The 53,408-nt window shown below is 68.3% G+C and carries 63 protein-coding genes (2 of these 63 cut by a window edge); 29 read left to right on the top strand and 34 right to left on the bottom strand.

What is annotated here, in order from left to right; all coding sequences use genetic code 11:
* The 5 genes from ABZ459_RS14100 to ABZ459_RS14080 all read right to left on the bottom strand — a co-directional run.
* Positions 1 to 358, bottom strand: partial view of a CDP-alcohol phosphatidyltransferase family protein gene (locus ABZ459_RS14100; protein WP_357970161.1) — the beginning only. 410 nt of this gene lie to the left of the window's left edge; 358 of the gene's 768 nt are visible here — the first part of the coding sequence; its start codon is at positions 356 to 358; the stop codon falls past the left edge of the window.
* The gene (locus ABZ459_RS14095; RefSeq protein ID WP_357970668.1) at positions 336 to 1,376 is read right to left on the bottom strand and encodes an iron-containing alcohol dehydrogenase family protein; all 1,041 of its coding nucleotides are present in this window, start codon (positions 1,374 to 1,376) and stop codon (positions 336 to 338) included. Before ABZ459_RS14095 ends, ABZ459_RS14100 begins: the two co-directional genes overlap by 23 nt.
* Before the next feature lie 29 nt (positions 1,377 to 1,405).
* A complete protein-coding gene (locus ABZ459_RS14090) occupies positions 1,406 to 2,140 on the bottom strand; it encodes a phosphocholine cytidylyltransferase family protein (protein ID WP_357970159.1) in 735 nt (244 codons plus the stop codon).
* A 77-nt stretch (positions 2,141 to 2,217) separates the two neighbouring features.
* Complete coding sequence (locus ABZ459_RS14085) at positions 2,218 to 2,841, bottom strand: DUF5941 domain-containing protein (protein WP_357970156.1); 624 nt, start codon at positions 2,839 to 2,841, stop codon at positions 2,218 to 2,220.
* A gap of 58 nt (positions 2,842 to 2,899) precedes the next feature.
* Entirely contained in the window at positions 2,900 to 4,315 is a 1,416-nt protein-coding gene (locus ABZ459_RS14080) for a CDP-alcohol phosphatidyltransferase family protein (protein ID WP_357970154.1), read from the bottom strand.
* A gap of 91 nt (positions 4,316 to 4,406) precedes the next feature.
* Here ABZ459_RS14080 and ABZ459_RS14075 point away from each other — a divergent pair, with 91 nt between their 5' ends.
* Both ABZ459_RS14075 and ABZ459_RS14070 read left to right on the top strand, forming a co-directional pair.
* Positions 4,407 to 5,141 (top strand): IspD/TarI family cytidylyltransferase, encoded by a 735-nt coding sequence (locus ABZ459_RS14075; protein WP_357970151.1) that lies wholly within the window; start codon positions 4,407 to 4,409, stop codon positions 5,139 to 5,141.
* Positions 5,142 to 5,210: 69 nt separating this feature from the next.
* Positions 5,211 to 6,944: a CDP-glycerol glycerophosphotransferase family protein gene (locus ABZ459_RS14070; protein WP_357970149.1), complete on the top strand. Its 1,734-nt coding sequence runs from the start codon at positions 5,211 to 5,213 to the stop codon at positions 6,942 to 6,944.
* Here the strand turns inward: ABZ459_RS14070 and ABZ459_RS14065 are convergent, their stop codons facing one another.
* Positions 6,945 to 7,961, bottom strand: a complete 1,017-nt coding sequence (locus tag ABZ459_RS14065) for a glycosyltransferase family 2 protein (protein ID WP_357970147.1) — start codon at positions 7,959 to 7,961, stop codon at positions 6,945 to 6,947.
* A gap of 82 nt (positions 7,962 to 8,043) precedes the next feature.
* Here ABZ459_RS14065 and ABZ459_RS14060 point away from each other — a divergent pair, with 82 nt between their 5' ends.
* From ABZ459_RS14060 to ABZ459_RS14040, 5 genes are all read left to right on the top strand, one after another.
* Positions 8,044 to 9,486 carry an LCP family protein gene (locus ABZ459_RS14060; RefSeq protein ID WP_357970144.1) on the top strand — a complete coding sequence of 481 codons (1,443 nt, stop codon included), beginning with the start codon at positions 8,044 to 8,046 and terminating at the stop codon, positions 9,484 to 9,486.
* Positions 9,487 to 9,520: 34 nt separating this feature from the next.
* On the top strand, positions 9,521 to 9,868 hold the full coding sequence (locus ABZ459_RS14055; RefSeq protein ID WP_357970142.1) for an STAS domain-containing protein: 348 nt from the start codon (positions 9,521 to 9,523) through the stop codon (positions 9,866 to 9,868).
* 109 nt (positions 9,869 to 9,977) lie between these two features.
* Positions 9,978 to 10,808 carry a GNAT family N-acetyltransferase gene (locus ABZ459_RS14050; protein WP_357970139.1) on the top strand — a complete coding sequence of 277 codons (831 nt, stop codon included), beginning with the start codon at positions 9,978 to 9,980 and terminating at the stop codon, positions 10,806 to 10,808.
* Positions 10,805 to 11,644 (top strand): LLM class flavin-dependent oxidoreductase, encoded by an 840-nt coding sequence (locus ABZ459_RS14045; protein WP_357970137.1) that lies wholly within the window; start codon positions 10,805 to 10,807, stop codon positions 11,642 to 11,644. The genes ABZ459_RS14050 and ABZ459_RS14045 overlap by 4 nt, the downstream gene beginning before the upstream one ends.
* Before the next feature lie 162 nt (positions 11,645 to 11,806).
* Entirely contained in the window at positions 11,807 to 12,520 is a 714-nt protein-coding gene (locus tag ABZ459_RS14040; RefSeq protein ID WP_357970135.1) for a DUF4097 family beta strand repeat-containing protein, read from the top strand.
* A 29-nt stretch (positions 12,521 to 12,549) separates the two neighbouring features.
* On the opposite strand, the gene ABZ459_RS14035 is transcribed toward ABZ459_RS14040, so the two are convergent.
* Positions 12,550 to 13,152, bottom strand: coding sequence for a hypothetical protein (locus ABZ459_RS14035; RefSeq protein ID WP_357970132.1), 603 nt, complete (start codon positions 13,150 to 13,152; stop codon positions 12,550 to 12,552).
* Between the two features lie 533 nt (positions 13,153 to 13,685).
* Here ABZ459_RS14035 and ABZ459_RS14030 point away from each other — a divergent pair.
* Together ABZ459_RS14030 and ABZ459_RS14025 are read left to right on the top strand one after the other, a co-directional pair.
* Positions 13,686 to 13,922 carry a hypothetical protein gene (locus ABZ459_RS14030; RefSeq protein WP_357970129.1) on the top strand — a complete coding sequence of 79 codons (237 nt, stop codon included), beginning with the start codon at positions 13,686 to 13,688 and terminating at the stop codon, positions 13,920 to 13,922.
* Positions 13,923 to 14,152: 230 nt separating this feature from the next.
* Positions 14,153 to 14,611 carry a hypothetical protein gene (locus ABZ459_RS14025; protein WP_357970128.1) on the top strand — a complete coding sequence of 153 codons (459 nt, stop codon included), beginning with the start codon at positions 14,153 to 14,155 and terminating at the stop codon, positions 14,609 to 14,611.
* 282 nt (positions 14,612 to 14,893) lie between these two features.
* Here the strand turns inward: ABZ459_RS14025 and ABZ459_RS14020 are convergent, their stop codons facing one another.
* Entirely contained in the window at positions 14,894 to 15,520 is a 627-nt protein-coding gene (locus ABZ459_RS14020) for a DUF4240 domain-containing protein (protein WP_357970126.1), read from the bottom strand.
* Between the two features lie 71 nt (positions 15,521 to 15,591).
* Positions 15,592 to 16,248 (bottom strand): DNA alkylation repair protein, encoded by a 657-nt coding sequence (locus ABZ459_RS14015; protein WP_357970665.1) that lies wholly within the window; start codon positions 16,246 to 16,248, stop codon positions 15,592 to 15,594.
* 105 nt (positions 16,249 to 16,353) lie between these two features.
* On the opposite strand from ABZ459_RS14015, the gene ABZ459_RS14010 reads away from it, so the two are divergent.
* A complete protein-coding gene (locus ABZ459_RS14010; RefSeq protein WP_357970123.1) occupies positions 16,354 to 17,013 on the top strand; it encodes a hypothetical protein in 660 nt (219 codons plus the stop codon).
* 141 nt (positions 17,014 to 17,154) lie between these two features.
* On the opposite strand, the gene ABZ459_RS14005 is transcribed toward ABZ459_RS14010, so the two are convergent.
* The 6 genes from ABZ459_RS14005 to ABZ459_RS13980 all read right to left on the bottom strand — a co-directional run bounded on the left by ABZ459_RS14005 (position 17,155) and on the right by ABZ459_RS13980 (position 23,401).
* Positions 17,155 to 17,241: an acyl-CoA dehydrogenase family protein gene (locus tag ABZ459_RS14005; protein ID WP_357970662.1), complete on the bottom strand. Its 87-nt coding sequence runs from the start codon at positions 17,239 to 17,241 to the stop codon at positions 17,155 to 17,157.
* Positions 17,242 to 17,645: 404 nt separating this feature from the next.
* Positions 17,646 to 17,864: a hypothetical protein gene (locus ABZ459_RS14000; RefSeq protein WP_357970121.1), complete on the bottom strand. Its 219-nt coding sequence runs from the start codon at positions 17,862 to 17,864 to the stop codon at positions 17,646 to 17,648.
* Positions 17,865 to 18,165: 301 nt separating this feature from the next.
* The gene (locus tag ABZ459_RS13995) at positions 18,166 to 19,107 is read right to left on the bottom strand and encodes a Shedu anti-phage system protein SduA domain-containing protein (RefSeq protein WP_357970119.1); all 942 of its coding nucleotides are present in this window, start codon (positions 19,105 to 19,107) and stop codon (positions 18,166 to 18,168) included.
* Positions 19,108 to 19,247: 140 nt separating this feature from the next.
* Positions 19,248 to 20,633 carry a hypothetical protein gene (locus ABZ459_RS13990; protein ID WP_357970117.1) on the bottom strand — a complete coding sequence of 462 codons (1,386 nt, stop codon included), beginning with the start codon at positions 20,631 to 20,633 and terminating at the stop codon, positions 19,248 to 19,250.
* A 50-nt stretch (positions 20,634 to 20,683) separates the two neighbouring features.
* Complete coding sequence (locus tag ABZ459_RS13985) at positions 20,684 to 21,874, bottom strand: hypothetical protein (protein ID WP_357970115.1); 1,191 nt, start codon at positions 21,872 to 21,874, stop codon at positions 20,684 to 20,686.
* Between the two features lie 1,329 nt (positions 21,875 to 23,203).
* Positions 23,204 to 23,401, bottom strand: a complete 198-nt coding sequence (locus ABZ459_RS13980) for a hypothetical protein (protein WP_357970114.1) — start codon at positions 23,399 to 23,401, stop codon at positions 23,204 to 23,206.
* A 579-nt stretch (positions 23,402 to 23,980) separates the two neighbouring features.
* On the opposite strand from ABZ459_RS13980, the gene ABZ459_RS13975 reads away from it, so the two are divergent.
* Positions 23,981 to 24,556: an ATP-binding protein gene (locus tag ABZ459_RS13975; RefSeq protein WP_357970112.1), complete on the top strand. Its 576-nt coding sequence runs from the start codon at positions 23,981 to 23,983 to the stop codon at positions 24,554 to 24,556.
* A gap of 180 nt (positions 24,557 to 24,736) precedes the next feature.
* Here ABZ459_RS13975 and ABZ459_RS13970 read toward each other — a convergent pair whose 3' ends face one another.
* The gene (locus ABZ459_RS13970) at positions 24,737 to 25,471 is read right to left on the bottom strand and encodes an XRE family transcriptional regulator (RefSeq protein ID WP_357970110.1); all 735 of its coding nucleotides are present in this window, start codon (positions 25,469 to 25,471) and stop codon (positions 24,737 to 24,739) included.
* A gap of 146 nt (positions 25,472 to 25,617) precedes the next feature.
* Here ABZ459_RS13970 and ABZ459_RS13965 point away from each other — a divergent pair, with 146 nt between their 5' ends.
* The 3 genes from ABZ459_RS13965 (at position 25,618) to ABZ459_RS13955 (ending at position 27,061) form a co-directional block, all read left to right on the top strand.
* Entirely contained in the window at positions 25,618 to 25,965 is a 348-nt protein-coding gene (locus ABZ459_RS13965; RefSeq protein ID WP_357970107.1) for a hypothetical protein, read from the top strand.
* Positions 25,946 to 26,428: a GntR family transcriptional regulator gene (locus tag ABZ459_RS13960; RefSeq protein ID WP_357970106.1), complete on the top strand. Its 483-nt coding sequence runs from the start codon at positions 25,946 to 25,948 to the stop codon at positions 26,426 to 26,428. The genes ABZ459_RS13965 and ABZ459_RS13960 overlap by 20 nt, the downstream gene beginning before the upstream one ends.
* A 66-nt stretch (positions 26,429 to 26,494) precedes the next feature.
* Positions 26,495 to 27,061: an HD domain-containing protein gene (locus tag ABZ459_RS13955; protein ID WP_357970103.1), complete on the top strand. Its 567-nt coding sequence runs from the start codon at positions 26,495 to 26,497 to the stop codon at positions 27,059 to 27,061.
* Here the strand turns inward: ABZ459_RS13955 and ABZ459_RS13950 are convergent.
* Both ABZ459_RS13950 and ABZ459_RS13945 read right to left on the bottom strand, forming a co-directional pair.
* The gene (locus tag ABZ459_RS13950) at positions 27,029 to 27,505 is read right to left on the bottom strand and encodes an NUDIX domain-containing protein (protein ID WP_357970100.1); all 477 of its coding nucleotides are present in this window, start codon (positions 27,503 to 27,505) and stop codon (positions 27,029 to 27,031) included. The genes ABZ459_RS13955 and ABZ459_RS13950 overlap by 33 nt on opposite strands.
* Before the next feature lie 2 nt (positions 27,506 to 27,507).
* Positions 27,508 to 28,248, bottom strand: a complete 741-nt coding sequence (locus ABZ459_RS13945; RefSeq protein ID WP_357970098.1) for a helix-turn-helix transcriptional regulator — start codon at positions 28,246 to 28,248, stop codon at positions 27,508 to 27,510.
* A gap of 152 nt (positions 28,249 to 28,400) precedes the next feature.
* Between ABZ459_RS13945 and ABZ459_RS13940 the strand changes: the two genes are divergently transcribed.
* On the top strand, positions 28,401 to 28,616 hold the full coding sequence (locus ABZ459_RS13940; RefSeq protein ID WP_357970096.1) for a hypothetical protein: 216 nt from the start codon (positions 28,401 to 28,403) through the stop codon (positions 28,614 to 28,616).
* On the top strand, positions 28,613 to 28,804 hold the full coding sequence (locus ABZ459_RS13935; RefSeq protein WP_357970093.1) for a hypothetical protein: 192 nt from the start codon (positions 28,613 to 28,615) through the stop codon (positions 28,802 to 28,804). Before ABZ459_RS13940 ends, ABZ459_RS13935 begins: the two co-directional genes overlap by 4 nt.
* Here the strand turns inward: ABZ459_RS13935 and ABZ459_RS13930 are convergent.
* Positions 28,764 to 29,129 (bottom strand): winged helix-turn-helix domain-containing protein, encoded by a 366-nt coding sequence (locus tag ABZ459_RS13930; protein WP_357970090.1) that lies wholly within the window; start codon positions 29,127 to 29,129, stop codon positions 28,764 to 28,766. The two genes, ABZ459_RS13935 and ABZ459_RS13930, sit on opposite strands and share 41 nt — an antisense overlap.
* 110 nt (positions 29,130 to 29,239) lie before the next feature.
* Between ABZ459_RS13930 and ABZ459_RS13925 the strand changes: the two genes are divergently transcribed.
* The 9 genes from ABZ459_RS13925 to ABZ459_RS13885 all read left to right on the top strand — a co-directional run bounded on the left by ABZ459_RS13925 (position 29,240) and on the right by ABZ459_RS13885 (position 35,699).
* Positions 29,240 to 29,569 carry a hypothetical protein gene (locus ABZ459_RS13925; protein ID WP_189651149.1) on the top strand — a complete coding sequence of 110 codons (330 nt, stop codon included), beginning with the start codon at positions 29,240 to 29,242 and terminating at the stop codon, positions 29,567 to 29,569.
* Positions 29,562 to 30,881: an FtsK/SpoIIIE domain-containing protein gene (locus ABZ459_RS13920; RefSeq protein WP_357970087.1), complete on the top strand. Its 1,320-nt coding sequence runs from the start codon at positions 29,562 to 29,564 to the stop codon at positions 30,879 to 30,881. Before ABZ459_RS13925 ends, ABZ459_RS13920 begins: the two co-directional genes overlap by 8 nt.
* 18 nt (positions 30,882 to 30,899) lie before the next feature.
* The gene (locus tag ABZ459_RS13915) at positions 30,900 to 31,541 is read left to right on the top strand and encodes a DUF2637 domain-containing protein (protein ID WP_357970085.1); all 642 of its coding nucleotides are present in this window, start codon (positions 30,900 to 30,902) and stop codon (positions 31,539 to 31,541) included.
* 15 nt (positions 31,542 to 31,556) lie between these two features.
* On the top strand, positions 31,557 to 31,898 hold the full coding sequence (locus ABZ459_RS13910) for a hypothetical protein (protein WP_357970083.1): 342 nt from the start codon (positions 31,557 to 31,559) through the stop codon (positions 31,896 to 31,898).
* A gap of 18 nt (positions 31,899 to 31,916) precedes the next feature.
* Positions 31,917 to 32,075 (top strand): hypothetical protein, encoded by a 159-nt coding sequence (locus tag ABZ459_RS13905; protein ID WP_357706255.1) that lies wholly within the window; start codon positions 31,917 to 31,919, stop codon positions 32,073 to 32,075.
* Positions 32,076 to 32,289: 214 nt separating this feature from the next.
* Positions 32,290 to 33,648 (top strand): replication initiator, encoded by a 1,359-nt coding sequence (locus tag ABZ459_RS13900; protein ID WP_357970081.1) that lies wholly within the window; start codon positions 32,290 to 32,292, stop codon positions 33,646 to 33,648.
* Entirely contained in the window at positions 33,573 to 33,821 is a 249-nt protein-coding gene (locus tag ABZ459_RS13895) for a helix-turn-helix domain-containing protein (protein WP_357970078.1), read from the top strand. Before ABZ459_RS13900 ends, ABZ459_RS13895 begins: the two co-directional genes overlap by 76 nt.
* A 3-nt stretch (positions 33,822 to 33,824) precedes the next feature.
* A complete protein-coding gene (locus tag ABZ459_RS13890; RefSeq protein WP_357970075.1) occupies positions 33,825 to 35,096 on the top strand; it encodes a site-specific integrase in 1,272 nt (423 codons plus the stop codon).
* 348 nt (positions 35,097 to 35,444) lie between these two features.
* Positions 35,445 to 35,699, top strand: a complete 255-nt coding sequence (locus ABZ459_RS13885; RefSeq protein WP_357970073.1) for a hypothetical protein — start codon at positions 35,445 to 35,447, stop codon at positions 35,697 to 35,699.
* 178 nt (positions 35,700 to 35,877) lie between these two features.
* Here ABZ459_RS13885 and ABZ459_RS13880 read toward each other — a convergent pair whose 3' ends face one another.
* Positions 35,878 to 37,041 (bottom strand): acyl-CoA dehydrogenase family protein, encoded by a 1,164-nt coding sequence (locus ABZ459_RS13880; protein ID WP_352361802.1) that lies wholly within the window; start codon positions 37,039 to 37,041, stop codon positions 35,878 to 35,880.
* A gap of 123 nt (positions 37,042 to 37,164) precedes the next feature.
* Here ABZ459_RS13880 and ABZ459_RS13875 point away from each other — a divergent pair, with 123 nt between their 5' ends.
* Positions 37,165 to 38,478, top strand: coding sequence for a UDP-glucose/GDP-mannose dehydrogenase family protein (locus ABZ459_RS13875; protein WP_357970070.1), 1,314 nt, complete (start codon positions 37,165 to 37,167; stop codon positions 38,476 to 38,478).
* Positions 38,479 to 38,603: 125 nt separating this feature from the next.
* Here ABZ459_RS13875 and purE read toward each other — a convergent pair whose 3' ends face one another.
* From purE to ABZ459_RS13860, 3 genes are read right to left on the bottom strand one after another with little or no spacing between them, the layout of a single operon-like run.
* Positions 38,604 to 39,080, bottom strand: coding sequence for a 5-(carboxyamino)imidazole ribonucleotide mutase (gene purE / locus ABZ459_RS13870; RefSeq protein ID WP_357702729.1), 477 nt, complete (start codon positions 39,078 to 39,080; stop codon positions 38,604 to 38,606).
* A gap of 20 nt (positions 39,081 to 39,100) precedes the next feature.
* Positions 39,101 to 40,249 carry a 5-(carboxyamino)imidazole ribonucleotide synthase gene (locus ABZ459_RS13865; RefSeq protein ID WP_357970067.1) on the bottom strand — a complete coding sequence of 383 codons (1,149 nt, stop codon included), beginning with the start codon at positions 40,247 to 40,249 and terminating at the stop codon, positions 39,101 to 39,103.
* A 42-nt stretch (positions 40,250 to 40,291) separates the two neighbouring features.
* Positions 40,292 to 41,065, bottom strand: a complete 774-nt coding sequence (locus ABZ459_RS13860; RefSeq protein WP_357970065.1) for a hypothetical protein — start codon at positions 41,063 to 41,065, stop codon at positions 40,292 to 40,294.
* 227 nt (positions 41,066 to 41,292) lie between these two features.
* Here ABZ459_RS13860 and ABZ459_RS13855 point away from each other — a divergent pair, with 227 nt between their 5' ends.
* A complete protein-coding gene (locus tag ABZ459_RS13855; protein WP_357970062.1) occupies positions 41,293 to 41,769 on the top strand; it encodes a GtrA family protein in 477 nt (158 codons plus the stop codon).
* On the opposite strand, the gene ABZ459_RS13850 is transcribed toward ABZ459_RS13855, so the two are convergent.
* From ABZ459_RS13850 to ABZ459_RS13805, 10 genes are all read right to left on the bottom strand, one after another.
* Complete coding sequence (locus tag ABZ459_RS13850) at positions 41,753 to 43,030, bottom strand: ATP-binding protein (RefSeq protein WP_352361812.1); 1,278 nt, start codon at positions 43,028 to 43,030, stop codon at positions 41,753 to 41,755. The two genes, ABZ459_RS13855 and ABZ459_RS13850, sit on opposite strands and share 17 nt — an antisense overlap.
* 4 nt (positions 43,031 to 43,034) lie before the next feature.
* Positions 43,035 to 43,703 carry a response regulator transcription factor gene (locus ABZ459_RS13845; protein ID WP_043620820.1) on the bottom strand — a complete coding sequence of 223 codons (669 nt, stop codon included), beginning with the start codon at positions 43,701 to 43,703 and terminating at the stop codon, positions 43,035 to 43,037.
* Between the two features lie 267 nt (positions 43,704 to 43,970).
* A complete protein-coding gene (locus tag ABZ459_RS13840) occupies positions 43,971 to 44,510 on the bottom strand; it encodes a hypothetical protein (protein ID WP_357970059.1) in 540 nt (179 codons plus the stop codon).
* A 149-nt stretch (positions 44,511 to 44,659) separates the two neighbouring features.
* Complete coding sequence (gene bfr / locus ABZ459_RS13835) at positions 44,660 to 45,145, bottom strand: bacterioferritin (RefSeq protein ID WP_357970057.1); 486 nt, start codon at positions 45,143 to 45,145, stop codon at positions 44,660 to 44,662.
* Between the two features lie 25 nt (positions 45,146 to 45,170).
* Complete coding sequence (locus tag ABZ459_RS13830; protein ID WP_125632481.1) at positions 45,171 to 45,347, bottom strand: (2Fe-2S)-binding protein; 177 nt, start codon at positions 45,345 to 45,347, stop codon at positions 45,171 to 45,173.
* 121 nt (positions 45,348 to 45,468) lie between these two features.
* Entirely contained in the window at positions 45,469 to 46,089 is a 621-nt protein-coding gene (locus tag ABZ459_RS13825; protein WP_357970055.1) for an MBL fold metallo-hydrolase, read from the bottom strand.
* Positions 46,089 to 47,174, bottom strand: a complete 1,086-nt coding sequence (locus tag ABZ459_RS13820) for an S-(hydroxymethyl)mycothiol dehydrogenase (protein WP_357970053.1) — start codon at positions 47,172 to 47,174, stop codon at positions 46,089 to 46,091. Before ABZ459_RS13820 ends, ABZ459_RS13825 begins: the two co-directional genes overlap by 1 nt.
* Positions 47,175 to 47,189: 15 nt before the next feature.
* Complete coding sequence (locus tag ABZ459_RS13815; protein WP_357970659.1) at positions 47,190 to 48,107, bottom strand: adenylate/guanylate cyclase domain-containing protein; 918 nt, start codon at positions 48,105 to 48,107, stop codon at positions 47,190 to 47,192.
* An 84-nt stretch (positions 48,108 to 48,191) separates the two neighbouring features.
* On the bottom strand, positions 48,192 to 48,710 hold the full coding sequence (locus tag ABZ459_RS13810; RefSeq protein ID WP_357970051.1) for a PH domain-containing protein: 519 nt from the start codon (positions 48,708 to 48,710) through the stop codon (positions 48,192 to 48,194).
* A gap of 45 nt (positions 48,711 to 48,755) precedes the next feature.
* Positions 48,756 to 49,577: a biotin--[acetyl-CoA-carboxylase] ligase gene (locus ABZ459_RS13805; protein ID WP_357970049.1), complete on the bottom strand. Its 822-nt coding sequence runs from the start codon at positions 49,575 to 49,577 to the stop codon at positions 48,756 to 48,758.
* Positions 49,578 to 49,662: 85 nt separating this feature from the next.
* Between ABZ459_RS13805 and ABZ459_RS13800 the strand changes: the two genes are divergently transcribed.
* Positions 49,663 to 51,867: an FdhF/YdeP family oxidoreductase gene (locus tag ABZ459_RS13800; protein ID WP_357970046.1), complete on the top strand. Its 2,205-nt coding sequence runs from the start codon at positions 49,663 to 49,665 to the stop codon at positions 51,865 to 51,867.
* A complete protein-coding gene (gene fdhD / locus ABZ459_RS13795; RefSeq protein ID WP_357970044.1) occupies positions 51,864 to 52,706 on the top strand; it encodes a formate dehydrogenase accessory sulfurtransferase FdhD in 843 nt (280 codons plus the stop codon). Before ABZ459_RS13800 ends, fdhD begins: the two co-directional genes overlap by 4 nt.
* Here fdhD and ABZ459_RS13790 read toward each other — a convergent pair whose 3' ends face one another.
* Positions 52,707 to 53,408, bottom strand: partial view of a hypothetical protein gene (locus ABZ459_RS13790; protein WP_357970042.1) — the 3' portion only. It continues 336 nt past the right edge of the window; 702 of the gene's 1,038 nt are visible here — the last part of the coding sequence; its start codon lies off the right edge, out of view — the gene reads right to left on this strand; its stop codon occupies positions 52,707 to 52,709.

The following is a 53,408-nucleotide window of genomic DNA, read 5'->3' as shown; positions in this document are numbered from 1 at the left end:
CGGTGAAGTAGGCCCCGACGCGGTCGAGGTAGACCCCGGCCAGCGACGTCTTGCCCGTCCAGCGGGCCAGCTCGCCGTCGGAGCAGTCGAGCAGCAGGTAGGCCTGGACGAGCAGGGCGGCCAGCACGGCCGCCCACAGCCCCGGCAGGGCCAGCACGAAGCCCGCCGCGACCCCGACGACCGTCATCACCCAGGTGAGCTGGTTGGGCGTGATCGACGTCTTGCTCGTCAGCCACGTGACGTAGATGGACAGCCGGCGCATGTAGAGCACGCCTGCCCAGTGCTCGCCGTTCCTGCGGTCGAGATGGCCCTCGGGCTGGGCGACCCGCCGCAGCTCAGCTACCGAAGGCCCGGACATAGTCCCCCACCCGATCGCGGATCTCGGAGTCCTGCATGCGCAGGTGCTCCAGGATCGTGTAACGGCCGGGACGGGTCGACGGCGCCAGCGCGACGACCTCGGCGAACTGCTCGCCGGTCAGCCCGATGTCGGCGGGCACGACCGGGAGCTCGTGCCGGCGCAGGCAGTCGACGACCTGGGCCACCCTGGCGGCGTCCTCCCGCAGGAAGAAGCAGAAGGCGGCACCTATGCCGGCGAGCTCGCCGTGGTTGGAGGTGCCGGGGAAAAGCTGATCCACGGCATGAAGGATCTCATGATCTCCACCGCTCGCGGGCCGCGACGACCCGGCGACGACCATCGACATGCCGGACAGGATGAGCGACTCGGCCAGGACGGTCAGGAACGCGTCGGACTCGATGCCGTCGCTCCGGCCGACCAGCGCCTCGGCGGCGGTGCGGGACATCGAGCAGGCCAGGCCGTCGATGGGCTCGCCGCGCTCGACGCTGCCGAGCTGCCAGTCCTCGATCGCCGACAGGTTGCTGACGACGTCGCCGATGCCGGCCCTGACCAGCGACTTGGGCGCGTTGTGCACGAAGTCGAGGTCGACCAGGATGGCCAGCGGCATCGGCACGCCGAACGTGCCCTTGCCCCCCTCGTAGACGAGGGAGGCGGTGGGCGAGCAGATGCCGTCGTGGGAGAGGTTGGTGGCCACGGCCACCATGGGGATGCCCGCGAGGGAGGCGGCGTACTTCGTCGCGTCGATCGTCTTGCCGCCGCCGACCCCGACGACGACCTCGTAGGCGCCCTTGCGCAGGTCGGCGCCGAGTGAGACGGCCGCCTCGACCGACCCGTCGCTGACCCTGAACACCTCCGCCTCGTCGAGGGTGGGGGCGATCAGGCGCTCGATGTGGTCGCCCTGGCCGGGCCCGACGGCCACGGCCACCCGGCCGGAGGTGGCCACGCGGCTGTCGGCCAGCAGGGCGCCGAGCTCGGCGACGGCGCCACGCCTGACCTCCATGGTCAGGGGCGCCGGCAGCATCCTCGCTAGAAGCGGCATGCGCGCTCCCTCTAGTAGCGAACGGCTATGGTGCGAGCCTTGGCCAGGTCGTCGTGGTTGTCCACCTCGACCCAGTCGACCTCGCCGATGGGCGCGACGTGGATCGCCTCGCCGCGCTCGACCATCTCCTGGTAACCGTCCTCGTAGTAGAGCTGGGGGTCGCGCTCGAACGTCGTCCTGAGCGCGTCGGCCAGCCGCTCGGCCGCGCCGGGCCTGATGAGCGTGGCGCCGATGTACTCGCCGTACGCCTCGGCCGGGTCCATCAGCTTGGTGATGCGGCGCAGCGAGCCCTCCGGGGAGAGGGTCACCTTCATCTCTTCGTCGGCCAGCTTCTTGACGTTGTCGACCGCGAGCAGGACGTCGCTCGTCTCGGGGGCGGCCAGCAGCGTCTTCTCGACCGAGACGGGGTGGACGGTGTCGCCGTTGACCAGCAGCACGCCCTGGGCGAAGTAGTCGCGGGCGCACCACAGGGAGTAGGCGTTGTTCCACTCCTCGGCCTTGTCGTTGTGCACGAGGGTGAGCTTGACGCCGTGGCGCCTCTCCAGCTCCTCCTTGCGGTCGTGCACGGCCTGCGCCGCGTAACCGACGACGACCACGACCTCCCGCAGGTCCACCTCGGCGAGGTTGCGCAGCGAGATGTCCATGATCGTGGTTTCGCCGTCAACCGGCACGAGCGCCTTGGGCAGCGTGTCGGTGTACGGCCGCAGGCGTCGTCCGGCCCCGGCGGCCAGAACCATTCCCAGCAACGTGCACTCCTCGGTCGAGCATGACTACGTGTGCCCAAAGGTTAGTTGCCTTTGGCCCCTTCGCGGGTAATCCGGCGTTAGTCTTGCGTTCCCATCTCGCTCGCCTCGGCGCCCGATCGGGGCGCGGCCAGCCAGCACGTGACACTCTCCCAGCCGAACAGCGCCCACAGGTAGAGGGTCAGCAGCACGTACCCGGCGGTCATCCAGCCGGCCAGGGCGGCCAGCGAGACCGCCATCATCCGGCCGTCCCAGCCGAGGCCGAGCGTCGAGAGCCAGGCCGGCGGGTAGACGCGCTGGCGCAGCCGGTAGACCAGGTCGTAGTGGTGGAAGGCGAGCGCGCCGAGCAGCAGGAAGGTCAGCACCGGCGGCAGCCCGTGGGCGAAGCCGCAGGCGGCGACGAAGCTGTACTCGATGAGCCGCAGGATCGGCGGCACGAGCCAGTCGAAGCGGCCGTCGTGCGGGTGGGTGCTGCCCGGCCCGGCCAGCAGCAGCGTCACGGCGGGCGCGAACACCGCGAGCCCGTCGGACCCGGCCACGCCGATCAGCAGCAGCACGCCGGTGACGAACGTGCCGGCGATCACCGGCGGCAGCGGCGGGAGCTGCCCGGCCACGAGCAGGCCCATCGCGCGCGAGAGCGGCCCGTCGTCGCGGTAGGCGACGACCTTGCTCTCTGGCACGGGGGTCATGTGCACGGAGATCACGCTGCCCACCTCCCGATCCGGCGAACCGCCGCCCTCGGCACATCCGCCCCGGCGGCCCTCACCGCGCCGACCTCGCGACGCGCCCGGCGAGCTGGTAGAGGGCGGCGACCCCGCCCCAGCAGAGCAGGGCCACGAACGTCACCCTGGCGTCCCACACGGCGGCGGTGACGGCGATCAGCACCGTCCGCTCGCCGATGGGCAGCACGACGATCTTCCTGAGCCAGCGGGCGAGCGAGTCGCGCTCCAGCCGCTGGGCGAGCCCGAGCATCCCGTGGGCGTGCCGCGCGTCGGCCGGCTCCAGCAGCGACCGGGCGGGCCTGGCCCACAGCGCGCCGACGCGGCCCGCGTCGGCCAACGCCCCGGCGTAGGAGTAGTCGATGGAGTGGCGGACGACCTGCGTGATCATCGCGGCGGCGGCCAGGTACCAGATCGCGGTCCCGCCGTAGCCGAAGGCGAGCCCGACGTAGACCAGGTACTCCTTCAGCCGGTCGGCCATGCCGTCGGCCCAGGCGCCGAGCGGGGAGAACGTGCGGGTGTAGCGGGCGAGCTGCCCGTCGAGGCAGTCGAGCGCGAACGACATCAGGAACAGCGCGCCCCCGGCCGCCCGCCCGGCCTGGGTGCCGGCCGAGAACCAGACGGCGGCCAGCGCGGCCAGGCCGATCGAGACGCCGGTGACGGCGTTGGGGGTGAGCTTGAGGCGGACGGCCGGCCTGATCAGGTGGCGCGACCAGGTCGAGACGAAGAACGTGGCGAAGAAGCCGTCGTCCTCCTTGACCGAGGTGTCGAGCCGGACCCTGGCCTCGTCGACCTCGGCGAGCCTGGTCAGGGCGCTGTCGGCGGCGTGCTGGCCGGTCACGCGGTCGGCGTGCAGCGGGCCGATCGAGGCGGCGCGCACCCGTACGCCGGCTCTGACCAGGCCCACCAGCAGCAGGTCGACCGCCTCCACGGGGGTGACCGGGCCGAGCCTGCCCAGGTCGGCCAGCTCGGCCAGCTCCTCGGCGATGTCGGCCAGGGACGCCAGGTCGGCCTCGCCGGTCTGGAGCACGCCCCTGAAGGTGGCGTTGGCCTCCGGGACGGTGTGGAACGAGCTGCCGGCGGCGACCACCCGGCCGGACTCGACGCGTACGGGCGGCCGCATCGGGGCGGCGGCGTCGTCGTGGGAGACCAGCGCCCCGGTGTCGCGCGCGGGATGTTCGAGCAGCAGCGCGAGCGCCTCGGTGTGGGCGACGAGGTCGGCGGGGAGCACCACGATCGCGCCCGAGGAGACCCGGGCGATCTTGGCCACCCCGCGCAGGTCGGCCCCGAGCCCGCCACCGGGGGTCACCACCTGGACGTCACGGACGGGAAGCGCGGCGAACTGGTCGCTCAGCCGGTCGAGGAGCGTGCCGTCGGCGCAGGAGAGCCGGCACGCCGGGGTCGTGGCGAGCAGCACCACCGAGGTGGTCGTGCCCTTGCGGGTGAGTGAGTCGGGCAAAGCGCAGGTCTCCTCCCGGTAGGGAGTGCGTGGACACAGCGTAGCGACAGGGGCGCGCGATATCACGGAACAGGACCGTTACGCTGCCGACATGGATGCAGCGCGGCGGTCGGTCGGAGTGCTCCTCGCGGGAGGCGTGGGGCAGCGGGTCGGACATGAGATACCCAAACAACTCATCGAAGTAGCCGGGCGGACGATCCTGGAGCACTCGATCGCGGTGTTCGAGCAGGCGCCGGAGATCGACGAGATCGTGGTGCTGATGACGCCCGGCTACACCGACCGGGTGAAGGAGATCGTGGCGAACGGCGGCCACCGCAAGGTCACCCAGATCGTGGAGGGCGGCCGGAGCCGTACGGAGAGCACGTGGCGGGCGTTGCGGGCGCTGGGCACACAGGAGTGCGACGTGCTGCTGCACGACGCCGTACGGCCCCTTCTGGAGCCGCGGATCATCACCGAGTGCGTGGCGGCGCTGCGTACCCACCGGGCCGTCAACGTGGCGATCCCGAGCTCCGACACGGTCCTGGTCGCCGTGCCCGGCCCGGACGGCGAGGTGATCGGCGAGGTCCTCGACCGCTCGCGGCTGCGCCGCAGCCAGACGCCGCAGTGCTTCCGGCTCTCGGTGATCCGCGAGGCTTACGAGCGGGCCCTGGCCGATCCGGGCTTCGCCGAGCGCCCGGCCACCGACGACTGCGGCGTGGTGCTGCGCTACCTGCCCGAGGTGCCCATCCACCTGGTCCCCGGCAGCGAGCGCAACATCAAGGTCACCCATCCGGACGACCTGCGGATCGCCGAGCAGCTCTTCGCGATCAGGGGGTCCATCTCCTGACGTGTCCGGGCATGTCGTAGACGTTCGCGTGGAAGGCCCTTGACCTGCGGGTTGTTACCGTGCGGTCGCATGAGAAGACTGCTGGCGATCGGCGCGCTGCTCGGCTGCTACCCCGTCCTGCTGGCGTCGGCGCTGTGGCCGGCGCCGTTGCTGTTCGGGCTGGTCGCCGTGGTCTCCTACGCCGTCGAGTTCGCCGCGGGACGCCTGGACGGCGGGCTGACCGAGCTGCTCAGCCGGATGCACCTCGGGACCACGCTGCGGTTCGCGGCCAGGGAGACGGCCGCGCTGCTGCTGGTGGCGCGGGTGTCGGGAGCCGACTCGCCGTGGTTCGTGGCGCTGGCCGCCGGGCTGTTCGCGCTGCACGGCGCGCGGGCCGCGCACTCGGGCCTGGCCATCCGCCTGCGGCAGACGCTGAGCAGCATGCCGGTGACCACCCGCAACCTCGACGTGTCCGCGCTGCGCATCCCCAAGATGCCGCCCCCGTTCCTGGGCGGCCACCGCGGCGTGCGCTTCCTCGGGCTCGACGCCCTGCCGGTGCTCGGCGCGACGTTCGGCGCGGCGGCCGGGGCGGCCGGCGCGGGCGTGGCGCTGCTGCTCGGCGTGGCGGGCGTGCTGGCGCTCCTCCCGTACGTGCGCCGCACCCGGCCGCTCGGTGACCGGGCGAGGGTGCTGGAGGTCGTGGGCGAGCAGGTCAGGGCCTACGACCCGGAGGTCATCCTGTACTTCTCGGGCGCGACGGCCGCCGCCTACCAGGCCAGGATGTGGCTGCCCACCCTGGAACGCATCGGCAGGCGGGCCATCGTCGTGCTGCGCGAGCGCGGCATGGCCAGGCACCTGGAGTCGACGACGCTGCCGATGGTGTGCATCCCGTCCTCGGCCGACCTGATGAGCTTCCGCGCCCTGTTCAGCGCCAAGCTCTGCCTGTACGTCTCCAACGTCGGCCGCAACGTCCACATGCTGCGCATCCCGACCCTGCGCAGCGTGTTCCTCAACCACGGCGACAGCGACAAGGAGGCGTCGTTCAACCCGTTCTCGCGGGTGTACGACGAGGTGTGGGTGGCCGGGCCGGCCGGTCGGGACCGCTACCGGCGCGCCCGCGTGGGCGTCCGGGACGAGAGCATCCACGAGGTCGGCCGCCCGCAGCTCGAGGGCATCTCGACCGAGGGCCCCGGGCTGCCGTACCGGACCGTGCTCTACGCCCCCACCTGGGAGGGCTGGAACGACGACCTGTTCCACACGTCGCTGATCACCATGGGCCCGCGCATCGTGCGCGCCCTGCTGGACCACGACCCGCAGCTGCGGATCATCTACAAGCCGCACCCGCTGACCGGCCACCGCGACAAGAGCGCCGCGCGGGCGCACCGCAGGATCGTGTCGATGATCGAGGCGGCCGAGCTGGCGAAGTCGAAGGCCAGGCATCCGTCGAGCCCCGGCGGGGCGCCGGAGATCAGGCACCTGATCGTCACCGGCGAGAGTCCGCACCTGTACGACTGCTTCAACGAGTGCGACCTGCTGATCAGCGACATCTCCAGCGTCGTGGCCGACTTCCTGGCCAGCGAGAAGCCGTACGCCGTGACGAACGTCGCCGGGCTGACCGAGCGCGACTTCCACGAGCGCTACCCCAGCACCGAGGCGGGGGTGCTCCTCGGCGAGGACCTCGCGGCCCTCGCCGGTTTCCTGGACGGTGAGGACACCCTGGCCCGAGCCAGGATCAAGCTCAGGAGCTACCTGCTCGGGCCGGAGTACCCGGACGCGCTGACCCGCTTCGACGCGGCCGTCGAGCGGGTCTTCGCGGGCTCGTGATCAGTGTGGCGGCCTGGACAGTCTTCGCGGGCTGGTGAGGAAGCCCCAGCCCCACGAGACGTGCATGGCTGCGTAGACGAGGGGCAGCCGCAGCTTGACCGCGCCCGGGAGCCCGCTGCCGGTGACCGCCGAGCCGGCCACGATGGCCAGCGCGTAGCCGCCGGGGACGACGAGCGCGAGCGGGAAGAACGGCGACAGCACCAGCCCCAGCGCCATGGCCAGCACCGCGGCGGGCGGGGCCAGGTAACGCAGGTTGATCGTGCCCTCGTGGGTGCGCGCGACCACGCGCCGCCAGCGGCCGTAGTGGAAGTACTGCTTGGCCAGCGCCTTGACGTTGGGCCGCGGACGGTAGGTGACCCGCATCCGCGGCTGGAACCAGACCAGCCCGCCGGTCTGGCGGATGCGGTGGTTCATCTCCCAGTCTTGAGCCCGCTGGAAGTGCTCGTCGTAGCCGCCGACCCGGTCGAGCGCCGAGCGGCGGAACACGCCGAGGTAGACGGTGTCGGCCGGGCCCGCGGTGCCGCCCACGTGGAAGGCTGCGGCGCCGACGCCGATCTTGGAGGTCATGGCACAGGCCACGGCCTGCTCGAACGGTGTGACGCCCTCGGCCGCCATGACGCCGCCCACGTTGTCGGCGCCGGTCTCGGCCAGCGTCTCGACGGCGACGCGCAGGTAGTCGGAGGGCAGCATGGCGTGCCCGTCGACCCTGGCGATGATGCCGTTGCGTGCGGCGGCGATGGCGGCGTTGAGCGCGTTGGGCGTGCGACCGGTCGGGTTGGGCACCACGGTCACCCGGCGGTCGGCCGCCGCGATGGCGTCGGCGACCTCCTGGGTGCGGTCTTGGGACGGACCCACGGCGAGGACGACCTCGATCTCACCGGGGTAGCTCTGGGCGAGGACCTGGTCGACGGCCTCGCGAAGGTGCCGCTCCTCGTTGAGGACCGGCATGACGACGGAGATGGGGGGCCAGCCGCGCGTCTCCGCGGGCGCGTGCGGCGAGTCGGGGAACTGCTTCATGGCGGGGCTCACGCTACTGTACGACCAGGGGAGAAGGGCAATCGAAAGCCCCGGTGTCCCCGGCGGATCCGAGGAGGAGGGCATGCGCGAAGCGGGCGAGGAGGACGGCGGCGTGCTGGTGGGCGGCGACGCCTACGGCGGCGTCAAGCTCACTCCTGCCACCCGTCCACGCAGGCCCGTGCGGAGCGCCAAGGCCCGCCGCCGCAACGTGATCGTCGCCGGCCTGCTGTCCACGGGCATCCTGGTCACCACCGGCGTGGTGTGGGCGACCCCGCGCCAGATCGGCACGGTCGACGCGGGCGTGACCGCCCCCAAGTCCCAGGGGGCCGAGAACATCCTGCTGGTCGGCGTCGACAAGCGCGACGACCTGACCCGGCAGCAGCAGAACCAGCTCAAGCTGGGCCGCGAGTCCGGCCAGCGCACCGACACGATGATGGTCATCCACCTGTCGGAGGACCACCAGCGCGTCACCGTCGTGAGCCTGCCGCGCGACACCTGGACGACGATCCCCGGCAAGGGCGACCACAAGATCAACTCGGCCTACCAGTTCGGCGGGCCGAAGCTCACCATGCAGACCGTCAAGGCCGCCACCGGGCTGGAGATCAACCGCTACATCGAGGTGAACATCCTCGGCTTCATCGACGTGGTCGACTCGCTCGGCGGCGTCACCGTCTGCACGCCCATCCCGATCAACGACCCCAAGACGGGCCTCAACCTGCTCGCCGGCACCCACCAGCTCCAGGGCGCCCAGGCGCTCGGCTACGCCCGCACCCGCGCCACCGCCCGCTCCGACCTCGACCGCATCGACCGGCAGCAGCAGGTCATCTCCGCGCTGCTCAACCGGGCGCTGAGCGCCGACACGCTGGCCAACCCGGCCAAGCTCGCCGCGTTCGTCAACTCCACGCTGAGCACGGTGAAGGTCGACCCAGACGACGGGCTGATCGGGCTGGCCACCCAGCTGCGCGACGTCTCGCTGGAGGACGTCCGCTTCGCCGACGTGCCGCTCGCGAACGTCGACTTCAAGGCCCCGACCGGCGAGTCGGCGGTGTTGTGGGACCGGCCGGCGGCCCGCGACATGTTCCGCCGCATCGACGCCGACCAGGACCTCGCCAAGCCCGTGCCGACCAAGACGGCCACGCCGTCGCCGGTCAAGACCGTGGTCCCGCCGGAGAGCGTCACGGTCAAGGTCATGAACGGCACGCTCATCACGGGGCTGGGGGCGCGTACCAAGTCGGCGCTGGTGGCCTCCGGGTTCAAGGTGCCCGGCGAGCCGGGCAACACCGGCAAGAAGGACCACAAGCAGACCCTCGTCCGTTACGCCGCCGGCCAGGAGGCGGCCGCCCGCCTGGTGGCGTCCGTCATCCCGGGCGCGGAGCTGCGGCAGGCCGACGTCGAGGGCGTCGAGGTGATCGCCGGCAGCGACCAGCCGAAGATCAAGAAACTCAAGCAGCCCGACACCCCGGCGAGCAAGCCGAGCGCCACGCCGACCACCAAGACCGCCATGGAGAACATATGCAAGAAATAGGCATAACTAGGTAAAGCCAGGGCACGTGATTGTCATGGTGGTCAAGTCATGGCGGGAGGACCCCTGTACCGTCCTGCACGTCGTCGGCGATCTCGACGTGGCGGGCGCTCCTCGGCTTCGCGCCGAACTCGATCAGGCGCTGGCGGCGGCTGATCCGTTCAATCTGGTGATGGACCTGACCGAGGTGCCCTTCTGCGACTCGGTGGGCCTCGGCGTGCTGGTGGAGACGCTCAGCCACGTCCAGAACATGAGAGGACGCATGATCCTCGTCCTCGGGCCGGGCATGATCCGCCACCTGCTGACGATCACCAATCTCGACCGGCACTTCGAGACCAGCGCCTCGCTCGGCGAGGCCCGTGCCGCCCTCGATCCGGCCGCCTGACGGCGTTCGGCCCGGATCATGGACGTGATGTCATTGAGGGCACATCCTCCCGGAGCCGTCGGCTCGTAGGCTCGCGGGAAGATCCCTCTCACGTCCGGAGGCCCGCACGTTGTTCGATGAGTTCCCCGAGCCTGCCCGCTCCCAGCTCGCCACGGCCTTCGCCGAGGGCAGGACCCGGCCGGAGTGGTGTTTCGCGGAAGGGCGGGCGCGCCTGGCGTTCTGGGCCCCCTTCGCGGGCGCGGACCCGGTGATCGTCTGGCAGTTCGAGCCCGGCCCCGACCCCGCTGCGGCGGCCGCGCTGCTGCGCCGCGGCCTGCGCGAGACGGGCCTGGGGAAGATCATGCACGACATCTCGCTCCCGCCCGGCCTGACCCCGGTCGTGGACCGCGCGGTGGAGCACGAGGCGCTGACCGAGGCCAGGTTCGTCATGGAGGTCGAACGGCTGACGCTCGCCTGGACGGCCGGCGCCGACGTGCCGCCGGATCCGGGCCGGCTGACGTACCGGCCGGCCCGCGACCTGCACCCGGACGAGGTGCTCGCCCTGCTCATGCGCATCTCCGAGGGCTCACTCGACCACGACACCCAGGTCGAGCTGGCCACCGCGGGCGCCGCGCAAGAGGCCCGCTGGATGTACGACGACCTGGTCAACCGCAAGGCCAAGCCCGACTGGTTCGTCGTCGGCCACCTCGGCGGCACGCCCGTCGGCCTGGTCGCGCCCGACGACCACTCCATCGCCTACATCGGCGTGGTGCCCGAGCACCGCGGCCACGGCTACGTCGACGACCTGCTCGCGCACGGCACGCGCACGCTGGCCGAGGCCGGCGTCCGGCGCATCGTCGCCGGGACCGACGTGGGCAACACGCCTACCGCCAACGCCTTCCTGCGTGCCGGATACTCGGAGGTCGGCCGGCTGTTCCGCTACTACTGGAGGGCTTCGTGAGACTTGGCGTGATGTTCGACCGGGACCTGCCGCCCGAGGAGCTGATCCCGTTCGCCCGGGCGCTCGACGAGACCGCCGTGGACGACCTGTGGGTGGTGGAGGACCTGGGCTGGACCGGCGGCGTCTCCGCGGCGGCCACCGCGCTGGCCGTCACGTCCCGGCTGCGCGTCGGCATCGGCATCACCCCCGCGCCGCTGCGCAACCCGATGTTGCTGGCGATGGAGATCGGTAACCTGGCCCGGATGCATCCCGGCCGGCTGGCCGCGGGCATCGGGCACGGCGTGCAGGAGTGGATGCGCCAGGCGGGCGCCGCCGTGCCGTCGCCGCTCGCCCTGCTGGAGGAGACGATCACGGCCGTACGCGCCCTGCTGCGCGGCGAGACGGTCACCCTGCACGGCAAGGCGGTGCACCTCGACGGCGTGTCGCTGGTGCATCCGCCGGCCGTGCCGCCGCCCGTCCTGGCGGGCGTGAAGGGGCCGCGCTCGCTGGCGCTGTCGGGGCGCGTCGCGCAGGGCACGATCGTGCCGGAGGGCGTCGGCCCGGCGCAGCTGCCCGGCATCGTCGAGCGGATCGCCGGGGGCGACGACCACGAGCTGGGCGTCTTCACCTTCCTGCACATCGGCGAGGAGGCGGACCGGCTCGCCCATCCCGTGGTCCGGGACCAGGCGGCGTTCCTGGGCGTGTCGCCGCACGACGTCGTCATGGCGGCCGGCACCCCCGAGCAGGCGGCGGACCAGGTCAGGAGCATGTGGGCGGCGGGCGCGCGGACGGTGGTCGTCCGGCCGCTGGGGCGCGATCCCCTGCCGCACGTGCACGCCCTGCTGTCGGCGCTGTAGCTTCAGCGGCGTCGGGGCTGTCGTTTACCGGCGCTCCGGCGTCGGGGCTGTCGTTTCACCGGCGCGCCCGCGTCCGGGCCGTGGGGCCAATGGCCGAATGGCGGAGGGCCATCGGTCGAACGGCCGATGGGCCTGCGCCGCCGCTTCGCCACGATCGTTTCCATGAGGCTTTTGCTGGTAATCGTGGCAATCCTGGCGGTCACCGGGTGCAGTGTGCGCTTCGACAGCGATGAGGTGCCCGCCGTCCGGACGTTCCCGTTCACGGGGGCCGAACTGAAGATCACGTCCTCGCTGGGCGGGGTGCGGGTGCTGCCCGCCACCAGCCCGGCCGTCGAGGTGCGGCGCTGGACGCGCGGCAAGGCGTCCACCAGCCCCTCCTGGTCGCTGCGCGACGGCGTGCTGCGGCTCAGCGCCGACTGCACCCTCATCGTCGGCGACTGCGGCGCGCGCTACCACGTGAGGGTCCCGGCCGGGGTGCGGCTGACGATCGACTCCCCCGACGGCGTCATCCTGAACGGCCTCACCCAGGACGTCGACGTCTCCAGCGGCGACCGCATCGAGGTCAAGGACACCTCGGGCAAGCTGCGCCTGCTGACCGACTCCGGCACGATCCAGGGCGACGGGCTGCGGTCGTCCAGCGTGCGCGGACGCACCCTGGACGGCTCGATCTCCCTGGCCTTCGCCGCGCCGCCCGCGGACCTGGACCTGAAGTCGCGCGAGGGCGGCGTGACCGTCCGCGTGCCGAAGGACTCCTACCGGGTGACGGTCGAGAGCGCGGACGGCTCCGAACACTCCGACATCAAGAGCACGAAGTCCAGCTCCAGGACCATCCTCGCCCGCAGCACGTACGGCAACGTCCGCGTCCTGACCCGCTGACCGTGGGGCGTGCCGGGCTCTCGGAGGCGTCAGCCGACCTCCGCCTCCTGCCGCGCCTCCACCGTCCGCACGGACGTCTCCGCCTGCCGCACGGCCTTCCAGAAGTACGTCGAGCTGGGCTTGCCCGCCTCGGCGTACTTCTCGGCCAGCGCCCTGGCCATCACCACCAGCCGGCGTCCGCGGAGCTGGAAACCCGCCGCCTCCGGTACCGCGCCGAGCGCCCGGTGGTTCCAGTACGTGGCCAGCCGCCGCCAGTGCTCGGCCTCCTTCCCACCCGCGCCGCACGCCTCGCAGGCCAGCAGGACGGCCAGCTCGTGGGCGGCCCTGGCGTCACCCCTCTCCGCCGACCGCAGCCGGAACATGCCCAGACGTCCCCAATGCAGCGGAACCCGCAGCTCCATGGGCGAGGGCCGCCAGGACGACTGCTCACCGGGCGCGGGCTCCAGGACGTCCCCGCCGGTCAGGGCGGCGGGCGGCGACCCGTTCCGGCGTCGCGCGGCCTCCCCCGCCTCGGCCTTGGCGGCCTGCCACAGGGCGCTGAACTCGGCGGTCAGCTCCTCCACGGACTCGATGGGCATGCCGGACTTCACCGCGATCACCTGGCACACCTCGACGATGGTCCGCATCAGCATGAAATCCGGCACTTTCTGTGACCTGCCGTTCAGCAGGTCGGACACGGTCGACTTCGGCAACGGCCGGCGCCATCTGTTTCGTTCGGGGTCTTCGGCCAAAAGGGCGAGCGCGACTTTTTCGATCCGTTTCAGCGAGGGGTTTCCGCATTCGATTTCACGCAATCTGTTCAGACGTGTCACGAGCACAGCAAGGTGATCTTCGCCCTGATCGACATCTTTCATGAGCCGCCCCGGTTCGGACACCGTTGTCCGGTTTAAGAGTGGAAGTGGCATTTCGAGAAGACGGGCAGGCGCCACCTTCTCGTTGCGTTGAGATAAGCAGCCATAGTGCCATAAGTCGGTCTTGTCGGGGTGCCAGGCGCATCACACACATCCGCCCCTTCACCCCTTCTCGGCCGAATCCATCCGATGTCGTCCGAATACGTCCGAGGCAAGCGCGATCATGGCCGGAACGATCAATTGTGCGGACGTGCCCCCGAGCCCCGCTGGTACTCCTACGTCAACGAACAAGCCCGTACGGCAAGGGGACACGAATGAGCAAGGCAACCCTCATCTGGTCGGCGGTCAGCGGCGCCCTGCTCGCGCTGCTCGTCGGTGTCGTCGCCGGCCTGCTCGCCACAGGGAACGGCAGCACGGTCGCCGGCGCCATCATGGCGGGCGCGACGGCCTCCGGCGGCTTCGCGGCGCTCTGGATCACCGGCACCTCGGCCGTGCACACCTGGCTGAACTCCCAGAAGCCGGAAGGCCCTTCGGAGGACACCAGCGGCTGACCCCGCCCCGCATCCCCGGCACGTCCCGCAACCACACACCCCGGCATCCCGGCACGTCCCGCAACCGCACACCCCCGCAGCCGCATGGACGGCGAACACACCGAGGACCGGTCGGAGACCCCGCACCGGTCCACACCTCCCCCGGACCGCACCTGCCCGCAGACGGCGGCGGGCTACGCTGGCGACCGTCCCGCACGCACTTGCCGCGAAGGCAGCACCCGGAGGCGCCCATGACGATGCCCAGGAAGGGCTCGCGGCTCATCACGGTCGACGGCACCGCCTTCCGCTGGCGGGTCAGCCACAGACCCGCCTTCGGCGACGGCAGCACCGTGGCCCCGCTCACCTTCGTCGTCGAACGCGACGAGGCCCCCGGCCGCGTCCTGCTCGTGTCACTCCCCTGCGCCCGGCCGGACAACTGGCGGGGAGCCCGGACGATCGCGATCCGCCCGCCGCTCGTCGCCGCATGCGTCCGCCGCGCACTCGAACAGGGCTGGGCCCCCGCACGACCGGGCCCCCGGTTCACCCTCGCCGTCACCGAGGACGAACTGACCGAACTCCTGGGCGGCCCGCCCGCCTACCTGATCCCCTTCCTCTGGGGCATGATCCCGGAAGGCGGCACCATCAGGGACCTCCCTCGCGCCCGGCAGATCTGGAGCCGCGAAAGCGCCGGCACCGACCGCACGTCGTAACACGGCTCCCTCCGGCGGCGAATCCCGTTGCCCGTCCTCGCCGTCGGCGGGCAAGGCCGAAACAACTGCGCAGCCGAGATTTCCCGACGACTGGCCGGGATGGCCGGCGGCGTCCCGATCAAGACGGCGGACGGCGTCGAGCCGGGCCCTGCGACTTTCCGTCAAACCCGGCAACGCCCCGGCCATCGCGCTTTACACGCGTCACGTTTTCCGGCACTCCAAGAACTCTCTGCCCTGGACCCGCGCGGATCCCGGGTGATGGACGAAACTCCTTCCCGCCCTTCACAACCCTCGATGACGAGCTGTGCGCGGCAACCTCCGCACGAATTCCCGCGGGTCGTCGAAATCCCATTGCTCGCCGTCCGGGACGCTGCCGAGCGCCGGAATCAAAGGGAAGCCGCTGAAAACACCGCGCTCATGAACGGCCTCGTACAACGCCCCCGAACCTGAGCCGGTGATCCTCTCGTAGGCTTCATGCGCGACGTAGGCCAGCAGCTCGAATTCCGGCCACTCCTCCTCAAGACGACGCTGCATGTCCCGCGAGCGAACCCCCTTCGAGCTGTAATACGCCCTCTTGAGATCCAGGTGACGTAACACCTGAGGCAGTTCGATGAGCAGGTCGGGGCAGTCGGCGACTTTCTCGAACGATTCTCGCCCGAGGCTGATGAGCCAGCTCACGAAGTATTCGAAACCGTCCAGCGAACCACTGCCGAACACGAACCAATGGGCGGCGTACAGATCCATGGTGCAACCGCGCGCCTGAACGACCGTCCACTGGCACTGATAGTCGATCAGCTCCTCCGGAGAACGGCCGGAAAGCTCCTCCAGCATCCACGCGAGCCGCGCGTCCTTCGTCCCGGCCGCACGACCGGACCGCTCGATGAGTTCCCAGAAGCCGTCGATGTCCATGGCGAACCATGCTGACACCCGCGCGACCTGAGCCTTCAAATCGCCCTGAAAACGGATACCGGGCCCATCGTCTAAGGAGCCGCCGCCCCGCCCTGCTCCCGGCGTACCATCTCCGCGATCCACACCGGCGCGAACGGCGACGTGCACCCCGGGGACGTCGGATAGTCCTTGAGCACCTCCAGGCGCTCACCGATGTCGATCGCACGGGCGCGGTGCTCGGCGTGCTCGATCCCGATGTGCGCCAGGCAGTTGTTCATCTCCCACTGCAGGCGATCGGGGGCGTCCTTCATCCCGGCCTCGATGACGTCGAGCAGCCCCACCAGGTCGAGCCCCTCCGGCCTCTTCGCCACACGCTCGACGGTCAACGCCCACCCGGCGCTCGCGACCAGCGGATCCTGATCGGCCGACCAGGCCACCCGCAGCTCTTCGGCGTACGGACTCTTCTTCACCACGTAGTTCACGAGCCAGTCGCGCACCTTGGGCGTACGCGCCTGGCGCACCATCGTGTCCAACTCGTCCCGCTCGAACGCCTTCGGACGGCAGACCAGCGTCGCCAGCAACCTCGCCGCGGTGTCACCCGTCTCCCAGAGGCCGCGCGCGAGTTCCTGCTGCGTCTTCAGCCGCTTGGCCAGGGCACGCAGCTTGCCGAGGTTCACGCCGTGATCGTCGCCGTGTCTCTCGTTCACCTCGCGCGCCTTGGGATCCTCAAGCGCGGCCAGCTCGGCCATCACCTCGGTCAACGTCACCCCAGCCACCTCCTCAGAAGCAGCTCCAGCCTAGACGCGTCGTGACGTAGCTTGGTGTTTCTCCGTGACCGAGCGGACAGGGGCTGCATGGACCAGGACAAGGCTTCGACGTGGGACGGCGTCACTCTGCGGTCGACCTACAAGGACCGGCTGGTCGAAGGACGCGACGAACTGGCCGACGCCGCACGTGACGGCGCCTGGTCCACAGTCTTCGAGCTGCTCGAGGAACATCCCGACTGGGTCAACGTCGGCAGAGTCTGCGGCACCAGCGGATACACCCCACTCCACCAGGCCGCCTGGCACGGCGCCGACGCCGACGTCGTTCACCGGCTGACCGCCCGCGGCGCCTGGCGCACGCTCCGCACGACGCAAGGAGAACGGGCGATCGACATCGCCACCCGCCAGGGCCACCCCCACCTCCTGACGCCGCTCACCCCGGTCATCCACCACCACCTGCCGGCCGAAACCCTGAGGCTGATCCAGCACCACTTCCACGCACTGATCCACGAACGCGCCGGCGACCTGGTCACCGAACACCGGCTACGCCTCCCCGAACTGGAACCACTCACCGAGCAACGACACCCGGCCTCCTGGTTCCCCGTCCCCGGCATGTACGGCGGCTTCAGCTACCGACTGGAGCAAGGCAGCCTGACCGTGGAAAGCTGGTGCCGCGTCGTCGGAGGCTCGGGCCAACGCCACATCATCGACGAACACGGCCCACACCTCGTCACCGAAGGCTTCGTCTGACCGAAAAACCCCAGAATCCAGGATCGCCACAGCTCGCGGCGCGGCCGTCAGGCACCGGAACAGTGATCGTCAGGCTCACGACCACAGAACAGCGAACCCCGCCCCAGTCGAACGGCGGGCGGGGTTCTCGCACGTCAGGGGCTACTTGAGGAGCTGGCGGGCCATCACCATGCGCTGGATCTGGTTGGTGCCCTCGTAGATCTGGGTGATCTCCGACCGGCGATGCAGTCATCTGGGACAATGGCTCAATCATGTTCATGAGCAGCGATTACGCTTGCTAACGTCTTACATCACTTCTCGCTGATTCCGGCGCTCCCACGGAACAGTGACGGAACAAGGACGGAGCTTGGCCGAACGGTGCGCTCGATCCGTATGGTGGAGTACGCGTGCGCTGCCCGGCCCGCAGTTCGGGCCGGCTGGCAGCCCCAGGACCGCGCACGCCAGCTCGCACCTCTGTTCATCATCGACCGGACCTGCGCTGCCAGCTTGGGAACTATTTCAAGATCACGTGACCCGAGCTGGTAAACGGTGAACTGCACGTATACCGTCCACTGAGAGGTCGATTCCGATCCTCAGGGTGAGCAGTGGCCGCAGAGCAAGACCCACGATGACGCCATGTCCGCCTACTGCTGCTACGGCAATTTGCTCAATGCGTCGTCGATGATCCCGTGCAGAGCTCTGGCACAGGCCGAGACTCTGCCGTTCGGCGGGTAGTAGACGCTGGCGATCGGTGGCTGATCGCAGTAGTCCTTGCCGTGCTGGCTACAACACCGCTCGATGGCCGCGACGCTCTCCGGATGGTGGAATGCTGGATCGAACGGCATCACGATCCGAATCTCCATGGGTTCCATGCGCGAAGCCTAGAACCAGCCGCTCTTATCGTCGAGATCTTTGTCCTTACCCGCCCCACAGATAGGGCACAACGGCACGGAAGCGCAATGAACAAAATACAGACGGAGAGAATGGCTCTGGGCTGAGCTTTCAAGTGGGCGGGGCTTAGAAGTTTCGAATTCTCAATTTCCTGCTTGCAAATGAGAGCCGGGCACTACCTGAAACTATCGGCGCCTAACTCGGAGCGCAGTTCGCAAGTGACAGCGCATGATCGTGTGCGGCTACGTTGCTACACTTCTCTGCTGCACACGTCATGACGCGCTAATTTTCATGTTCTGCGGGCTCCATCCATACTGCAAGAGTCGCCAAGCCATCGAACAGATCGTCATAAGTAAGAACTGTGACATCTTTGAGCGCGTTTCGTGTGAGCTGAAAGGATCGCCGTTTGGCTTCAGTGTCTAGCTCTCTGTTGGCGTCGCCCGCCAACACAAAGACTGCCGGGCTGTGTACTGTGAGTGTTGGTGATTGCGATCTAAGTGCATGTAGGTCATTCAGAAGGCTCTGCCGATAGTTCAGAGCCTGTGTGATGGCCCCCGAAAGTTCGTGAGAAGGTGGGTAGATTGAGCGATACTCTCTAGCTAGTAGCGGGGTTACTGGTGTCTTAATTTCAATGACGACAACGTCTCCATTGTGTTGAGCGAGAAAATCTAGAATATTCCCCCCGCTGTTGTTGATAGCTTTCCCTCCGACATAGCATTTCGAGTTCAGAGCGAAGGCCCGCCCCTGTGTTGTTGGCGCGAGGAGCTCCGGGCGGCCTACGAACAGTTGATGCCAGAACTCCTCTGATCGGTTAAGACGCTCGTCGGCCCACACCTGCAAGGCTTGCTGGAGACGATTCGCTGCCGCTTGGCGCACAGGCGCAGCCGTCGATGGCCCAAGGATCTTCCGCACACGCAGGAGATGTCGATCTCTAATGTTGAGAAGCCTATGGACCGTGTACTCATTAGGAAAGCTGTCGACTAGGCGGTGATGCTCAGGACATAGAAGGATGAGATTCGGATATTCATTTCTTTCCCTTAAAGCTATTCGAGGGTCATATCGGGGGCCACCAGGATAGGGCGCCCTTATGTGTGCAATCTCCAGGCTTGGCGTGCCATTGGGCAACGTATTGTCATGGGGGCAGTCTGGAATGGCGCACAGTCCCGCGAAAGCGGCATAGAGCCGCTTCAGGGTGCTGCTCGAAATTGCCCGAAGAGAGTCCATTGGCTTGTATGCTCGATCTGTAGTTGATTGGGTCTTTAATGGTGCGGACAGCATTAAAGATGCTAAATGTCGGCGGGAAACGGCTTCTCGATCTTTAGTGCTGAGAGACTTTCAGAGGCCGACAATCGGATCTTCGGGTACTAGATGTAGAACTTGAACTGAGGTAGGGGATCCCGGTCTGCAGGGATCTCCTTCATTACTTCTCCGACCAGGCGCGAGAATTTTATCGTGATAGGAAGGAGACCGCCGAGCGCGGCCGAGTTCCAGTTCAGTTTCGTGAGCGCAAGGACCTCGCGAAGCAGAGTGTCCCTAGAAGTATCCTGACCAACATGATCAGCCACCTGGAGCGGCGACGGGACGTGCATCCCGTGGAACTCCCGAAGAGCTGAGATGTAGCCAGTTGTGTAGAGGTAATCGAGGTCGCCAATACTGAAGCGAGTGCCCCGAAGGGGGGGATACTTAGAAGTGGTGATCAATCTGACAACGCTTTGCGGCTGCAGCGCCATTAGGTCATAACGGCGTACACGGCTCTCGATCGCAGTGCGAAAGCCTTCGAGCTCACCCGGCCAGTACCTAGACGTCTTGTGCACCACAACACGTGTAGGCCTTTGCTTCATCTCTCGCTCGTAGCGATCAAGGATTAGCTCCATCAGTTGATTGGCCGCCTCCTCCGTGAGATGTGGAGAGCGACTGCCCGTCTTCTTTGGATCCCAGTCGAAGTCATGACCTCTAAGGACGAGGCCGTCACCGCGTTCGTTGAACGCCTGGATCAGGCTGGTTTGCATGGTTGTTTCCGACGTGCCCATAGGGCGGTAGAAACCCACACCTACATAGCACGTACCAGAAGCGAGGCCGTATGGACTCCAGGGATAGCCACCCGCCTTGCAGTACATCGCTGTAAAGAAGTTCCAGGCGATGCGTGAAGGCGGAGTCTTGTCCCGGCCATCGAGCGTGGGCTCTCGGATGATCTGTGTGGGGAAGCGATACTTCATCGCACGGGCCTTGAGCGCTTGCCTCAGATCGCGGTGCACGAGCCCCTGGTCTGGGTCGCGGTAGTCTGCCACCCCACAGCGACGGACTAGCTGATCGGAGATAGGGATCACGACATAGTCAGGCGTGCTGTCTCTCTCGGAGAGCAGCCGCAGCTTCGCTTCGTAAAGGACTAGCACCGCCCCGAAGCGGTCTTGCTGCGACTTGGTCTCCAGCACGTCCCGAAGTTCTGACTGTCCGAGTTCCTCGTTCCAAGCGTCGTCGAACTCCAGACTGGAGAAGAAGCCGCGGTCGTTCTGCCAGCCAGGGAATTCGGGATTCTTGGCGTCCCCGAGCACGCCTTCGGCTCGCCCCATCAGCCAGTCGCGAGCAGATTCGATCAACTGGGGGGTGCCAATGAGCCCAACCCGTAGGCGGGCTGGATGCCGGCCTGACACCTTCCACGATCTCGGCCCGTATCGGGCGATCCCGGCCTTCGGATCGATATGAAGGCCATCGTCGCCGAATAAGAGCAGAGGCTCAGCAAAGTGGGTCATCGACGAGATGAGGGAGAGCTTCGGGTGGGCAGGCGGGGCTGGCCGGGGCATCATCGCTCCTCCACATCATCGTCGTCCAGGCCGTCTTGAGCCCACTCGTCCCCGTCAAGTTCGTCTGCTTCAAGCGCTTCGGCATCGCTGGCTTCAAACCAGGTGAGCAGGTCGTCGACATACTCGACGTTCTTGAACGACACGTCATGTTCTGGGGGGATCCCGGGCCACGTGACCTCGTTGCTGGCCATCGTGGTGCCGACAACCAAGGTCTGTCCTTCAGATCCGAAGGGAAGCAGAATCCGCGGAGAGCTCTTGCCGAGAAAGTCACGCCAGAACTGGACCTCGCTCAGGAGGTCATGGTTGAAGAGCCGGGACTTCTTCCGAGTTACACGTCGGCCGATCTCTTTACCTTCTAAGGACTCGTAGCCGTCAGAGGTAACGCGGAGTTCTGGTCGGATGCTGAGACCCCATTGGGAGCCTCCGGCATGGATGAACTTCAAGCTCACGGCCCGGTGGAGCCAGTAGCCGTAGCCCTCGCCTGTGCTCTTCTTCCGAGGTTCCCAGACTACGCTACGAGTCGCCTTCGAGGTGCTGAGCGGTGTGTAGGAGATGACCCTGGGTTTCCCCTTCTCCTCGGGCTCGAAGTAATAGCGGCTGTGTGCCCGATCCCACCGAAGTCCAAGACGGCCAGTCAGCTTGTTCAGCGAGCGGTTGAGCAGGGCGACGTACCAGGCCAGCTTATCGGGGTCCTCCCACCACTCACGAGAGAGATGCTGCTCAGTCTCGCTGGGCGTCACGAATTCGGCAAAGGGGCCGGACTCGTCGCGCAGGTCCTGAAACGCCCATAGCCAGCTGCCCCTCACAATGAAGGGAAACATAACCCCACTGCTGGGGAATACTGGCTTAACGTCCGATTCGCGTATGTGAGCACAGGGCGCCCCGTACACGTATCGCGGCATCTGGGTGACAGGCAACACGTTGCTATGCACCGTATCCACGGCCATAGGCGGCGGCTCCGACGCTACGTTGGCGCGCCCGCCAAGTGTGCGCTCCACCCAAGCCTCATGGTCGTTCTTCATCCCTAGGAGGCGCTCGACGGTATAGGTGGCCAGGGCCTCCTTGGAGTCGATCAACTGATGGTGCTGGTTGCAGAGCAAGATCAGATTCTCCGCGAGGTTGCGTTCCTCGTCAGTGAGAGGAGAATCCCCGCGCGGCCCTTTTGGGCTGTCAGCGACAATGTGCGCCATCTCGCCAAGTAGGGCAGGCGGAGAGTCAGGGCCGGCCTCTGCGGTGAGCAGCAAGCGGCACTTGGGGAATGCGCACATGTTCCCCGAGCGCTGGGCCAGCTTCCGTTGCTGGGAGACGGGCACCGCCACTACACCACCACCTCCAGACCGGTCATGCTACGCCGGATCTCCGACAAATTAGGGCTTCAAGCGTGCATGAGCAGCCGACCGAGGATGTTTGGAGTTGCAGCCCAAGCTAGGGGCGGTACAGACCACAAGCGATCAGCGGATGGCGACCGCGAGCACGCCGAGGTTCAACCCTCGATGCGATCACCTGCGAAACAGCTCGGCTGTGCGGCTGAGCAGCAGCTACGACTGCGAACGTCTCACCTTACTTCTCGCTGGTTCCGGTGCTCCCAGGGAACAGCCACGGAACAAGGACATAGCATGGACACGGTCGGAGGAGACCTTTGTGAGCACCTGCATCCAACCGAGCGCCCTGTCAGTCGTCCGTGTGGACGGTAGGGTGCCATCAGTTGGAAAATCCGTGGCGTCGTAGGGCTCTATCGCGTCGCACTGAGTCTGCGTCCACTGTGGTGCAAACCGGCCAAAGTACAGGGGTTCCGTCCTTGTCTTCGAGCAGCACGTCATGGTGGCCGACTCCTCACATGCACCTGCTTCTCCGTGCACGCGGCACCGGTCAGCGACCCCATCCGTGGGGGGAACCGGTTCGCGCCATGATCCCGAAAGATCGTGACGATGGTGGATTCCATTTATCCACGCTCCCCGGGCGCTGCTGTCCGTCAATGGGGGCTGATTGATCACGGCCGTCCGCTTTTCAGACGGACCGATCACCTTGCTCGGCTAATCGCCACCCTGGTCAGACGTGTGTAGAAGGTCGCTTGGATGCGTCGGCGTATGGGGACGTTGCTATCAGCCCTGCTGCCAACCTCGGCCAGAGATATGCGGTGGCAAGGCCCGACGTAGGAGGGCCGCGGCAGCCGATCGCCCCAGCCGTCAACGACGAGGTCCGGAGTCGGCGATCGTCACGGCCCTGACCACTTGGATTCGAACTGCTGGCGATGCCGCGATGACGGCTTCACCAACCCGTCACACATGTGGTCCGGCGTGATCTTCAGTCGAGGTCCAGTGCACCTGTTGGCCGTTCCAATATCTAGGGCCACCGCCCAAGATCACCCTAGTAGATCCGGTCTACAACCTGCAGCATTGGCGATGGTCGTGACTTCGCGTTGACGTGCCCTGGTGACATCTCTAATCGATGCGGCCCGGCAACTGCGATGTCCGGGGAGATCACAGAGCATCTCCCCGGACTCACTACTTTCGTTGCAACTATTGCTTGCGTTTCTGGTAGCGCAGCATGAGCTCCAGAAGCTTCCAAGCACGGGAGCGGCGACCCGGATTGTTAGAACCGACGTAAACACAGGCGCAGGCGGCGAGCAGAAGGAAGATCAAGAGCGCAAGGAAGGTTGGACTCAGCGTCGTCATGGGCGTTGCCTCTCTGTGACGGGACTCGATCCAGACATCCATGCCACAGAGGAAGCACGGAAGTCGGACGGGTCGGCGAGGACGGTTCTTGTGGACCGGCCACAACTAGCTTCACCCAGGCTGGAGCATCACCGACAGCTCTCGAACGCTTCCGTACAGTACACAACGCATACATACATACCCATACAACCGCTGACGGTTAGTTACACATAGCGAACGCGCAAAGGCGATCAATTCGAGCGACTTTTACAATTTTTGACAGTGTGGCATGCTCAGATCACTATGAGCCATCAACCTCCACTAGTGACTGCACTGCTTGATGAGCTGCGCATGCAACTCAAGCGCCTGCATCGGCAGGCCGGAGAACCTAGCACCAGATCTATTGCCACTCGCACAAACAGACAGATCAGCCACACAACAGTCCATACGGTACTCCAATGCCGAAAACTTCCTCGACGGGAGCAACTGGACCGAGTGGTGGAAGCTTTAGACGGCGACGTCCAACCCTTCCGAGAACTATGGGTAGCCATCCGCGATGCGCAAGACCCTGCAGCCGCTTCAGGATCGCTACAGCAGGAATCGACGGGGACTCCACTGCAAGCAGCGCCGCATCAGGCCGAAATGGATTTCGATACCGTCCGCAACGATAACGTACTCCAGCCACTAGCCGGAATATTTCCACCGTCCGCCGGATACGCGCGAATAGCGAAATCTGGCTCAACCCATATCTCATATGCCGATATTACTGAGATGATATCCGCTGGAGACACGGAAGCGCATGATCTTGAATTTAAGTCTCAAATATATGATGCAAGCGAAAAAAGCAAGCGCCTCCTGGCCACGGACGCCGCCGCCTTCGCCAACAGTTCCGGTGGAGTAATCCTGATAGGAATAGTCTCAGATAGACAGGGCCGAGCAACAGCTATGACAGATGTGCCTCTTGGCAATGAGAGCGTCGGCCGACTTTCGAATATCGTTAGCAGCCTAGTCTCTCCCGTTCCAGACTTTCGTATTTTTCCAATCGAAAATCCGGGGCACTCCGGGTATGGCGTTATACTTATCTTCGTATCGGGGAGCTCTGCAGCGCTCCATACTGTGAAGGCCGGCCAGGGGCTTTTGTTCCCGAAACGCTCTGGCTACAACGTTCACTTCCTCTCAGAGTCAGAGATTGCCGCCGCCTATAGGCGATCACCGTGACACGGCCTCAAACCATGGATATTTAAAGTGTGTGGTCACGCCTCGACGCAGCTCAGGCGGCGCTGGGCGCGACCGGCCGAAGAGCCGCAGCGCGGCCTGCGACCGCCCGGCGGGTCGCCGAAGGCGGCACGCCCTTGATGACGTGTAGAGAAGTTGCTTTCAGGGCTGCCCGGTGTCTGATCATGTCTCGTCGTGATGACGCGGGGCGGCGGTCCAGATGCGTACGAAGCTGGTGAGGTAGACCGCGGCTGTGTCCTGCTCTTCCTTGTGGTGGAGGTGCATGACAGGGGCGTCGGCAGCTGGGGTGGCGTAGGCGTGGAGGTTGACCAGGAGTTCGTTGTCTGCGCGGAAGATGGAGTTGTAGAGGACGGTTCGGTGGAGTCGGATCTCTATGTTGGGGACGTCGTGTAGCCGGCGGTAGAGGGTTAGGGCGTTCTTGATGCGGGCGGCCATGACTTCGGGGCCGATGCCCTCGTCGGTGCCGCGTCTGGCGACCTGGGGGCTGTTGGGGTCGCCGAGGAGGATTCGGATCTTGACGCCTGCGTGGGCTCGGGCGGCGAGGGTGTCGAGGATCTTGCCGTCTTCCGGGAGGAACAGGCCGCTGTAGGTGAGGATGTCGATCTCTTCGGTTGCGCCTTGGAAGAGGGCGTGCCAGACGCTCTGGGGGACGGCCCAGCGGTGGGGGTAGATGGCGCGTACATCGCCGGCGAGGGCGAGGTGTTGTTGGGCTACCTGCGGCCAGAGGTCGGCTTCGTGGACCTGGAGGAGGTCGGCGATGGCCCAGCGGTGGCGTGGATAGGGGATACGGCCCTGAAGCCAGCGGTGGACGGTCTTGGGGTCCACGGTGAGGGCTGCCGCGACGTCGGTCGGGGTGATGCGGGCTGCGAGCATCGCGTTGCGCAAGTTGTCGTTCAAGGGGACCGCCGCTCCTGTCAGGGAACCGTCGTTGCCTGCGACGTTAACATGAGACGTCCCTAGACGTCCCCTAGTCGCGGTGTAGAGGTTCCGGGTGCCTGGCCGATGCTCGTGGGGCCGGAAGAGCCACCGAAGGGACGGAACACATGCAAAGCGGCCGAGCACAGAGCCTCGCCTATCAGCAGCGTCTGCTGACAGAGCTGGGGAACGGGCTACGACCTCGGGGTATCGCGGCCGTCTTGATGACGGCTGAGGATGGGCGTCCTGAGCTGAGCGTCCAGGATCGTCGCTCTCAGATCCGCAAGGTCTACGTCAACGTCCCGTTCTACTGGTTCTATTGGGGTGATCAGCCTGATGAGCGGACCAGTTGCCTCAATCTGGAGGCCGCCATCGACAGGGTCGATCAGGTCGCCCGGAACGGCTGGCGGGCGGGTGAGCAGGCTGAGCTGCGCATTGATCTGGGCCTGATCTCTGATGCGTATCGGCGTGCCTGACGGCATGGATGTGGACGCATCTCCGTGGCTGACGGGCGGTGCTGTCTACACGCAGATCGCGGAGCGGCTTCGGGCGCGGGTCGTTGCCGGCCGGTATCCGGCGGGCGGTTCGTTGCCGTCCGAGGCTGAGTTGTGCGCGGAGTTCCGGGTGGCCAGGAACACGCTCAGGCGTGGCCTGGCCATCCTGGAGCAGGAGGGGGTCATCGTCACGGTTCCCTCGAAAGGCCGCGTGGTGCCAGGGCCGCGGGCGGACACCGCGTACCGCTATGAGGTGATCGCCTCTGAGCTTCGCGCTCAGATCGAGAGCGGCGCCCTCGCGGCGCGAGCTGTGTTGCCGAGCGAGAAGGAGCTGCGGCAGCGGTACGAGGCTTCGCGGGATACGGTGCGGCGGGCGCTCGACCTTCTGGAGCGTGAAGGGTTGGTCGCGGTCGAGCATGGGCGGGGCCGATTCGTTCGAGGATGAGACGTCCTGGGACGTCCGCATCTGCCACTAGATCAGCCCATATGCGGTCTGTCTAAGGTGAACAACGTGGAGCATGTCGATTGGGCCTATGACCTGGCCAAGGAGCTGCTGGAGACGACCTTGCCTCGCCGCTGGGCGCATACCCAAGGAGTCGCTGAGCGAGCTGCATCCTTGACGCCGCTCCTGGGGGAAGAGGCTGACACCGTGATTGCCGCTGCGCTGTTGCATGACATCGGGTATGCCCCGGACCTGGTCGATACGGGCATGCATCAGCTCGACGGCGCTCGGTACCTGCGGGACATCGCCGGGGCGGATGGACGGCTGTGCCGCCTGGTGGCCTACCACTCGTGTGCGGACAACGAGGCCCGGCAGCGTGACCTGTTCGATGTGTTGGCCAAGGAGTTCGACCACGAAGCGCCGGATTTGGCCAGGGCGCTCACCTACTGCGACATGACCACCGGCCCGGACGGCCGGCATGTGGACGTCACCGACCGGCTGGCCGAGATCCATTCTCGGTACGGACCTGAACATGTGGTCAGCCGGTCGATCACGGACGCCACCCCGTGCATCGTGTCCTCGGTGCGGTCGGTGGAGGCGGCGCTATCCGATGTGCGGCAGGCCGACGCCGGTTAGGTAGTGCTCGATCCGCATGCGCATCGAGCGGTCCATCGGCAGTGACGTGATCTCATTTCGGGGCACCCAGCGGACCTCTCGGGACTCCTCGCTCGGAGTCGGCTCGCCCTCGACCGCGCGGCCGGTCAGGACGATGGAGAACTCCTGTCGGGCCTCGCCGTTGGAGGTGTAGAGGATCACGTGCCGGGGGTCGCTGTAGGTGCCGACCAGGCCGGTGATCTCGCAGGTGATGCCGGTCTCCTCGTACGTCTCGCGGATGGCCGCCGCGGGGATGGACTCGCCGAGGTCGATCGCGCCGCCGGGCACTGCCCAGTTGTCGTTGTCGCTGCGGCGGATCATCAGGACGTCCCCGGCCGTGTTGGTGACGATGACGTTGACGGACGGAACCAGGCTGTTCGGCTCGGGCGCGTCGGGGTCGTCGTAGAAGTCGATCCGCTTGGCCATGGTCAGGACTCCACCGGGGTCGCTTGTGCCCATACTTTCTCGAAGCTGTCGGCGTAGGTGGTCACCATCTCGCCGCCGGCCACCCTACGCAGGTGCAGTACGGGCGCGTTCCCGGCGCGAGTGCCGTACACGTGCATGTTGACCAGGTAGTCGCCGTCAGCCTGATAGATCGAGTTGTACAGGATCGTTTGGTGAAGGCGGAGCTCGAAGTTGTCCAGGGGCAGGAGCGGCCGGTAGAAGATCAGCGCGCTACGGATCTGTGCGGCCATGCTGTCGCCGACACCCTCGTCCTCTCCCCGCTGGGCGACTTCGGCGCAGCCGGGGTCGCCCAGCAGGACACGGACCCGCACGCCCGCCTGCGCCTTCTCCCCCAGCAGACGGACCATCGCGGCGTCGTCGGCGAGGAACAACCCGCTGTAGACCAGGACGCCGATGTCCTGGGACGCGGCGGTGAACAGACGTCCCCACGCGTCCCGCGGTACGGCCCAGCGATGCGGATAGATCGCCAGGACCTCGCTCTCGGACGCGGCGACCACCTGCTCGCGCGACAGAGCCTGCGGCCACAGGTACGTCTCGTCCACACCCAGGTACGAAGCTGTGGCAAACCGGTGCTTACGGTACGGCTCGCGCCCCTTGGTGATCCACCGCTCCACCGTCTTGGGATCGACTTCGATCGCCTCAGCCAGGTCCGCGACGCTCACGCCCTTCTGCAACAGCGCAGCGCGTAGCCGTTCGTTCGCCATTTCACCTGCTCCCAAGGACGTCCGGGGACCTGGACATCGTAGGCCGGACGTCTTGAACATGTCCCGTCGTGTAGTGATCTCGTCCTGACACTGCGTCGCATCCTCGGTTGCACAACGCCACAACGGCAGCGACCGAAGGAGGAGATGCACCCATGAACAACGAGATCATCATCCCCGCCGAGACGCCCTCGTGCGACTGCGGCAACGCCCTGATCGAGGGCCAGGCCCAGTGCTCCAAGTGCCTGGCGCGGAGCCGGTGGGCACGTAAGGAGCGGGCCCGGAACCGGCGCAACCGCCGACGGACCGAGACCAGGCGTCCCCCGCGCGGCCCCCGCGGCGCGTTCGCGATGGGGGTGAGCTGGACGTGAGCTGGCTCCCGCTGATCATCGCCGCCCTGTTGAGCACGACCCTGCTCGTCGGCTACGTCATGGTCCTGGTCGGCATCCGCCGCCAGGACAAGGCCCTGAGCCTGCGCCGGCACCCCGGCGGGGCTTCGGCCTCGCTGGCCCGGAAGGTCACCGGCTGCTACGTCCGGGACGGCGTGACGTGGACGTAGCCAACTGCTCCTCGACCTTGGCGAGGCGTACCGACAAGTCCCGTACGGCGGCGCGCAGCTCGGCCACGTCGGCCTGCTCGTCGCCGGCGGGGCGCTCCTCGGCATCCCGGACGAACACGCCCTTGCCCTGTTGGCCGATCACCAGGCCCTCGTTGCGCAGGATGCCGACGGCCATCTTCACCACGCTCAGCGAGGCGTCGTACTGCTCGGCGAGTTGCGCGGTGGACGGCAGCGGGGTGCCGGGCGCCAGAGAGCCGCCGTTGATCTGCGCACGGAGATCGTCGGCGATCTGGAGGTAGCCGGGGCGCCCGGTGTTCTTGACCATCGCCGTCCATCACACCACGAAACATCCACCAAGCCAACCGAGAGGACGTTGACAACCAAGCCAACTAGGTTAACTATGTTGGTGAACGACGAAAGAGGAGGTCACAGCCCATGCGTTCCATCCCGATTCCTGTGGACGTCGGCAAGCTCGCCATCACCTGCGTCAAGGCACCGCGACCGCGGGTGCTCAACAGGGACACCGGCGAGATCAAGACCGACAAGAACGGCAACACCGTCTACGAGGTCACCGTCTCCGTCGAGGACGAGTTCGGCCGGATCGAACTCGTCAAGATCGGCATTACCGGCGAACCGCCCATCAGCGTCGGCGACCAGGTCAACGCCGTCGGCCTGCTCGGCTACGTCTGGGAGATCGCCGGCCGATGGGGCATCGCCTACCGCGCCTCGGCGCTACTCCCTGCCAGGGAGGCCGTCGATGCCTGACGCGCCGTACCTGCTCGCAGCCCTGGCCGCCTTCGCGGCCGGGCTGTGGGCCTGGCGCCGCTACCACTACCCGTCCTTCTGGCTCGTGCTCGGCTTCCCGCTCGTCGCCCTGTCGGTACGGGCGTCATGGCGGCGGGTCGCCCTCGGCTGCGGGCTGACCAAGAAGCGGCAGCGCTTCTGGTTCACCACCGTCCCCGGCCTGGTCGCCTCGACGGGCATCGTCCGCGTCCGGCGCAGGTGGCAGCGCATCACCGTGGACACCAAGCCGTTCATGTGGCTGCCACTGCCGACCCGGCACGGCTGGCGCGTCACCCTCCACACTCTGGAAGGCCAGACACCTAGCGACTACGCCGACGCCGCCGAACGCCTCGCCCACTCCTGGGGCGTCCACGCCATCCGCGTCTCATCACCCGGCCCTGGCCGCGTTGTTCTCATGGCCACCCTGCGCGACCCGCTAGTCAAGGTCGACGAGCTGCCGCCCTCGCCGGAACTGCTCAAGGTCACGGTGGGACGTCTGGAGACGGGCAAGCCCTGGACCATCGACTTCCGTACCGTGCCGCACTGGCTGAACGCGGGCGCAACGCAGTCCGGCAAGTCCAACCTCGCCAACGCCCTGATCGTCGGGCTGGCTCCACAACCCGTGGCCCTGGTCGGCTTCGACCTCAAAGGCGGGGTGGAGTTCACGCCCTACAGGCCACGCCTGTCCGCGCTGGCCACCTCGCGCGCCGAGTCCGGCGGGCTGCTGGATGACCTGGTCGGCCTGATGGTCGACCGGATAGGGCTGTGCCGCCAGGCCGGCGCCCGCAACATCTGGCAGCTCCCACCCGGTGTGCGGCCCGTCCCGGTCGTGGCCCTGGTCGACGAGCTGGCCGAGCTGTACCTGATGGCCGACAAGTCCGAGAAGGACGAGATCGCCAAGACCTCGACGGCGCTGCTGCGGGTCGCTCAGCTCGGACGAGCGTTCGGCATCTATCTGTTCTGCTGTGGCCAGCGCATCGGCTCTGACCTCGGCCCCGGCGTCACCGCTCTCCGTGCCCAGTGCTCCGGACGGATCTGCCACCGCGTCAACGATCCCGAGACCGCCACCATGACGCTCGGCGACCTCGACCCGGCGGCCCTTGCCTCGGCTCGTGCCATCCCCGCCGAAACGCCGGGCGTCGCCATCGTCGCTGGTCAGGACGGCCAGTGGTACCGCGCCCGCTCCTTCTACGTCACCGAGCAGACCGCCGAACAGGCCGCCCGTGCTCACGCCCACCTCGCTCCGGCCTGGGACGAGATCACCGCTCACCTGTCCGAACCCATCAACGCCTGAACCACGAAGGGAGGAACGATGCGACGCTTCGCCTGCTGGCTGCTCGACACCGGCCCGGTACTCGTCCTGGCCGCCATCGCGGGTGCCGGATCGTTCACCCACATCCGCGACACCGCCACCGAGCACGGCCAGACCGGCTGGATGTCCTGGGCAGTCGCGGTCTGCATCGACCTGACCTGCGTGATGGCCGCCCGCGAACGACAACGGGACAAGAGGACCGGCGACCGCCGGCGGGGTCGGCTCTCGTGGCCCGTCCTCGTCCTGACGGGTGGCATCGTCCTGTCCTTGGCGGCGAATCTCGCCCAAGCCGACCCGACCGTCTGGGGCTGGATCACCGCCGCCACCCCGGCCGCCGCCTTCCTCATCGCCGTCTCGATGCTGGAACGCCGCGCCACCCGTCCGGAACCGTCCACTGTCGTGGCGTCCTCGCCCGTTCTGGCTTCGTCCTCGGCTCCGGAGCTCGTCCCGTCCAACATCCAGGACGAGGACGACGAGCGGGACAGCGACCTCGCGCCCGCCCTGATCGACTACGCCCGCCGTGTGGCCGACGAACACCACACCCGGCACGGCAAGCCCATCACCTGCGACGCCCTACGCGCCCACCTGGGCGTGTCCAACCAACTCGCCTCCGATCTGTTGCGCACCCTGCGCACCGCCTGAAGGGAGAACCGACCCATGACCCACGACCGCCGCACCGCCCTCATCAACGGCCTGCTCGACCTGGCCGCCTACCTCGAAGCCCACCCCGACGTACCCGTCTCCTCCAGCGTCACCGTCCACCACTTCACCGACCAGGCCAGCGACGCCGACCAGTGCGCCGAAATCGACCAGATCGCCGCCCTCGTCGGCTCGGACATCGACTACGAGGACTCCCCGTACGGCCACTACGCCACCTCGCGCCTGTTCGGCCCGGTGGAGTACCGCGCCGTCGCCATCCTGGCCGCCGCCCGTGCCCGCCACGCCGCCGAAGCCAGCTACCGCGGCTGCATCCAATCCGACCCCACGTCCGCCACCTGACCAGAAGAGGACCCGACCATGCGCATCCGCATCGACGGCACCCGAGCCGAGATCGTCGACGCCCTGTTCCGCCTACGCCTGCACTTCACCGTCATCGGCGTCTCACGCGTCTACCCCGACCGCACCCGCCCGCATCACTGGCGCATCTACCTCACCACCGCCCGCGACAGGAAGTGACCAGATGGACGAGGTGATCCACTACCGCTGCTGCAGCTGCAACGGCACCGGAATCGACTCCAACGACGCCCGCTGCCTCGACTGCGACGGCAACGGCATCGACAACCACGGCGCATAAACGCGCAGCGCCCCCGGCCTGGCCGCACATCCGCCAAGACGACTGCCAGGTCGAGGGCCATCCCTTCACCCGAACGAGCGAAAGGAGGTCTCCATCTTGCCCACAACCCACGCCACCGCGCACGCCAAAGCGGGCATGATCGCCCGACTCAACCACCCCGACTACGACCGCTGGGCCAACCAGATCCGCGCCACAGGCGGCTGCCGCCAGCCCATCCACCTACGCGGCAAGGTCGACCACTACGACCGCGCCACCGGCCAACTCCTGCACCGCTACACCACCCGCACCGAGCCCGACGGCATCCTGCGCGTCCCGTGCAAGACCCGCCGCGCGTCCCGCTGCCCGTCCTGCGCCGAGACCTACCGCGCCGACACCTACCACCTCATCCGCGCCGGCCTCGTGGGCGGCAAGGGCGTCCCCGAGACCGTCACCACCCACCCCACTCTGTTCATCACCCTGACCGCCCCGTCCTTCGGCCCGGTCCACACCCGCCGTGAACACCACGGCAAGGCCCAGCCCTGCCACGCTCGCCGCAACGCCACCACCTGCCCACACGGCCAAGTCATGTCCTGCACCCAACGCCACAGCAAGGACGACCCACGCCTCGGCGAACCACTGTGCCCCGGCTGCTACGACTACACCGGCTCCGTCCTGTTCAACGCCCTGGCTCCGCTGCTGTGGAAGCGCTTCGCCGACTCCGTACGCCGCCACCTGGCCAAACTCGGCGGCCTACTCCTCAAGGACCTCCGCCACCACCTGACCCTCTCCTTCGCCAAGGTCGCCGAGTACCAGCGGCGCGGCATCGTCCACTTCCACGCCGTCATCCGCCTCGACGGCCCCAGCGGCCCTGCTACACCGCCACCTACCTGGGCTACCACCGACGTCCTGACCCAAGCCATCCAGCACGCCGCCAAGGCCGTCACCGCCAAGGTTCCCGCCTACGCCGACCAGCCCGAACGAGTCCTGCGCTGGGGCACCCAACTCGACCTCCGCCCCATCACCCTGAACAGCGACCTCACCGATCAAGCCGTCGCCGGCTACATCGCCAAGTACGCCACGAAGGCCGCCGAATGCGTCGGCACCCTGGACCGCCGCATCAACCCCCTCGACGACCTGACCCTGTACAACCTCCGCGACCACGCCCACCGCCTCATCACCACCTGCATGGAACTCGGCACCGAACCCGAACTCGCCGAACTCCGCCTCGCCGACTGGGCCCACATGCTCGGCTTCCGCGGCCACTTCTCCACCCGCTCCCGCCGCTACTCCACCACCCTCGGCGACATCCGAGCCGACCGCGAAGACCACGCCCGAGAAAGCGAAATCACCACCGGCCGCCTTCCGCTCTTCGCCGAAGACGCAGTCCTCGTGATCAGCGAATGGGAGTACGCAGGCAAGGGCCACTCCCTAGGCGATCAACTCCTCGCCGCCGCCATCACCGGAGGGTGCATATGAGCACTCTCACCAAGCTCTGGACTGTGCAGGACGTAGCCACATTCCTCGGTGTTCCGATCGCCACGCTCTACCAATGGCGACACCACCGCACAGGACCCAAAGGCCACAGGATCGGCCGACACCTGCGCTACGTGCCCGAGGACGTCATGTCCTGGGTCCAGGACCAGGAGTAGCCCATGGCCTTCGTCAAGGACCTGTGGACCAAGACGGTGCGCGACCAGGACGGCAAACCCCGAAAGGTCAGGACCACGCGGTACGGCAAGGGCAAGCGCTGGCTCGCCGTCTGGGTGGACCCCGAGGGCAAAGAGTGCTCGACCGCCTATGACCGCAAGGCCGACGCGGAGCGCAAGATCGCGACCATGGGCGCCGACATCGCCCGCGGCGACTACATCGACCCGAACGCCGGCAAGGTGCTCTTGGGCGACCTCGCCGAACGCTGGCTCGGCTCCCGCATCGTGGACCCCTCGACCAAGATCCGATACGAGTACATCCACCGCCTCCACGTCGCACCCGCCTACGCCAAACGCCAGGTGAAGAGCATCAAGCCATCCCAGATCCAGGCATGGATCAGTGATCTGAGCAGCCGCTTCGAGACCTCGACCGTACAGACGGCCTTCCTGGTCCTCCAGGGCATCCTTGACCTTGCCGTCGCGGACGAGGCCATCAAACGAAGCCCTGCCAAGTCGCCGATCGTCCAGGCGCCGAAGCGCGTGTCCGAAGAGATAACGGCCTGGTCGGACGAACGGGTCCACGCCCTGATCGACGCTCACCCTGCCCTCTTTCGCCTACTGCCGATGCTCGGGGCCGCGTGCGGACTACGGCAGGGGGAGCTGTTCGGCCTGGCCCTCGAAGACATCGACTTCGAGGAGCGTCTTCTCCGCGTACGACGACAGATCAAGAAGCTAGGAACGGACCACGTCTTCGCCCTGCCCAAGAACGACCGCGAAAGGGTCGTGCCGCTGCCTGAGTGGGCCGCTGAAGGCATCAAACGGCACGTCTCGACTCATCCCCCGCTGACCTGCTCCCTGCCCTGGGAGAAGACCGACGGCAAGCTTCGTACACACAACCTGTTGTTCCGCTGGACGGACGACCGCTTCATCAAGGCCAGAAGCTACAGCGAAACCGTCTGGAAGCCCGCTCTGGTGGCGGCGGGCGTGATTCCAGCACCGGACAAGGACACCCGCCAGCGGAGCCGCTACACCACCTCTCGCAAGGAGGGACTACACCAACTCCGGCACTACTACGCGAGTGTCATGCTGGCGGGTGGGGTCTCGGTCAAGGAACTCGCCGAGTACCTTGGCCACGCCGACCCAGGTTTCACGCTCCGCGTCTACGCTCACATGATGCCCGGCTCGCACGACCGCGCCCGCAAGGCCATCGACGATCGCCTACTCGGCCCTCGCGCGATCTCGTTGAATACGGCACATAGGTCTGCGGCAGATACCTAAGACCCATTCGCCTATTGGTATCTGTTGGGGCACGCAACGCACCCATCACCCGAACTCCTCATCGCCCATAGAGACAGCGCACGCCAGGCGAATATGAGCTAGGACTACGTCGCCTTATCACTAGATCGGGCCCCCAGAGCGAGATATAGCTATTCGCTATTTATAGGGCGAGATGGCGAACAGAGCAGAGGTGAAAGGCGTAGTCTTGAACAAGACGGAACGAGCGACCCGTCCGAGAGCCGCCAGCGAGAGCTGGCCAGGAGCCCGGACGGGTCGCTTGCGTTCACCCCGGGCTCCTGGTTCAACCTCGCAGCGCCTCTCGGATTGGCGCTCCAGCGAGGAAGGGAGGTGAGGGCGATCATTTGGTTTGTAATCGGCTTTGCGATCATAATTTTGGTCGCGGCCATCATCGCACTGGCCGCATTCTGCATCGGGCGCGAATCGGGCGATAGCCGGGGCAAAGCCCTCAAAGCAGCGGGGAAAGCATTTTTCGTAGTCCTCGGAATCGGCGCCACGCTACTGATCGCCGCCGCGACGTTCAGGTCCTGGGAGCATCCAACAAGCCCGGCCGCGACCAGCGGAGAGTCTATCGGCACCAGATGACGCGATGACGGGACGCGGGAGTCCGCCGACAGCGGGCTCCCGCCCAAACACCGGCATCCGCCTCTCCAATCGGCCCTCTCACGGAACAGACACGGAACAGTGATCGTTCAGGTCACGATCCCAAGACAGCAACCCTCGCCTCTGCCGGTCAGCGAGTGGAGTTTCCGCACGTCAACGCCTACTTGAGAAGCTGCCTGGCCATCACCATGCGCTGGATCTGGTTGGTGCCCTCGTAGATCTGGGTGATCTTGGCGTCGCGCATCATGCGTTCCACCGGGAAGTCCTTCGTGTACCCGTACCCGCCCAGCAGTTGCACCGCATCGGTGGTGATCTCCATGGCGGCGTCCGAGGCGGCGCATTTGGCGGCGCTCGACAGGAACGTCAGGTCCTTCTGCGGCCGGCCGTGCATCGCCAGCTCGCTCTTGGCGGCGGCGCGGTACGTCAGCTGCCTGGCCGCCTCCAGCTTCATCGCCATGTCGGCGATCATGAACTGCAGGCCCTGGAAGTCGCCGATCGGACGGCCGAACTGCTTGCGTTCCTTGACGTAGCCGATCGCGTAGTCGAGGGCGCCCTGGGCGATGCCCAGCGCCTGGGCGGCGATGGTGACGCGGGTGTGGTCGAGGGTGGCGAGGGCCGTCTTGAAGCCGGTGCCGGGCTCGCCGATCATGCGGGACGCCGGGATCCGCACGTTCTCCAGGATCACCTGGCGGGTCGGCGAGGCCTTGATGCCGAGCTTCTTCTCCTTGGGCCCGAAGGAGACCCCTTCGTCGGACTTCTCCACCACGAAGGCGGAGATGCCCCGGGCGCCGGCGGACGGGTCCGTCACGGCCATCAGCGTGTAGTACTCGGAGACGCCGGCGTTGGTGATCCACATCTTGGTGCCGTTGAGCACGTAGTGGTCGCCGTCGAGGACCGCGCGGGTCTTCATGGCGGCGGCGTCGGAGCCCGCCTCCGGCTCGGACAGCGCGTACGAGAACATGGCCTCGCCCCGCGCCACCGGCGCCAGGTAACGCTGCTTGAGCTCCTCGGACGCCGAGAGCAGGAGCGGCACGGTGCCCAGCTTGTTCACGGCCGGGATGAGCGAGGACGACGCGCAGGCCCGCGCGACCTCCTCGATGACGATCACCGCGGCCAGCGCGTCCGCCCCGGCGCCCCCGTACTCCTCGGGAACGTGCACGGCGTGCAGGTCGGCGGCGACGAGGGCCTTGTAGACGTCCCAGGGGAACTCTTCGGACTCGTCGGCGGCCGCGGCCTGCGGCGCAATCTTCTCGTCGGCCAGGGCGCGGACCGTCTCCCTGAGCATGTCGTGCTCTTCGGCGGGCGCATAGAGAGGGAAGCTCATGCATAGATACTAGGACGTCCGAGCACTTTGTTACCAGCTAGTACGGTTTGCGAACAGACGCAGGTGGCACGAAGGAGGTAGCGAAGGCCGGTAGCATGCCTGGCGATCGAAAGGAGCTCGCTCGTGCCATATCGCCTCACGGTGATCGGGACCGGATACCTGGGCATCACGCATGCGGCCTGCATGGCGGATCTCGGATTCGAAGTCCTTGGCCTCGACATTGACGCGGACAAGATCCGCCGCCTGAACAACGGTGAGCTCCCCATCCACGAGCCCGGGCTGGAACCCGTGCTCCGCCGTGGGCTCGACTCCGGACGCCTTCGCTTCACCAGCTCCTACGAAGAGGTCGCCGCCTTCGGTGACGTGCACTTCGTCTGCGTCGGCACACCGCAGAAGAAGGGCGAGTACGCCGCGGACGTGTCGTACATGGACAGCGCCATCGAGTCGCTCGCGCCGCTTCTCGACCGCGAGTGCCTGGTCGTGGGCAAGTCCACCGTGCCGGTCGGCACCGCCGAGCGCATGGCCGACAAGCTCGCCCGCCTGTCGCCGGCGGGCGTCGGCGTCGAGCTGGCGTGGAACCCCGAGTTCCTGCGCGAGGGCTTCGCGGTGGAGGACACCCTCCACCCCGACCGCATCGTGCTCGGCGTGCGCTCGGAGCGGGCCGAGAAGGTGCTGCGCGACGTGTACGCGCCGCTCGGGGAGGTCCCGTTCGTGGTGACCGACTTCGCGACGTCGGAGCTGGTCAAGACGGCGGCCAACGCCTTCCTCGCCACCAAGATCTCCTTCATCAACGCCATGGCCGAGGTCTGCGAGGCCGCGCACGCCGACGTCAAGCAGCTGTCCGAGGCGCTCTCGTACGACGACCGCATCGGCGGGCGCTTCCTCAACGCCGGGCTCGGCTTCGGCGGCGGCTGCCTGCCCAAGGACATCAGGGCCTTCATGGCACGGGCCGGCGAGCTGGGCGCCGACCAGGCGCTGACGTTCCTGCGCGAGGTCGACGCGATCAACATGCGCCGCCGCGCCCGCATGGTCGACCTGGCCAGGGAGCTGGCGGGCGGCTCGTTCCACGGGTGCACGGTCGGCGTGCTGGGCGCGGCCTTCAAGCCGAACTCGGACGACATTCGCGACTCCCCCGCCCTGGACGTCGCCGTGACGATCGGCCACCAGGGCGGACAGGTCACCGTCTACGACCCGATCGCGCTCGACAACGCTCGTAAGGCTCACCCGGAGCTGAACTACGGCGAGTCGGCCGTCGAGGCGGTCCGCGGGGCGCACGTGGTGCTGCTGCTGACGGAGTGGAAAGAGTTCCTGGAGCTCGATCCGGAGGAGCTGGGCGCGGTGGTCGCGACCCGGCGCATCGTCGACGGCCGCAACGCGCTCAACTCCGAGGTGTGGCGCTCGGCCGGCTGGCACTACCGGGCACTCGGCCGCCCGTAACGCCACCGCGGCACCTCTCCGAGCGCCCGGGTCCCCTCACCACAAGGAACCGGGCGCTCAGGAAAGAGCCGACCAGGCGCCCGGGAAGGACACCCCTGCCCCCTGGACGGCCCTGAGTTGCCTGCTCAGAGCTCCGCGGCCTCCGCGCGCAGCTTCTCCCCCTTGGCGTACGCCTGCTCCTTGAGACGCCCCTGGAACTCCTCCATGCGCTCGCGCAGCCCGGCGTCGGAGGCCCCGAGGATGCGGACGGCCAGCAGCCCCGCGTTGCGCGCGCCCCCGACCGCCACCGTGGCCACCGGCACCCCGGCCGGCATCTGGACGATCGACAGCAGGGAGTCCATCCCGTCGAGGTACTTCAGCGGCACCGGCACCCCGATCACCGGCAGCGGCGTCACCGAGGCGAGCATGCCGGGCAGGTGCGCCGCCCCGCCGGCCCCCGCGATGATCACCCGGATGCCGCGGGAGGCCGCCTGCCGGCCGTACTCGATCATCTCGACCGGCATGCGATGGGCCGAGACGACGTCGGCCTCGAACGGCACCCCGAACTCCGCCACGGCCTCGGCCGCGGCCTTCATCACGGGCCAGTCGGAGTCCGACCCCATGACGATCCCGATTCGCTCTGTCACGTGTACTCCCCGGTCATGAGGTAGACGGCGGCGTGGCGGGCGCGGGCGCGGACCTTGTCGAGGTCGGTGCCCAGGGCCGTGACGTGGCCGATCTTGCGGCCCGGACGCACTTCCTTGCCGTAGAAGTGCAGCTTGATGCCGGGATCGTGGGCCAGCACGTGCTCGTAGCGCTTGAACAGGTCGGGGTCGTCGCCGCCCAGCAGGTTGGCCATGACGACGACGGGGGCGGTCATCGCGGGCGAGCCGAGCGGCAGGTCGAGCACGGCCCGCAGGTGCTGCTCGAACTGGGACGTGGTGGAGCCCTCGATCGTCCAGTGGCCGCTGTTGTGGGGGCGCATGGCCAGCTCGTTCACCACGAGGCCGTCCGCGGTCTGGAACAGCTCCACCGCCAGCAGCCCGGTCACGCCCAGCTCGTGGGCGATCTTCAGGCCGATGCGCTGGGCGACGGCGGCCTCCTCGGGGTCCATGCCGGGGGCGGGGGCGAGCACCTCGACGCAGATGCCGTCCTGCTGCACGGTCTCCACGACCGGGTAGCTGACGCCCTGCCCGTGGGGCGAGCGGGCCACCAGCACCGCGAGCTCCCGCTCGAACGGCACGAACGCCTCGGCCATCAGCTCGACGCCGGTGGCGAACGCCTCGGCCACGTCGTCGGGGGTGCGGCAGACCCACACGCCGCGCCCGTCGTAGCCGCCGCGCACCGACTTCAGCACGACCGGCCAGCCGTGCTCGGCGGCGAAGGCCGCGACGTCCTCCGCCGAGGCGACCCGGGCCCAGGCGGGGCAGGGCACGCCGATCGCGGTCAGCCGTTCGCGCATGACCGCCTTGTCCTGGGCGTGCACGAGCGCGTCGGCGCCCGGGTGCACGGCGTGGCCGTCGGCGATCAGGGCCTTGATGTGCTCGGTCGGCACGTGCTCGTGGTCGAACGTGATCGCGTCGCAGCCCTGGGCGAACGCCCGCAGGTCGGCCAGGTCGCGGTAGTCTCCGACCTGGGTGTCGACGATCACTCGTGCGGCGCTCTCCCCGGGGGCGGCGGCCAGCACCCGCAGCTCGACCCCGAGCGCGATGGCCGGCGGCTGCGTCATCCGGGCGAGCTGACCGGCGCCGACGATGCCGACGACCGGCCCGATGGGACTGTAGGAACTCACGTGAGGTGAGCTTACCGGGACGGAACGACTACCTCGCCGTTGTCAACCGGCACGTGCCCGGCGCAGCCCGAGTGTCCTGATCCGGTTGCCCGCGCCGACGAGGCTGGCCATCACCACCAGATCCGTGCGCCCTCCCTCGTACGTGAGCCGCAGGGCGTCGAACACCAGGACGGACCCGGCGGCCACCGGGATCGCGAGGGTACGCGTGCCGAACAGCTCGACGTCGGCGCGGTTCGCGGTGACGTCCTTGAGCAGCCCGCGCAGCGGATCCCCCGCCGGGAAGCGCACGCCCGCCACCCCGGCCGGGTCGGTGAGGTACGTCAGGTGCCGCTGCGGCACCAGGCGGGCCTGCCTGACCAGCGCCGACGGCGCCTCGGCGGCCTCCCGCGCCGGCTCGCCGGGCACAGGGACCGGGCCAGCGCCCAGCCGCCAGCGGCCGTCCTCCAGGAAGAACAGGTAGTACGCGGGCGAGGGCTCGCGGGCCAGCGCGGCGAACCAGTCGCCAGCGTCGGGCAGCACGTAGACGGGGTCGGCGGGACGGGCTGGACGGCCGTTCCGGGTCGCCTCGCAGGCACGGCCGTCCAGCGTCCGCTCCGCCCACGTGGTCAGCTCCCGTACGGCGGCGCAGTCCCGCCGCTGCCAGGCCCCGTCGAGCTGCCGCAGCAGCGAGAACGCCTGCTCGGCGGTCGCCGGGTCGACCCGTGGCGCGGCTGCCGGGGCAGGCGTGCGGTCCTCCTGGAGCACCGGGGCGCCGCCGGTCGCGCCACAGCCCGCGGTGAGCAGGGCCAGGGCCAACGCGAGCAGTCGAAGCGGCACAGGTGGCTCCCGGGAGGGCGGCCGTCTGGAGCGGCAGGTCCGACATCGCGGGCGGGCCCGCGATCTGAACGGCAGCGTAATGCCGATCTTTCGGAAATGCCGCTCATAAGGCGATATTTTTAGAAGTCGTCTTTGCGGGGTATGTTCGGCCCCCTGACACCGGTCGTACGACATCGCCGGTACGCTGAGGTGGTCAGTCTCGACTAGGGAAAGGACCGAGCGCGGACGTGGAGTTTGCCAAGCGCCTCTACCAGCGGTTCGAGTCCCTGGTTCACGAACTGGCCAAATTCGGGAGCATCGGGGCCGTCGCCTTTCTGCTCGACACGGGTGTCTACAACCTCTTCCTGCTCGGCTTCGAGTGGGGCCCCCTCACCTCCAAGGTGCTCGCCACCACGATCTCGGCGACCTTCGCGTACCTGGGCAACCGCTTCTGGACCTTCCGCCACCGCGAGCAGAGCGGCCTCGGCCGCGAATACTTCCTGTTCTTCCTGCTCAACGGCGTCGCCCTGCTGTTCGGCCTGCTGGTGATCGGCTTCACCAAGTACACCCTCCACCTGCACGACGGCCTGAGCCTGAACATCGCCAACTTCGCCGGCGTCGGCCTCGGCACGCTGTTCCGCTACTGGTCGTACAAGAAGTGGGTGTTCCTGGAGGCCACCGAGCCGATCCCGGTCGAGCTGCCCGAGGTCAGGCAGGACCGCTGACCACGCGGTTCCTGCTGTCCTCCTCGGCCGGGCGCAGGAAGATGGCGAACGTCGCCGGCCGGCGGCGCACCAGTTCCAGCCGTCCGCCGTCGGCGGCGGCCAGCGCGCGGGCGAGGGTGAGCCCGAGGCCGGTGCCTCCGCCGCCGCTGACGTTCCGTTCGAAGATCTTGGGTGCGATCTCGTCGGCGATGCCGGGGCCCTCGTCGGCGACCTCGATCACGATGTAGTTGTCGCCGCAGGTGCTGGTGACGGTGACCGTGCCGCCGCCGTGGCGCAGGGAGTTCTCCAGCAGCGAGGCGATGACCTGGCCGAAGCCGCCGGTGGTGGCCATCGCCTTCAGGCCGCGGGTGCCGTCGAGGTGCAACGTGCGGCCCGCCTCGCGGAAGACCGGCTCCCACTCGGTGATCTGCTGGATGAGCACCTCGTCGATGGCGACGGGCTCGGCCTGGGCGTGGCGCTGGCGACGGGCCGCCGCGAGCAGCTCGTCGATCACCGCGGTCAGGCGCTCGGCCTGCACGATGGCCGCCTCGCCCTCCTCGCGGACGACCTCCGGCTCGTTCGAGGCGGCGACGATCTCCTCCAGGCGCATGGTCAGGCCGGTCAGGGGCGTGCGGAGCTGATGGGAGGCGTCGGTGGCGAACTCGCGTTCGCGGGTGAGCAGGTCGGAGATACGGGTGGCGCTGCGGTCGAGCACCTGGGCCACGCGGTCCAGCTCGGGGATGCCGTAGCGGTGCTTGCTCGGCCGCGCGTCGCCCGACCCCAGCCGCTCGGCGATCTTCGCCAGGTCCTGCAGGGGCAGCGTCAGTCTGCGTGACTGTACGACGGCCAGGCTGACGGCCACCGCGAGCGCCGCGACGGCCAGCGCCACGATCAGCAGCAGTCTGGCCCGGACGTCGCGCTCGACCTGATCCCGATCACGACTTATCCGGACGTAGACACCGGTGTTGGTCTGCGCGTCCTCGGTCATCAGGTGACCCGACGCCGGCGCGGTGCCGACGACGGTCACCCGCAGAGGGGTTCCGCGTTCCCAGATCTGGATGTACCTGCCCGGGTACTTCTGCTCCAGTTGCTGCGGGTCGAGCGGGGTCTCCTGGACCCGGGCGTACTCGACCTCGCCCACGAGACGCTTGGCTTCCGCCCCGAGCTCCTGAGCCGCCTCGTCGACGATCAGGCGGCTGACCACGACGCCCAGGGGGACCCCCAGCAACAGGACCGCGATGACCGCGACGACCAGTGTGGAGGAGAGCAGTCGACGGCGCATGCGCCTACTCGCGTTCGAACCGGAAGCCGACTCCCCGGACGGTCGTGATGTATCGGGGCTTGGCGGCGTCGTCGCCGAGTTTGCGGCGCAGCCAGGAGATGTGCATGTCGAGGGTCTTGGTCGAACCCCACCAGTTGGTGTCCCACACCTCGCGCATGATCTGCTCCCGGGTGACGACCTTGCCGGCGTCGCGGACCAGGACCCGCAGCAGGTCGAACTCCTTGGTCGTCAGGTGCAGCTCCTTCTCCCCCATCCAGGCGCGGCGGGAGTCGGCGTCGATGCGGACCCCCTGCACGACCGGGGTCTCGGAGGTGCCGCGCCGCAGCAGCGCGCGCACCCGGGCGAGCAGTTCGGCCAGCCGGAACGGCTTGGTCACGTAGTCGTCGGCGCCGGCGTCGAGGCCGACGACGGTGTCCACCTCGTCGACGCGGGCCGTGAGTATGAGAACCGGGGTGCCGTGCCCCTCGGCACGGATCCGGCGGGCGACCTCCAGACCGTCCATCTCTGGCAGCCCGAGGTCGAGAACGATGAGGTCGATGCCGCCCGACAGGGCCCTCTCCAGGGCCTGCGGGCCGTCGGGGCTCACCTCTACCTGATAGCCCTCGCGGCGTAGCGCACGCGCGAGTGGCTCGGAGATCGAGGTGTCATCCTCGGCGAGAAGTACGCAGGTCATGAAGCGATCGTAGGACCTTAGGCGATCGTTTCCCGGGCACAGCGCGCGGTTTGACTTGTCGTTGACCTATCCATTGACCTGGGCAAACGAAGCTAAATAAGGGTTAGTCGTGATTAAATTACCGCGATTATCGAGGGGAAAACACAAAGCGCTCCAGGCGTTCCCATCACACCACGTACGCCCGCATCCGCGGGACGCGTCGCGCCGGGCGTGGCGCCCGGAGCGTGATACCCCGATCCGGGCGCCGGAATGCCTGGAACGTGCCGTTCAGAGCCAGCTCGACCGGACGGAGTCGGCCGGGCCGCCGGCGGGGGCGGTGCCGAGCTCGCCGGCGCGTACCCGGTCGAGCAGGCGGCGGACCGTGTCGACGATCTCGGGGGCGGTCTCCCGCAGGCCGGCCGCGTCGTCCGCGCCGACCTCGGCGGGATCGACGCCCGACTGCCGCAGCACGCCGTCGAGGTCGGCCAGCCGCTCCCCCAGCCATTTCAGCGGCTCGGCCGACAGCTCCTCGTCGAACACCCGCCGGTCGGGCTCCCAGCCGCTGGAGCCCGGGTGGTGGTGCGTACGGTCGAAGCTGCCCGGCGTGCCGTCGACCGACTCCAGCAGGTCGACCCGCCAGATGAGCTGATCGACGACGATGGGACGGGCCGAGTAGATCGACCCCTTGAGCTCGCCCGGCGCGAGCCTGCGGATCTCCAGGCGCACGCCGTGCTCGGCGCCCTCCTGGTGCTCTCCCGGGGCGGGGTCGACGAAGTACAGGTCGCCGACGGCCACGCCGATGCGCTCGAAGCCGAAGAGATAGAGCATGCAGACCACTCCCTCACAGGTGTCCTGGGCTCGCCTCCCCCAGTATCCGTCAGGCCGCCACGAGCGGCCCGGGAGCGGCCCGGGAGCGGCGGGAAAGACGACGGCCCCGCTGCCCGTGCGGGCGGCGGGGCCGGAGAGAACGGGGGGCTCTAGTCGTCGACGGAGTGGGGCTCGGCGTAGCGGGCGAGGTAGAGCTGCTCGCCCAGGCTGCGCATCAGGCCCAGCTCGGTCTCCAGGTAGTCGATGTGCTCCTCCTCGTCCTCGAGGATGTCCTCGAAGATGCGGGCGGAGGTGATGTCGCCCTTCTCCCTCATCAGCTGGATCGCCGGGCGCAGCCGTTCGACCACTGCCAGCTCGACCTCGAGGTCGGCCTTGAGCTGCTCCTCGACGGTCTGGCCGATGTGCAGCGTGCCGAGGCGCTGGTAGTTGGGCAGCCCTTCGAGGAACAGGATGCGGTCGGTCAGCCGTTCGGCGTGGCGCATCTCCTCGAAGGACTCGTCGCGCGTGTGCTTGGCCAGCTTGGTGTATCCCCAGTTCTCCTGCATCTTCGCGTGCAGGAAGTACTGGTTGATCGCCGTGAGCTCGGCGGTCAGCTGTTCGTTGAGGAGTTCGATGATCTGCTTGTCGCCCTGCATGAACGGGCCCCTCGTCGCGGTGCGGCTATGCGGTCGTCAGTTCTTCAGACTGCTTCAGGATCGCACAGATCTTCCGTACACAACGGGCACAGTCCCCACCAGCCCCAGTGGTGTCGCGAATCTGTTTCGCGCTCTTCGCCCCGGAGGCGATGCAGTCGTGGACCTCGTTCTCGGTCACAGCACGACAAATGCATACATACATCCGGGGACAGGCCTCTCAAGCGAGCATGAAGGGGACGCCTTTAGGTTAGGCACACCTAAGATAGCTCACTTCGGTAAGGCTTGCCTATGTTAGAGGCGTCACAATCACCTGACCCCGCAGGTCAGTGCCCCCTCGCCCGCCACTCCTCCAGGTGCGGCGCCTCCGCCCCGATGGACGTGGAGTCGCCGTGGCCCGTGTGCACGACCGTCTCGGGCGGCAGGGACAGCAGCCGCCCGGCGATCGACTCGATGATCGTGTCGAACGACGAGTACGACCGCCCGGTCGCCCCCGGCCCGCCCTTGAACAGCGTGTCGCCGCTGAACAGCACGCCCGCGTCGGGAGCGTGCAGGCAGACCGCGCCCGGCGAGTGGCCCGGCGTGTGCAGCACCTCCAGGGCCACGCCGCCCACCGAGATCTTCTCGCCGTCGGCCAGCGGCGTGTACGCCACCTCCGGCCCGTACACCTGCTCCCAGAGCACCTGGTCGGCCGGGTGCAGCCGGATCGGCGCGCCGGTCAGCTCGGCCAGCCGGGCGGCGGCGTTGACGTGGTCGTTGTGGGCGTGGGTGCACACGATGGCCTTGACCTGGCGGCCGCCGGCCCGCGCGGCGATGGCGTCGGCGTCGTGCGCGGCGTCGATGATCACGACCTCGCGCGCGTCGCCGACCAGCCAGATGTTGTTGTCGACCGCCCAGGTGCCGCCGTCGAGCGAGAACGTGCCGGAGGTGATGACGCGGTCGATCATCAGAGGACCACCACCGAGCGCAGCACCTCGCCGCGATGCATCTTGGCGAACGCCTCCTCGACCTGGTCGAGCCCGATCGTCTCGGTGACGAACCGGTCGAGCGGCAGCCGGTTCTGCAGGAACAGGTCGATCAGCATCGGGAAGTCCCGCGAGGGCAGGCAGTCGCCGTACCAGGACGACTTCAGCGCGCCGCCGCGGCCGAACACGTCGAGCAGCGGCAGCTCCAGCCGCATCTCCGGCGTCGGCACGCCCACCAGGACCACCGTGCCGGCCAGGTCGCGGGCGTGGAACGCCTGCTCGTACGTCTCCGGCCGGCCGACCGCGTCGATCACCACGTCCGCGCCGAACCCGCCGGTCAGGTCGCGGATCGCCTCGACCGGGTCGTTCTCCCGCGAGTTGACCGTGTGCGTCGCGCCGAACCCGCGGGCCCACTCCAGCTTGCGGTCGTCGACGTCGACGGCGATGATCCGGGACGCCCCGGCCAGCGACGCCCCCAGGACCGCCGCGTCGCCGACCCCGCCGCAGCCGATCACGGCCACGCTGTCGCCGCGCGTCACGCCGCCGGTGTTGATCGCCGCGCCGATGCCGGCCATCACGCCGCAGCCCAGCAGGCCCGCGACCTGGGCCGGCGCCTCGGCCGACACCTTGGTGCACTGGCCGGCCGCCACCAGCGTCTTCTCCAGGAACGCGCCGATGCCGAGCGCGGGCGACAGCTCGGTGCCGTCCTTGAGCGTCATCTTCTGGGTGGCGTTGTGGGTGGCGAAGCAGTACCACGGCCGGCCGCGCAGGCAGGCGCGGCACTGGCCGCACACCGCGCGCCAGTTGAGGATCACGAAGTCGCCGGGCGCCAGCCCGGTCACGCCCTCGCCGACGGCCTCGACCGTGCCCGCGGCCTCGTGGCCCAGCAGGAAGGGGAAGTCGTCGTTGATCCCGCCCTCGCGATAGTGCAGGTCGGTGTGGCAGACCCCGCAGGCCTGCACGTTCACCACCGCCTCGCCCGGCCCGGGGTCGGGGACGACCACCGTCTCCAGCGAAACTTCCTGGCCCTTACCGCGGGCGATCACGCCCTGCACTTCGTACGGCATGGCAGCCATCTTGTGTCAGGAGGATGATCTCCGCAAGACATAGGGCTGGACCACGCCGAGCCCTCTTGCCGGCCGCCTCCTGATCTTGTGGACCTCGATCCCGTCCGGCGCGCCGGCCAGGCCCTCGGCCAGCTCGGAGTCGACCAGGATCGTGCCCGGCCTGGCGATGGCCGTGAGCCGGGCGGCCAGGTTGACGGTGGTGCCGAACACGTCGCCCATCATGGGCACGACCGGCCCGTACGCCATGCCTATGCGCAGCTCCAGGCTGTCGGTGAGGTCGAGGGCGATCGCCGCGGCCTGGGCCGGGGCGGGCGCGGTGAACAGCACCTCGTCGCCGAGCGTCTTGACCAGCCGCGCGCCGTGCGCGGCCACCACGTCGGCGGCGCGCGACTCGAAGCCCTCGACCAGCGAGGCCAGCGCCCGCTCGTCCAGCTCGCGCGAGCGGCGGGTGAAGGAGACCAGGTCGGCGAAGCCGACGGCGATCGACACGCGGGCCGGCCCCCGCTCGTCCTGGTCGTCGGCGACGGCCAGCAGGCGGGTGCCGGCGGCGGCGAGCTGGGCCCGCCAGACGTGCACCAGCAGGTGCTCGAAGTCGGGCAGGAGGGCCTTGGCCGTGTCGAGGACGCCGCTCAGGTCGGCGTCGGTGCGTGAGTCCGGGACCATCGTGCCGATCACGATCTCGGCCTGCCACTGCGCCAGCCTGGCGGTGGTCTGGCCGAGCGCGCGGGCCATGCGGATGACGGTCTGCTCGTCGAGCAGGCCGCCGTCGAGCAGGCTGCGCACCCGGCGCAGCGCGGCCACGTCGGCGTCGCTGAACGCCACGGCGTCGTCGGGGAACTGGGCGAAGCCGAGCGCCCGCCAGATGCGCTGGGCGAGCTCCTGCGACACCCCGGCCCCGGCCGCGACCTGCGCGCGGGTGTGGCGGGCCGGCATGCCGACGAGCGTGCGCTCGATCTGCTCCGCGGTCGGCCTGCCGGGTGGTTGGGTGGCGTTCACGGTCAGCAGGCTACGCCAACCTCAGTGGCCGTCGATCTCTCCGTCGGACGCGTCCTCGACCAGCTTGAACAGGTCCATGCGGACGTCCTGGATGCGCGGGATGTCGCGCAGGACGATCTGACCCCGCTCGCCCGCGGACTCGACGGTCAGCGTGCCGCAGCCGAGCATGCGCTCCATGAACGTCTGGTCGGAGCTGACGGTGTTGACCTTGGCCATCGGGATCTCGTCGGTGGACTTGTTGAGCACGCCCATGCTGATCGTGAACCGGTGGGTCGTCAGGACGTAACCGGTGTTCTTCCACTGCAGGTAGGGCACGAACGAGAAGATCGTCAGCAGGATCACGGCGATGACGACGACGGCGATCCTGCCGTAGGAGGTGACGCTCTCCCCCCACGTGGTGGGGAAGAAGTAGAGGGCCGCACCCGCTGCCGCGGCGATGAGGATCAGCGCGAAGAACGGGCCGACAAGGCGCTTCCAGTGGGGATGGAAGGATCGGACGCGCTGCTCACCCTGCGTCAGATGGTGGTCGGGAAGGGTCATGCCGCACATGCTGCCACCAACCCGCCCGAGCGGCTACGCCCCGGCTCAACGGGCGGCCCGCACGTGCACGACGTCTCCGGCGCCCAGCGTGTAGCGCTCGCCGCCGGACTCCACCTGGAGGTGGCCGGACCCGTCGATGCCGGTCGCCCGCCCGGTCAGCACCTGCTCGCCCGGCAGCTCCACCCGGACGTCGCGGCCGACCGTGGCGCTGGCGCCGAGGTAGGCGGCGCGCAGCCCGGCGGCCTCGGCGTCGCCGCCCGCCGCCTCCCACTCGCGGTAGTGGCTCTCGACCTCGCGCAGCACGGCCCGCAGCAGCGGGTCGCGGTCGACGCAGGCGGCCTCCTCGATGGCCAGGGACGTGGCCGTCTCGACCGGTGCCTCCTCCGCGCGCAGGGAGACGTTGAGCCCCATGCCGATGACGACGGCGTCGTCGACCCGCTCGGCCAGCACCCCGGCCAGCTTGCGCTCGCCCACCAGCAGGTCGTTGGGCCACTTGAGGCGCACGTCGACCTCGGCCAGCCGGCGCACGGCCGAGGCGGCGGCCACGCCGTACAGCAGCGGCAGCCACCCCTGGGTCGGAACCGGCGTCGTGGGCCTGAGCAGGACGGAGAACGTCAGCCCCGACCGCGGCGGCGCCGACCAGGCGCGGTCGAGCCGGCCACGGCCGGCGACCTGCGACTCGGCCACCAGCACCCGCCCCTGCTCGGCCCCGGCCTGGGCGGCCAGGGCGAGGTCGGCGTTGGTCGAGCCGGTGGTCTCGACGACGGTGACGCCCGTCCACAGGGCGCCCGGACGCACGAGCGCGCGGTTGAGCGCGGCCTCCGAGAGCGGCGGACGGTCGAGGTCGGAGTAGCGCGAGGAGGCCATCCCCCTATCTTGGCCGAACTCGCGCCGAGGTCGTCGCACCGCACCGGCTGGTCTCGAAGTCCGCATGAGGGGTAAAGATGGGGGGATGAGCAGACGTCCTGACCCTCGCAACTGGGCATCGTGGCGGCCCTTCGGCCTCGGGTTGCGCAAGCCGAACAACTACCTGGAGCTGTGGAAGGCGTTCAGGTCGGTCAAGGGGAACAGGCGTTACGCCTGGCGCATACTCAACCAGGGCACCTGCGACGGCTGCGCGCTCGGCACGCAGGGCATGCGCGACTGGACGATGGACGAGATCCACCTGTGCAACATCAGGTTGCGCCTGCTGCCGCTCAACACCATGCCCGCGCTCGACGTGTCGCTGCTGCGCGACGTCTCCGGGCTGGCCGGGCGGAAGAGCGCGGAGCTGCGGGAGCTGGGGCGGCTGCCGTACCCGATGTTGCGGCGGGCCGGCGAGCCCGGCTTCACCCGCGTCACGTGGGACGAGGCGCTGCGGGTGGCGGCCGAGCGGCTGCGCGGCGCGCGGTTCGGCACGTACCTGACCAGCCGCGGCGTGCCCAACGAGAACTACTACGCGGCGCAGAAGGCGGTGCGGGCGCTCGGCACGAACAACGTCGACAACGCCGCCCGCATCTGCCACTCGCCCTCGACGGTCGCGCTCAAGCAGACCATCGGCGCGGCGGCCACGACCTGCTCCTACACCGACTGGATCGGCTCGGACCTGATCGTCTTCATCGGCTCGAACCCGTCGAACAACCAGCCGGTCGCGATGAAGTACCTCTACCACGCCAAGAAGGCCGGCACCCGGATCGCCATGGTCAACGCCTACCGCGAGCCGGGCATGGACAAGTACTGGGTGCCCTCCAACGCCGAGTCCGCGCTGTTCGGCACGAAGATCACCGACGAGTTCTTCGGCGTGAACGTCGGCGGCGACATCGGCTTCCTCAACGGCGTGCTCAAGCACCTCATCGAGAACGACTGGGTGGACAAGGCGTTCGTGACCGGGCGCACGTCCGGGTTCGAGGAGGCGCGCAAGGCCGTCGAGGCCCAGTCGTGGGCCGAGCTCGAAGCGCTCTCGGGGGCGACCAGGGAGCAGATGTTCCGGCTGGCCGAGCTGCTCGGCCGGGCGCGCTCGGCGGTGCTGGTCTGGTCGATGGGCATCACCCAGCACACCTACGGCGAGGACAACGTCCGGGCGATCGTCAACCTGGCGCTCGCGCGCGGCTTCCTCGGGCGCGACAAGTGCGGGCTGATGCCGATCCGGGGGCACAGCGGGGTGCAGGGCGGGGCCGAGATGGGCGCGTACGCGACCGGCTTCCCCGGCGGCCTGCCGATCACGTCCGCCAACGCCGCCAAGTTCACCGACCTGTGGGGCTTCCAGGTGCCCGACACGGCCGGGCTGACCGCGACCGACATGATCGACGCGGCCCACCGGGGCGAGCTCGACGCGCTCGTCTCCTCCGGCGGCAACTTCCTGGAGGTGCTGCCCGACCCGGCCTACTGCCGCGAGGCGCTGTCCAGGCTGGAGCTGCGGGTGCACATCGACATCGTGCTGTCCTCGCAGATGCTCGTGCCGGGCGAGGGCGACGTGCTGCTGCTGCCCGCCCAGACGCGTTACGAGATGGTCGGCGGCGTGACCGAGACCTCCACCGAGCGGCGGATCATCTTCTCGCCCGAGGTCGAGGGGCCGCGCGTGGGCGAGGCGTGGCCGGAGTGGAAGATCTTCGCCGAGCTGGCCGCCCGTACCCGTCCGGAGATAGCCGACCATGTGCGATTCACCGGCACTCCGCAGATCCGTGCGGAGATCGAGCAGGTCGTGCCGTTCTACCAGGGCATCTCCGGGTTGCGGAAGTTCGGGGACAACGTCCAGTACGGCGGCCGCCACCTCTTCGCCGACGGCCGCTTCCAGACGCCCGACGGGCTGGCCGTCTTCTCCGTGGTCGAGCCGCCCGCCCTTGAGCGCCCCGACGGCACGTTCAAGGTCGCGACCAGGCGCGGCAAGCAGTTCAACAGCATGGTCCACGAGCGGCTCGACGGCTTCAACGGCGCGGCGCGCGAGGCCGTGCTGATGAGCCCGTACGACGCCGACCGGCTCGGGCTGGCCGACGGTGCCCCGGTCGAGCTGCGCGCGGGCGAGCGCACCTACCAGGGCAAGGTGCTGCGCGCCCCGCTGATGCCGGGCAACCTGCAGATCCACTGGCCGGAGGGGAACGTCCTGCTCGACGAGGCCCGGCGCTCGCCACAGGCGCGCATCCCCGACTACAACGCGCTCGTCACCGTGCGGCCGCTGTGAAGGCGCGTCCCGGGCCCACCACCCGCGTCCGCATCCGGGAGCTGGCCGGCTCCGGCGTCCGCGACCGGCGCGACGACCTGGCCACGGAGGAGCCGCTGGAGATCCGCCTCACCGGCGGCGACGGCACCCGCAAGACGGTCGCCATCACCATGCGCACGCCGGGGCACGACTTCGAGCTGGCCGCCGGGTTCCTGAGCGGCGAGGGCCTGGCCGGGCCGGACGACATCGCGGCCATCGCGTACTGCACGGACGACGACCTGCCGCCCGAGGCCCGCTACAACACCGTCACCGTCCGCCTGCACGGCCCGGTGCCCGACCTGCCCGCGCTCGACCGGCACTTCCTCACCTCCAGCGCGTGCGGCGTCTGCGGCTCGGCCGGCCTCGACGCGCTGCACGGCCGGTGCAAGCCGATCCCCAGGGGCTCGCTCGAACTCACGCCCGAGGTCCTGTACGGCCTTCCCGGCGCACTGCGCGAGGCCCAGGGCGTGTTCGGCAAGACCGGCGGGCTGCACGCGGCGGGCCTGTTCTCGGCGTCGGGCACGCTGCTGGCGTTGCGCGAGGACGTCGGCCGGCACAACGCCGTGGACAAGCTGGTCGGCTGGGCGGCGCTGGCGGACCGGCTGCCGCTGGCCGAGCACGTGCTCATGGTCAGCGGCAGGGCCAGCTACGAGATCATGCAGAAGGCGCTGGCGGCCGGCGTCCCGGCGGTCTGCGCGGTGTCGGCGCCCTCGTCCCTGGCCGTCGATCTGGCCAGGGAGTTCGGGTTGACGCTGGTGGGGTTCCTGCGCGGCGAGCGCTGCAACGTCTACGCCGGTCAGGAGCGCGTCGTCACGTCCTAGTCAGCGGCAGACCACGCGCTGGGTCGAGGTCAGCGTCGGCTGGTTGTTGTTCAGCACTTCGAGTGTGAGGTTCCCCGACTGCTTCGACTCCTGCCGCCACGCGGGAGCCTGCACGCTCAGGATCCCGCTCTCGGGCACGATGAGCGACTTCGTGTCGAGCTGCGTGCCCGCCATCAGCCAGCGGTAGTCGATCCGGGCGCCCGCCGGGGCGCGGAAGGCGGCGTGCGCGGTCAGCCAGGGCGCCTCGGCGCAGTCGCCGTAGTAGGCCATCGGGGTGAACTCGCTGATCCGCACGTAAGGCACCGGCGACGGGGCCGCCCGGCACGACCAGAGGTAGGTCTCCTCCTTGACGGGCTTGTTGTGGTTGAGGATCTCGACGCGTACCCGGCCGGTGCCGCTCGATCGCGCCGAGCTGTACCACAGGTCGCCGATCTGGGCCTTGACCCCGCCCCTGACCTGCTCCGACCGGACCCAGCCGGGGACGCCGTCCACGACGATCCGGTACTGGATCTCGGTGTCGCGGTCCGCCATCACCACGGCCTCCGCCCGGAGCCCGAAGGGGGAGGCGCACTCGCCGACGCGGGACGGTGTCAGCATCCCGCTGACGGTGACGTACGCCGGGGGCGCGGCCGGGCCGCAGCTGAAGTTGAAACCCTGCTCGGCCGTGCCGCCCTGGGCGACGAGCCGGACGCGGTGGGCGCC

The sequence above is a fragment of the Nonomuraea sp. NPDC005692 genome, assembly GCF_040631115.1.
Lineage (GTDB): Bacteria > Actinomycetota > Actinomycetes > Streptosporangiales > Streptosporangiaceae > Nonomuraea.
Note: the sequence above shows the minus strand (reverse complement) of the source record. Positions and strands in the feature narration are given on the sequence as shown.

What these genes read in the sequence shown, in the direction of transcription:
- ABZ459_RS14095 (WP_357970668.1), bottom strand. Translation starts at nt 1,376, where the DNA reads ATGCTGCCGGCGCCCCTGACCATGGAGGTCAGGCGTGGCGCCGTCGCC.
- ABZ459_RS14075 (WP_357970151.1), top strand. Translation starts at nt 4,407, where the DNA reads ATGGATGCAGCGCGGCGGTCGGTCGGAGTGCTCCTCGCGGGAGGCGTG.
- ABZ459_RS14070 (WP_357970149.1), top strand. Translation starts at nt 5,211, where the DNA reads ATGAGAAGACTGCTGGCGATCGGCGCGCTGCTCGGCTGCTACCCCGTC.
- ABZ459_RS14065 (WP_357970147.1), bottom strand. Translation starts at nt 7,961, where the DNA reads ATGAAGCAGTTCCCCGACTCGCCGCACGCGCCCGCGGAGACGCGCGGC.
- ABZ459_RS14060 (WP_357970144.1), top strand. Translation starts at nt 8,044, where the DNA reads ATGCGCGAAGCGGGCGAGGAGGACGGCGGCGTGCTGGTGGGCGGCGAC.
- ABZ459_RS14055 (WP_357970142.1), top strand. Translation starts at nt 9,521, where the DNA reads ATGGTGGTCAAGTCATGGCGGGAGGACCCCTGTACCGTCCTGCACGTC.
- ABZ459_RS14040 (WP_357970135.1), top strand. Translation starts at nt 11,807, where the DNA reads ATGAGGCTTTTGCTGGTAATCGTGGCAATCCTGGCGGTCACCGGGTGC.
- ABZ459_RS14035 (WP_357970132.1), bottom strand. Translation starts at nt 13,152, where the DNA reads ATGCTGATGCGGACCATCGTCGAGGTGTGCCAGGTGATCGCGGTGAAG.
- ABZ459_RS14030 (WP_357970129.1), top strand. Translation starts at nt 13,686, where the DNA reads ATGAGCAAGGCAACCCTCATCTGGTCGGCGGTCAGCGGCGCCCTGCTC.
- ABZ459_RS14025 (WP_357970128.1), top strand. Translation starts at nt 14,153, where the DNA reads ATGACGATGCCCAGGAAGGGCTCGCGGCTCATCACGGTCGACGGCACC.
- ABZ459_RS14020 (WP_357970126.1), bottom strand. Translation starts at nt 15,520, where the DNA reads ATGGACATCGACGGCTTCTGGGAACTCATCGAGCGGTCCGGTCGTGCG.
- ABZ459_RS14015 (WP_357970665.1), bottom strand. Translation starts at nt 16,248, where the DNA reads ATGGCCGAGCTGGCCGCGCTTGAGGATCCCAAGGCGCGCGAGGTGAAC.
- ABZ459_RS14010 (WP_357970123.1), top strand. Translation starts at nt 16,354, where the DNA reads ATGGACCAGGACAAGGCTTCGACGTGGGACGGCGTCACTCTGCGGTCG.
- ABZ459_RS14000 (WP_357970121.1), bottom strand. Translation starts at nt 17,864, where the DNA reads ATGGAACCCATGGAGATTCGGATCGTGATGCCGTTCGATCCAGCATTC.
- ABZ459_RS13995 (WP_357970119.1), bottom strand. Translation starts at nt 19,107, where the DNA reads ATGGACTCTCTTCGGGCAATTTCGAGCAGCACCCTGAAGCGGCTCTAT.
- ABZ459_RS13990 (WP_357970117.1), bottom strand. Translation starts at nt 20,633, where the DNA reads ATGACCCACTTTGCTGAGCCTCTGCTCTTATTCGGCGACGATGGCCTT.
- ABZ459_RS13985 (WP_357970115.1), bottom strand. Translation starts at nt 21,874, where the DNA reads ATGGCGCACATTGTCGCTGACAGCCCAAAAGGGCCGCGCGGGGATTCT.
- ABZ459_RS13980 (WP_357970114.1), bottom strand. Translation starts at nt 23,401, where the DNA reads ATGGATGTCTGGATCGAGTCCCGTCACAGAGAGGCAACGCCCATGACG.
- ABZ459_RS13975 (WP_357970112.1), top strand. Translation starts at nt 23,981, where the DNA reads ATGGATTTCGATACCGTCCGCAACGATAACGTACTCCAGCCACTAGCC.
- ABZ459_RS13965 (WP_357970107.1), top strand. Translation starts at nt 25,618, where the DNA reads ATGCAAAGCGGCCGAGCACAGAGCCTCGCCTATCAGCAGCGTCTGCTG.
- ABZ459_RS13960 (WP_357970106.1), top strand. Translation starts at nt 25,946, where the DNA reads ATGCGTATCGGCGTGCCTGACGGCATGGATGTGGACGCATCTCCGTGG.
- ABZ459_RS13950 (WP_357970100.1), bottom strand. Translation starts at nt 27,505, where the DNA reads ATGGCCAAGCGGATCGACTTCTACGACGACCCCGACGCGCCCGAGCCG.
- ABZ459_RS13945 (WP_357970098.1), bottom strand. Translation starts at nt 28,248, where the DNA reads ATGGCGAACGAACGGCTACGCGCTGCGCTGTTGCAGAAGGGCGTGAGC.
- ABZ459_RS13940 (WP_357970096.1), top strand. Translation starts at nt 28,401, where the DNA reads ATGAACAACGAGATCATCATCCCCGCCGAGACGCCCTCGTGCGACTGC.
- ABZ459_RS13930 (WP_357970090.1), bottom strand. Translation starts at nt 29,129, where the DNA reads ATGGTCAAGAACACCGGGCGCCCCGGCTACCTCCAGATCGCCGACGAT.
- ABZ459_RS13925 (WP_189651149.1), top strand. Translation starts at nt 29,240, where the DNA reads ATGCGTTCCATCCCGATTCCTGTGGACGTCGGCAAGCTCGCCATCACC.
- ABZ459_RS13920 (WP_357970087.1), top strand. Translation starts at nt 29,562, where the DNA reads ATGCCTGACGCGCCGTACCTGCTCGCAGCCCTGGCCGCCTTCGCGGCC.
- ABZ459_RS13915 (WP_357970085.1), top strand. Translation starts at nt 30,900, where the DNA reads ATGCGACGCTTCGCCTGCTGGCTGCTCGACACCGGCCCGGTACTCGTC.
- ABZ459_RS13910 (WP_357970083.1), top strand. Translation starts at nt 31,557, where the DNA reads ATGACCCACGACCGCCGCACCGCCCTCATCAACGGCCTGCTCGACCTG.
- ABZ459_RS13905 (WP_357706255.1), top strand. Translation starts at nt 31,917, where the DNA reads ATGCGCATCCGCATCGACGGCACCCGAGCCGAGATCGTCGACGCCCTG.
- ABZ459_RS13895 (WP_357970078.1), top strand. Translation starts at nt 33,573, where the DNA reads ATGGGAGTACGCAGGCAAGGGCCACTCCCTAGGCGATCAACTCCTCGC.
- ABZ459_RS13890 (WP_357970075.1), top strand. Translation starts at nt 33,825, where the DNA reads ATGGCCTTCGTCAAGGACCTGTGGACCAAGACGGTGCGCGACCAGGAC.
- ABZ459_RS13880 (WP_352361802.1), bottom strand. Translation starts at nt 37,041, where the DNA reads ATGAGCTTCCCTCTCTATGCGCCCGCCGAAGAGCACGACATGCTCAGG.
- purE (WP_357702729.1), bottom strand. Translation starts at nt 39,080, where the DNA reads ATGGGGTCGGACTCCGACTGGCCCGTGATGAAGGCCGCGGCCGAGGCC.
- ABZ459_RS13850 (WP_352361812.1), bottom strand. Translation starts at nt 43,030, where the DNA reads ATGCGCCGTCGACTGCTCTCCTCCACACTGGTCGTCGCGGTCATCGCG.
- ABZ459_RS13845 (WP_043620820.1), bottom strand. Translation starts at nt 43,703, where the DNA reads ATGACCTGCGTACTTCTCGCCGAGGATGACACCTCGATCTCCGAGCCA.
- ABZ459_RS13840 (WP_357970059.1), bottom strand. Translation starts at nt 44,510, where the DNA reads ATGCTCTATCTCTTCGGCTTCGAGCGCATCGGCGTGGCCGTCGGCGAC.
- bfr (WP_357970057.1), bottom strand. Translation starts at nt 45,145, where the DNA reads ATGCAGGGCGACAAGCAGATCATCGAACTCCTCAACGAACAGCTGACC.
- ABZ459_RS13830 (WP_125632481.1), bottom strand. Translation starts at nt 45,347, where the DNA reads ATGTATGTATGCATTTGTCGTGCTGTGACCGAGAACGAGGTCCACGAC.
- ABZ459_RS13825 (WP_357970055.1), bottom strand. Translation starts at nt 46,089, where the DNA reads ATGATCGACCGCGTCATCACCTCCGGCACGTTCTCGCTCGACGGCGGC.
- ABZ459_RS13820 (WP_357970053.1), bottom strand. Translation starts at nt 47,174, where the DNA reads ATGCCGTACGAAGTGCAGGGCGTGATCGCCCGCGGTAAGGGCCAGGAA.
- ABZ459_RS13815 (WP_357970659.1), bottom strand. Translation starts at nt 48,107, where the DNA reads ATGCCGGCCCGCCACACCCGCGCGCAGGTCGCGGCCGGGGCCGGGGTG.
- ABZ459_RS13810 (WP_357970051.1), bottom strand. Translation starts at nt 48,710, where the DNA reads ATGACCCTTCCCGACCACCATCTGACGCAGGGTGAGCAGCGCGTCCGA.
- ABZ459_RS13805 (WP_357970049.1), bottom strand. Translation starts at nt 49,577, where the DNA reads ATGGCCTCCTCGCGCTACTCCGACCTCGACCGTCCGCCGCTCTCGGAG.
- ABZ459_RS13800 (WP_357970046.1), top strand. Translation starts at nt 49,663, where the DNA reads ATGAGCAGACGTCCTGACCCTCGCAACTGGGCATCGTGGCGGCCCTTC.